This window comes from Finegoldia sp. BIOML-A1 (assembly GCF_009678325.1).
GTDB lineage: Bacteria > Bacillota > Clostridia > Tissierellales > Peptoniphilaceae > Finegoldia > Finegoldia magna.
Genome location: NZ_WKZF01000002.1, coordinates 288,357 through 342,212, shown reverse-complemented (window position 1 = coordinate 342,212; position 53,856 = coordinate 288,357). Strand labels below are relative to the sequence as shown.

Annotated in this window: 45 protein-coding genes and 3 pseudogenes; 45 read left to right on the top strand and 3 right to left on the bottom strand. The window is 31.5% G+C overall.

Annotated elements, in window-relative coordinates; translation table 11 throughout:
• Positions 1-606: 606 nt before the first annotated feature.
• The 8 genes and pseudogenes from GKG00_RS03945 to GKG00_RS08945 all read left to right on the top strand — a co-directional run bounded on the left by GKG00_RS03945 (position 607) and on the right by GKG00_RS08945 (position 8,048).
• A complete protein-coding gene (locus GKG00_RS03945) occupies positions 607-1,233 on the top strand; it encodes a TetR/AcrR family transcriptional regulator (RefSeq protein ID WP_000587963.1) in 627 nt (208 codons plus the stop codon).
• Between the two features lie 84 nt (positions 1,234-1,317).
• Positions 1,318-2,199, top strand: coding sequence for an ABC transporter ATP-binding protein (locus GKG00_RS03940; RefSeq protein WP_154254369.1), 882 nt, complete (start codon positions 1,318-1,320; stop codon positions 2,197-2,199).
• A gap of 25 nt (positions 2,200-2,224) precedes the next feature.
• Entirely contained in the window at positions 2,225-3,838 is a 1,614-nt protein-coding gene (locus tag GKG00_RS03935; RefSeq protein ID WP_025194366.1) for a tetronasin resistance protein, read from the top strand.
• 733 nt (positions 3,839-4,571) lie between these two features.
• Positions 4,572-5,303, top strand: coding sequence for a 23S rRNA (adenine(2058)-N(6))-methyltransferase Erm(A) (gene erm(A) / locus GKG00_RS03925; RefSeq protein WP_154254367.1), 732 nt, complete (start codon positions 4,572-4,574; stop codon positions 5,301-5,303).
• Between the two features lie 216 nt (positions 5,304-5,519).
• On the top strand, positions 5,520-6,044 hold the full coding sequence (locus GKG00_RS03920; RefSeq protein WP_001176020.1) for a phosphotransferase: 525 nt from the start codon (positions 5,520-5,522) through the stop codon (positions 6,042-6,044).
• Positions 6,045-6,327: 283 nt separating this feature from the next.
• Positions 6,328-6,543, top strand: a pseudogene (locus GKG00_RS08960) (recombinase family protein); the annotation flags it as partial.
• Positions 6,544-7,040: 497 nt separating this feature from the next.
• Positions 7,041-7,490, top strand: coding sequence for a transposase (locus tag GKG00_RS08950; RefSeq protein WP_202944114.1), 450 nt, complete (start codon positions 7,041-7,043; stop codon positions 7,488-7,490).
• Between the two features lie 204 nt (positions 7,491-7,694).
• Positions 7,695-8,048 carry a transposase gene (locus tag GKG00_RS08945; protein ID WP_001895960.1) on the top strand — a complete coding sequence of 118 codons (354 nt, stop codon included), beginning with the start codon at positions 7,695-7,697 and terminating at the stop codon, positions 8,046-8,048.
• A gap of 482 nt (positions 8,049-8,530) precedes the next feature.
• Here GKG00_RS08945 and GKG00_RS03905 read toward each other — a convergent pair whose 3' ends face one another.
• Together GKG00_RS03905 and mobC are read right to left on the bottom strand one after the other, a co-directional pair.
• Positions 8,531-9,862 carry a relaxase/mobilization nuclease domain-containing protein gene (locus GKG00_RS03905; protein WP_154254365.1) on the bottom strand — a complete coding sequence of 444 codons (1,332 nt, stop codon included), beginning with the start codon at positions 9,860-9,862 and terminating at the stop codon, positions 8,531-8,533.
• Position 9,863: 1 nt separating this feature from the next.
• Positions 9,864-10,220 carry a plasmid mobilization relaxosome protein MobC gene (gene mobC / locus GKG00_RS03900; RefSeq protein WP_002839242.1) on the bottom strand — a complete coding sequence of 119 codons (357 nt, stop codon included), beginning with the start codon at positions 10,218-10,220 and terminating at the stop codon, positions 9,864-9,866.
• A gap of 308 nt (positions 10,221-10,528) precedes the next feature.
• Here mobC and GKG00_RS03895 point away from each other — a divergent pair, with 308 nt between their 5' ends.
• The 28 genes and pseudogenes from GKG00_RS03895 (at position 10,529) to GKG00_RS03760 (ending at position 42,047) form a co-directional block, all read left to right on the top strand.
• On the top strand, positions 10,529-11,152 hold the full coding sequence (locus GKG00_RS03895) for a TetR/AcrR family transcriptional regulator (protein ID WP_002839244.1): 624 nt from the start codon (positions 10,529-10,531) through the stop codon (positions 11,150-11,152).
• A gap of 137 nt (positions 11,153-11,289) precedes the next feature.
• The gene (locus GKG00_RS03890; protein ID WP_172976488.1) at positions 11,290-13,008 is read left to right on the top strand and encodes an ABC transporter ATP-binding protein; all 1,719 of its coding nucleotides are present in this window, start codon (positions 11,290-11,292) and stop codon (positions 13,006-13,008) included.
• Positions 13,009-14,794 (top strand): annotated as a pseudogene (locus GKG00_RS03885) (ABC transporter ATP-binding protein).
• Entirely contained in the window at positions 14,760-15,341 is a 582-nt protein-coding gene (locus tag GKG00_RS03880) for an MptD family putative ECF transporter S component (RefSeq protein ID WP_004835163.1), read from the top strand. The pseudogene GKG00_RS03885 and the gene GKG00_RS03880 overlap by 35 nt, the downstream one beginning before the upstream one ends.
• Positions 15,341-16,066, top strand: a complete 726-nt coding sequence (locus GKG00_RS03875) for an energy-coupling factor transporter transmembrane component T (RefSeq protein WP_034439174.1) — start codon at positions 15,341-15,343, stop codon at positions 16,064-16,066. The genes GKG00_RS03880 and GKG00_RS03875 overlap by 1 nt, the downstream gene beginning before the upstream one ends.
• 11 nt (positions 16,067-16,077) lie before the next feature.
• Entirely contained in the window at positions 16,078-17,523 is a 1,446-nt protein-coding gene (locus GKG00_RS03870) for an ABC transporter ATP-binding protein (protein WP_071152534.1), read from the top strand.
• Between the two features lie 67 nt (positions 17,524-17,590).
• Complete coding sequence (locus GKG00_RS03865; protein WP_346962831.1) at positions 17,591-17,956, top strand: sigma factor-like helix-turn-helix DNA-binding protein; 366 nt, start codon at positions 17,591-17,593, stop codon at positions 17,954-17,956.
• 435 nt (positions 17,957-18,391) lie between these two features.
• Positions 18,392-18,601, top strand: coding sequence for an excisionase (locus tag GKG00_RS03860; protein ID WP_009345237.1), 210 nt, complete (start codon positions 18,392-18,394; stop codon positions 18,599-18,601).
• Positions 18,602-18,678: 77 nt separating this feature from the next.
• On the top strand, positions 18,679-19,914 hold the full coding sequence (locus tag GKG00_RS03855) for a tyrosine-type recombinase/integrase (protein ID WP_154254364.1): 1,236 nt from the start codon (positions 18,679-18,681) through the stop codon (positions 19,912-19,914).
• Positions 19,915-20,133: 219 nt separating this feature from the next.
• Positions 20,134-20,517 (top strand): annotated as a pseudogene (locus GKG00_RS03850) (hypothetical protein); the annotation flags it as partial.
• A gap of 121 nt (positions 20,518-20,638) precedes the next feature.
• A complete protein-coding gene (locus GKG00_RS03845) occupies positions 20,639-21,916 on the top strand; it encodes an ABC transporter permease (protein ID WP_154254361.1) in 1,278 nt (425 codons plus the stop codon).
• A gap of 10 nt (positions 21,917-21,926) precedes the next feature.
• On the top strand, positions 21,927-22,571 hold the full coding sequence (locus GKG00_RS03840; protein WP_094203787.1) for an ABC transporter ATP-binding protein: 645 nt from the start codon (positions 21,927-21,929) through the stop codon (positions 22,569-22,571).
• A 10-nt stretch (positions 22,572-22,581) separates the two neighbouring features.
• Positions 22,582-23,958: an ABC transporter permease gene (locus GKG00_RS03835; protein WP_154254359.1), complete on the top strand. Its 1,377-nt coding sequence runs from the start codon at positions 22,582-22,584 to the stop codon at positions 23,956-23,958.
• A 78-nt stretch (positions 23,959-24,036) separates the two neighbouring features.
• Entirely contained in the window at positions 24,037-24,693 is a 657-nt protein-coding gene (locus GKG00_RS03830) for a response regulator transcription factor (RefSeq protein WP_094203785.1), read from the top strand.
• Entirely contained in the window at positions 24,690-26,003 is a 1,314-nt protein-coding gene (locus GKG00_RS03825; protein WP_154254357.1) for a HAMP domain-containing sensor histidine kinase, read from the top strand. The genes GKG00_RS03830 and GKG00_RS03825 overlap by 4 nt, the downstream gene beginning before the upstream one ends.
• An 11-nt stretch (positions 26,004-26,014) precedes the next feature.
• The gene (locus GKG00_RS03820; RefSeq protein WP_154254355.1) at positions 26,015-26,581 is read left to right on the top strand and encodes a hypothetical protein; all 567 of its coding nucleotides are present in this window, start codon (positions 26,015-26,017) and stop codon (positions 26,579-26,581) included.
• Positions 26,582-26,722: 141 nt separating this feature from the next.
• A complete protein-coding gene (locus tag GKG00_RS03815) occupies positions 26,723-27,775 on the top strand; it encodes a zinc ABC transporter substrate-binding protein (protein WP_094224800.1) in 1,053 nt (350 codons plus the stop codon).
• Between the two features lies 1 nt (position 27,776).
• On the top strand, positions 27,777-28,418 hold the full coding sequence (locus GKG00_RS03810) for a metal ABC transporter ATP-binding protein (RefSeq protein ID WP_154254354.1): 642 nt from the start codon (positions 27,777-27,779) through the stop codon (positions 28,416-28,418).
• Positions 28,411-29,217, top strand: a complete 807-nt coding sequence (locus tag GKG00_RS03805) for a metal ABC transporter permease (protein WP_094207257.1) — start codon at positions 28,411-28,413, stop codon at positions 29,215-29,217. Before GKG00_RS03810 ends, GKG00_RS03805 begins: the two co-directional genes overlap by 8 nt.
• 115 nt (positions 29,218-29,332) lie before the next feature.
• Positions 29,333-30,223, top strand: a complete 891-nt coding sequence (locus GKG00_RS03800; protein ID WP_154254352.1) for a YitT family protein — start codon at positions 29,333-29,335, stop codon at positions 30,221-30,223.
• 12 nt (positions 30,224-30,235) lie between these two features.
• Positions 30,236-31,093: a S1-like domain-containing RNA-binding protein gene (locus GKG00_RS03795; protein ID WP_154254350.1), complete on the top strand. Its 858-nt coding sequence runs from the start codon at positions 30,236-30,238 to the stop codon at positions 31,091-31,093.
• Positions 31,074-31,826, top strand: a complete 753-nt coding sequence (locus GKG00_RS03790) for a peptidylprolyl isomerase (RefSeq protein WP_094208716.1) — start codon at positions 31,074-31,076, stop codon at positions 31,824-31,826. Before GKG00_RS03795 ends, GKG00_RS03790 begins: the two co-directional genes overlap by 20 nt.
• A 19-nt stretch (positions 31,827-31,845) precedes the next feature.
• A complete protein-coding gene (locus GKG00_RS03785; RefSeq protein WP_154254348.1) occupies positions 31,846-33,405 on the top strand; it encodes a cell wall-binding repeat-containing protein in 1,560 nt (519 codons plus the stop codon).
• A gap of 414 nt (positions 33,406-33,819) precedes the next feature.
• The gene (locus tag GKG00_RS03780) at positions 33,820-35,070 is read left to right on the top strand and encodes a dicarboxylate/amino acid:cation symporter (RefSeq protein WP_154254346.1); all 1,251 of its coding nucleotides are present in this window, start codon (positions 33,820-33,822) and stop codon (positions 35,068-35,070) included.
• 148 nt (positions 35,071-35,218) lie between these two features.
• Positions 35,219-37,189, top strand: a complete 1,971-nt coding sequence (gene uvrB, locus GKG00_RS03775; protein WP_154254345.1) for an excinuclease ABC subunit UvrB — start codon at positions 35,219-35,221, stop codon at positions 37,187-37,189.
• 9 nt (positions 37,190-37,198) lie between these two features.
• A complete protein-coding gene (uvrA, locus tag GKG00_RS03770; RefSeq protein ID WP_154254344.1) occupies positions 37,199-40,018 on the top strand; it encodes an excinuclease ABC subunit UvrA in 2,820 nt (939 codons plus the stop codon).
• Positions 40,019-40,080: 62 nt separating this feature from the next.
• Positions 40,081-40,770, top strand: coding sequence for a response regulator transcription factor (locus tag GKG00_RS03765; RefSeq protein WP_154254343.1), 690 nt, complete (start codon positions 40,081-40,083; stop codon positions 40,768-40,770).
• The gene (locus GKG00_RS03760; protein WP_154254342.1) at positions 40,770-42,047 is read left to right on the top strand and encodes a HAMP domain-containing sensor histidine kinase; all 1,278 of its coding nucleotides are present in this window, start codon (positions 40,770-40,772) and stop codon (positions 42,045-42,047) included. The genes GKG00_RS03765 and GKG00_RS03760 overlap by 1 nt, the downstream gene beginning before the upstream one ends.
• Before the next feature lie 41 nt (positions 42,048-42,088).
• Here the strand turns inward: GKG00_RS03760 and GKG00_RS03755 are convergent, their stop codons facing one another.
• Complete coding sequence (locus GKG00_RS03755) at positions 42,089-45,025, bottom strand: transglycosylase domain-containing protein (RefSeq protein WP_154254341.1); 2,937 nt, start codon at positions 45,023-45,025, stop codon at positions 42,089-42,091.
• Positions 45,026-45,152: 127 nt separating this feature from the next.
• Between GKG00_RS03755 and hflX the strand changes: the two genes are divergently transcribed.
• From hflX to GKG00_RS03710, 9 genes are all read left to right on the top strand, one after another.
• The gene (gene hflX / locus GKG00_RS03750; RefSeq protein WP_154254340.1) at positions 45,153-46,409 is read left to right on the top strand and encodes a GTPase HflX; all 1,257 of its coding nucleotides are present in this window, start codon (positions 45,153-45,155) and stop codon (positions 46,407-46,409) included.
• Complete coding sequence (locus tag GKG00_RS03745) at positions 46,396-47,040, top strand: YigZ family protein (RefSeq protein ID WP_154254338.1); 645 nt, start codon at positions 46,396-46,398, stop codon at positions 47,038-47,040. The genes hflX and GKG00_RS03745 overlap by 14 nt, the downstream gene beginning before the upstream one ends.
• A gap of 39 nt (positions 47,041-47,079) precedes the next feature.
• A complete protein-coding gene (locus tag GKG00_RS03740) occupies positions 47,080-47,805 on the top strand; it encodes an NAD+ synthase (protein WP_154254336.1) in 726 nt (241 codons plus the stop codon).
• 12 nt (positions 47,806-47,817) lie between these two features.
• Complete coding sequence (locus GKG00_RS03735; protein ID WP_094205793.1) at positions 47,818-48,543, top strand: YebC/PmpR family DNA-binding transcriptional regulator; 726 nt, start codon at positions 47,818-47,820, stop codon at positions 48,541-48,543.
• A gap of 2 nt (positions 48,544-48,545) precedes the next feature.
• Positions 48,546-49,292, top strand: a complete 747-nt coding sequence (lgt, locus tag GKG00_RS03730) for a prolipoprotein diacylglyceryl transferase (protein ID WP_094205792.1) — start codon at positions 48,546-48,548, stop codon at positions 49,290-49,292.
• A 30-nt stretch (positions 49,293-49,322) separates the two neighbouring features.
• The gene (locus tag GKG00_RS03725) at positions 49,323-49,916 is read left to right on the top strand and encodes an SOS response-associated peptidase family protein (RefSeq protein ID WP_346962830.1); all 594 of its coding nucleotides are present in this window, start codon (positions 49,323-49,325) and stop codon (positions 49,914-49,916) included.
• Positions 49,917-50,144: 228 nt separating this feature from the next.
• Positions 50,145-51,542: a glycine--tRNA ligase gene (locus GKG00_RS03720; RefSeq protein WP_154254333.1), complete on the top strand. Its 1,398-nt coding sequence runs from the start codon at positions 50,145-50,147 to the stop codon at positions 51,540-51,542.
• A gap of 4 nt (positions 51,543-51,546) precedes the next feature.
• The gene (locus tag GKG00_RS03715) at positions 51,547-52,812 is read left to right on the top strand and encodes a Glu/Leu/Phe/Val dehydrogenase (RefSeq protein ID WP_154254332.1); all 1,266 of its coding nucleotides are present in this window, start codon (positions 51,547-51,549) and stop codon (positions 52,810-52,812) included.
• Positions 52,812-53,696 carry a DNA glycosylase gene (locus GKG00_RS03710; protein WP_154254330.1) on the top strand — a complete coding sequence of 295 codons (885 nt, stop codon included), beginning with the start codon at positions 52,812-52,814 and terminating at the stop codon, positions 53,694-53,696. Before GKG00_RS03715 ends, GKG00_RS03710 begins: the two co-directional genes overlap by 1 nt.
• The last annotated feature ends 160 nt before the right edge of the window (positions 53,697-53,856 follow it).

Genomic DNA, 53,856 nt, shown 5'->3' with positions numbered 1-53,856 from the left:
CATTGAGGCGTGGCTGGTAATACAGGCCCTTTGGGTCGCATGAGAAAAACCCCCGGCTACGCCGGGGGATGATTATTTTTTTATATGTATATAGGTTGTATAATGACGTAATAGGGGAAAGGCGTTTTAAATATATTTCATATATTTTTTGACCACTCTACTGTATCTTCCATCCGATAACTTTTCTCCCTAGACATATCCATAATATGGGCCCTATGAGCAAGTCTATCAACGATAGCCCCAGTAAGCATAGAATCTTTAAAAACCTACTCCCATCTTTCAAAGTTCAAATTCATTGTTAAAATTATTGATTCCTTATCAATTCTAGATGATAAGAGTTTAAGGAATCTCACATCCTATCTTATCAAATGAAACATAATCAGGCTTTGAGATGAATTTACGTAAAGAGCAATGCTAAAGCTTAAAAAATACCTATCTAACAAAGGTGAATTTTTATTTTTATCATATTATGTAGATGGATGTAAATGAATATTATTTTTAAGTATATGTTATTTTTAATTGCTTCATTTCATATTGACTGGATCGGTCAATTTTGATATACTCTAAATGACCAGTTGGGTCATCGGTTTATAAAGAAAGGTGGTTTTGATCATTTATTCAAAATTTAATAACTTAAAACCAGAAAAACAAAAGCAAATTATTAACGCAGCTATAAAAGAATTTGTTCGAAATGGTTTTGAAAAAGCATCTACTAACGAAATTGTAAAAAGAGCTAATATTTCAAAAGGCTCGCTGTTTAACTATTTTAACAGTAAAAAGGATCTTTACTTGTACTTGATTGAGTATAGTAGTAAAGCAATCGTGAATCTAAATGAAGAAATTGATTTGTCTGAAACTGATTTATTTAAAAGAATCGAAAGAGTTGCTTTACAAAAGTTCTATGTTCAACAAAAGTACCCACAGGCATTTGAATTCTTGGCATCAACTAAACAAGAGGAGTCTGTAGAAGTAAAGGATATCATTAAACAAAGGCTCAATCCAATCTATAATCAAGCCATAAATAAATTATATAAAGACATTGATTACTCTAAATTCAGGGAAGGAGTTGATATTGAAAAAGCAATTGAGATTTTGAATTGGACGATGTTTGGTGTAGGAGAGAAAGGACTAAAGGAATTGTTTACCTTTGATGATATTGGTAGATTTGGAGAGAAATATCTAGAAGAGTGGAACGTTTATGCCGAATTACTGAAATACAGCTTTTATAAATAAAACTAAATTAAAGGTGTATTGAAATGAAAATATAATAGCTTTAGATTTTTATCTAAAAAAATTTTAAAGGAGTGTGTCTATATTATGACCGATATAGTAAAAGTACAAGGATTACAAAAAAAGTTTGGTAAATTTCAAGCATTGCGTGACGTTTCGTTCACGATAAAATCGGGGGAAGTGGTAGGGTTTATTGGTCCTAATGGTGCTGGGAAATCTACAACTATTCGTGCCCTATTAGGAATTATAAAACGTGATGCTGGTATTGCCGAGATATTCGGTAAGGATGTTTGGAAGGATAGCCTTGAAATTCATAAGCGAATTTCTTATGTCCCTGGAGATGTTGCCCTTTGGGGATCTTTAAAGGGAGGAGAAATTATCGATCTCTTCATTAAATTACATGGTAGTGGAGATAAAGAAAAGCGCGATTATTTAATTAAACGTTTTGAATTAGACCCTAAGAAAAAAGCCAAAGGATATTCAAAAGGAAATCGTCAAAAAGTTGGATTGATTGCAGCATTATCTGTTGATTCTGATTTATATATTTTTGATGAACCAACATCTGGTCTTGATCCTCTAATGGAACAAGTTTTCCAAGAAGAAGTTGAAAAAATTAAAGCATCTGGTAAAGCTATTTTATTGTCCTCCCATATTTTAAGTGAGGTAGAACGATTAGCAGATAAGGTTGTAATTATACGCCAAGGTGAAATTGTTGAAACTGGAACCCTTGATGAATTACGACATTTAACTAGGTCTACTGTCACTTTAGTGACAAGTGGAGATGTATCAAAAATGGCTTTTGTAGATGGAGTACATGATTTTGTTCAAAATGATAGCCAAGCAACATTCTCTTTCGATAATCAATATCTCAATAGTATTTTAATTGAAGCTAGCAAATTAGGTGTCACAAGGTTTGAATCTATACCGCCAACACTTGAAGATTTGTTTATGCGTCATTATGAAAGCTAAACCGTGGGAAGGTGGAAAAATTATTATGAAAGAAAAATTTGCTCGTTGGAACATATTGTTTTTACAGTATTTAAAACGAGATTGGAAAAAAATTATTATATGGGTATTGGGACTTGGCATGTTTTCGGCTGGATTTGTTCCAGCTTTCAAAGAAATAGCAAAAGGGCAAGGTTTAGTCGGCATGTTCGAAACTTTGCAAAACCCTGCAATGATATCTATGGTAGGGCCGACCCCAGTTGAAACAGGAGCTGATTATACCTTAGGAGCAATGTATGCACATGAAATGTTGTTGTTTTGTGGTTTGTTTGCGATGATAATGTCTATTTTACACGTGATAGGTCATACTCGTAAAGAAGAAGATCTTGGCCTTACTGAGCTACTGCGTTCCTTTCAAATAGGTCGTCAGGCAAATTCTCTTGCAGCAATAGCAGAGATAGTCTTTATCAATGGTATACTAGCACTTTTTATTGCAGTAGTAATGATAAGTTTCGGTGCCGATACTATTTCTATTTTTGGTTCCGTGTTATACGGGGCATCAATTGGAATGGCAGGGATTATTGGTGCTGGGATTGCTCTAATAATGGCACAAATTATGCCCACGTCATCGGCTGCAACAGGATCATCATTAGGAATTGTAGGCTTACTATACATTGTTCGTGCTGGAACAGATGTCTCCAATGTTGACTTATCTATGATGAATCCTTTGGGCTGGACATATTTAACTTTTCCTTTTACAGATAATAATTGGTTTCCACTTATTTTTGCTTTAATTTTCAGTATAATAGTGGTGTTCATAGCTTTTTCACTTGAAGGTGGCCGCGATATGGGGGCTGGATATTTACCGCAAAGAGAAGGGCGTGAAAGTGCAAAGCAGTCTTTGCTGTCCGTCCGAGGATTATTTATAAATATTAATAAAGGTGTCATTATTAGTTGGTTAATCGCATATGTTGTTATGGGTGCTGCCTATGGTTCGATTTATGGAGATATGCAGACATTCCTAGAAAGTAATGAAATGATGAAACAAATGTTTTCTCATACAGGATTTTCTATTGAAGAATCATTCACAGGCACAGTTATGATGGTTTTGATTGGTTTAGTTTCCATTCTACCAATTGCGATTGTAAATAAACTCTTTTCTGAAGAAAGACGATTACACTTAAGTCAGATTTATGCAACAAAAGTAACCCGCAGTCAATTATATTGGACTAGTATAGGGTTATCGATATTAAGCGGATTATTAGGAGTTTTATTAGCAGCAGGTAGTCTTGGAGGTACTGCTATCTCTGCGATGGGGAATAGCGGAGAGATGGATATAGTTGACTTTTTTGCTGCTGGCTTTAACCTTTTCCCTACTGTTTTATTCTTTATAGGTCTGGCAGCGTTAGCTCTTGGATGGGCACCGAAACTAGGTAAAATAGTGTATATTTATCTTACATTCTCTTTTTTATTAAATTATTTTAGCGGCTTAATAGACCTCCCGGAATGGTTTTTAAATACTGCTATACAAAGTTGGATGCCTCAAATGCCAATGGATGATTTTGAAGCATCAGTTTTTCTTACAGTTACTATAATTAGCATTGCTTTAATAGTAATAGGTTTCTTGGGGTATAGTAGAAGGGATATGAATGAAGGAGCTTAAATTGATTGAATAGTAAATAGTGTAATCTAATGATTTAAATTCTTGTGTTGTAGGTTTTAACATTAGTCGATGAAAGCAATTAAATTTTATTATTACAGTTTCATATATTTGATAAGGATAGAAGTATTCTAAACTAGAATTATATTTCGATTCTTTTGGCGACCATTAGAAAGCTAGTCGTTATGTTCCCACGAACGTACAAATTAGTCGATATGTTCCCATATACAACAGTTTCGCTAAAAATCATAAATACATCAATTCTATCAACTCGTCCCACGTTGAAGCAGCAATTCTGATGACGTATTGTGGTTTGGACAAGGAATAATAGGAGTCAACCACAACATGTAGTGGTTTGAGTACGAAAATTGGGTCAAAAACAGGCTAAAAAATACCGTTTTTTGACCCTTTTAAATAGGGCATTTGACAGATGACATTTGATGTTTCGGGATTAAAAATCCATAGGGTGAGGTAGATTAGCACAGAACTTTATTGAATAGAGAAATTAAAAGTGATATAATCAGTTGCATAAGGAGGAGTTAAATATGTGTACATGTATTGCAGTAGTAGATATTACTTTATCTCATTTATAATGAAAAAAATTAAAGGAGGTAAAGGTATGGGTATGTTTTCTATATTTGTTATTGAGAGATTTCATTATCAACCAAACCAAAAATAATTGGTTATAATGAGCTCTTAAGATTAGTTCATTATAACCGGCAAGGAGAAGGTTATAATGAAACAGAAAAACCCGAAAAATACGCAAAATTTCATTACATCTAAAAAGCATGTAAAGAAAATATTAAAATATACGAATATCAATAAACAAGATAAAATAATAGAAATTGGGTCAGGAAAAGGACATTTTACCAAGGAACTTGTGGAAATGAGTCAACGGGTGAATGCTATAGAGATTGATGAAGGTTTATGTCATGCCACGAAAAAAGCAGTTGAACCTTTTCAGAATATAAAAGTTATTCATGAGGATATTTTGAAGTTTAGCTTTCCTAAAAATACAGACTATAAAATATTTGGTAATATTCCCTACAATATTAGTACTGATATTGTAAAAAAGATTGCTTTTGATAGTCAAGCGAAATATAGCTACCTTATTGTAGAGAGGGGATTTGCTAAAAGGTTGCAAAATACCCAACGAGCTTTAGGTTTGCTGTTAATGGTGGAAATGGATATAAAAATTCTTAAAAAAGTGCCACGAGCATATTTTCACCCTAAGCCTAATGTAGATTCTGTATTGATTGTACTTGAAAGGCATAAACCATTTATTTTAAAGAAGGACTACAAAAAGTATGGATTTTTCGTTTATAAATGGGTAAACAGGGAATATCATGTTCTTTTTACTAAAAATCAATTAAGACAGGTGCTGAAGCATGCGAATGTTACTGATCTTGATAAATTATCCAATGAACAATTTTTGTCTGTTTTCAATAGTTACAAATTATTTCAATAAATTAAAAATAATTAAGCGTTCTCTAACTTTAAGAGAACGCTTAATCTTATTACATTGAAAAATGCATTCTATTATTTTCAATTATTATGATATAACATAACTATCATTTTACTTATTTGCATATTTGCACGAAAATATAGTTATCGACGACTATTCTGATAATAGCAACTAATATAGTCAATGATAACTCAAAATTTATTGATATAGTAGGTATATGTGCAACTAATTAGGGAAGATTTTAGCTTGCCATTTCTGAAACAGCTAAAACAAGTATTGCGTAAAGAATGCGCCAGTCTTCCCATGGACTTAAAATGCTTGCTTGGGGCACACATAAAACCCCTTGAACAATCTATTGACAGAGTTGAAGGACTGTCGGAGATTCTAAGACGAAGTAATCCTAAAATGGCCCTATGCCATACAGATATTCATAATTGGAACTTGATGCAACGGGATGAGCAGTTAGTTCTAATTGACTGGGAAGGCTTGAAATTGGCTCCAGTAAAAGCTGATCTCATGTTTTTTGTTGATAAGCCATATTATGATGTATTTATGAACATATACCTGAAATTACACAAAGATTTTTTAATCAATACGGATGCTTTGTTATTCTATCATATTAGACGTAAACTAGAAGATATATGGGAGTTTATTGAACAACTTTTATATGACAATCAAGAGGATAAGGAAAGAAATGAAACTATAAAAGTTCTTGATGGTGAACTGAATAACTTAGTGTTTTGAAAAAAGAATAATGTATTATTAAGCTAAATAATATTGGAGAAGAAAATGAATAAACAAGAATTATATCAAATTGCTTTCAGTATAATTAATCATAAAAAGTTACGGAACTTTGGAACTTCAGGGCATGTGGAGACGGTGGTATTGATGTCAAGGAAAATAAGATAATAGGCTATAAAAGTGTTAAAATTAATGGTTTTGGGGTTTTAGAAGAAATCCTAAAAGCCATTTTTCTATTTAGATAAATATCTTAATTATAATTAAAGAATAAATTGAGGATCAAGAACCTCAATATTATATAGAAAATAGCCACGAAGCGATCATACCAAAAGAAATCTTCATGCAAGTCTAAGAAGAAATGGATAGACGAGCTAATATGGTAAGTGGCAAAGGGAAAAGAAGAATCTATTCCAGTAAATACGCCCTTTCAAGTATTGTCTACTGCTCTATATGTGGGGATATTTACAGGAGAATAGCATGGAATAATAGAGGAAAGAAAAAAACAAGTTATTTATAGTGTTAAATTACCAACACTCTTATTACTTCCTATGTAATGTTTACAGTTCTAGTATCATAACTTGTTCAATTAGAGGATTTAAACAGATTTTTGTGGGCTGTTTTTTAGTACCATAAATAGTGTAAGAAAGGAAGTAATTCCTATCTTGCACTATTTTTGTATAATGAAGAAGTAGTATGACGAGGCTGTTTTAGGGTTGAAACATCCGCCACAAAAACTGTCAACTACCTTTTCATTATTCATATTCGGTTAAGCAGGTTGGGCAAAACGCCCGTGTCACAAGCTAAAAAGAGTGTAATGGTGCAGGTAGAAACTACAAAATAAAAAGAAAGAGGAAAAAACATGATATCTGTAGGAATAGACATATCAAAAGAAAAAATCACAGTTTGTGCATTAGGACAAGGAAGCAAAATAATCTGGAAACCCTTTGATGTTTCTCTAAAAAAACAGAAGTAGAAAAATTTTTAGAGAAACTAGAAAAAATAAAAGAAGAAGTAAAAATAACAATGGAAGCAACAGGAAAATATCATCTCCCAATACTTTATGAATTAAAAGATAAAGACTACTTTGTAACAGTAATAAATCCATTAAAAATGAAACAATTCTGTAGAGCATTAAACTTTAGAAAAGCAAAAAACGACAAGATAGATGCAAAACAAATAGCAGAATATGGACTAATGTATTGGAAAGAATTAGAAGAATACAAAATAGATGAAGTGAACTACAGAATCCTAAAAGAATTAAATAGAAGCTACCAACATTACATGGAGCTAAGAATCGACCAAATGAACTACATAGATCAAACAATACATCAAACATTTCCAGGCATAAAAAAACTAATACCACATAATTCAGGAGACTTTTCAAAAGACAAACTATTGGACTTTCTAGAAAAATGGTGGCATAAAGACCTAGTATTAGAAAAAACATAAGAAGAATTTGTAGAAGAATATAAAACTTGGGCAAAGGAAAAGAGATACCATCCAAATGCAAACAAAGCAAAAACCATTTACAAAATAGCAGAGGATAGTATCTCAACACAACCTTCTCATAACTCAAAACTAGAAACGAATATCAGAGAAGGAATAAACCTGATAAAACAAATAAATCAGATTCTAAATAGAATTTTATCACAAATGATAGAAATATCCGAGCCCTTAGAAGAATATAAAGAAGCAAAAAAATTCTCAGGCATATCAGAAAAATTAGCAGTACAAATAGTAGCAGAATTTGGAGACCTATCAAAATTTAAAAACAAAAAAAGCCTAATATCCTTTATAGGAATAGACGCACCACCATATGAATCAGGAAACTTTAAAGCAGATCAAAGAAAAATAAGTAAAAGAGGAAACGCAATACTAAGAAAAGTAGGCTACCAAGCAATGAAATGTATGATGAGTGCTAAAAATCCAGAAAATGAAATATATAAGTATATGATAAAAAAAGAAAAAGAAGGGAAAGCCAAAACGTTTGCAAATTTGCAGGCTTAAACAAATTCTTAAGAATCTACTATGCAAGAGTTATGGAATCAAAAGCAGAGAAAAAAGAATTAAAAGTAGCATAAGATTTAAAATAACACTAAAAAGCAAGCCGATTGATTACACTCGGCTTGTTTGCTATACGCTAATTTAATAACTCAAATAATCAAATAACCTGAAATTTATATCAGGTTATACTTGACTTTTGTTAGCAGGTTTCTTTTATAAAAAATGATATAATAAATTATGAGATGCGTATTTATTGCTTATTCTCACATGCTTGTCTGTCCAATTATTGGACTAGTAGGTTTAATACTTGGGGTAAGGGAAAAAGATAGGTTTTTTATGGCATTAAATGTCCTTTTTATCTTATTACTTCCTATAGCAATGTTTGCTAGTCATCTAGTAGGATCTCTTTAAGTAAGATAATAAGTTTAGAATAAAAATTTGTAAATAATTTTAAAAAAGCTATAAGTTTATCCGCTTATAGCTTTTTATCTCTCCACTTCCTTCCCATAATAATTTTCATAGTTTTTCCTATACTGAACAAGGTCATAAAATTGTTCTTTATTCAAAGAATACTCTTGCATAAGGGTGTTCTTTTTTTCTTGCAATTTATCGAGGCTTGATAGTATTTCTTTTGTATTGGGTAGTTTTTTATAGTTTTCTAAGATTTCTTTAGCGGCTATTTTATATACGGAAAGTTCGCTATAATATTCTTCTGCAAATTGTTTGTCATCAGGATTTTTCTTATGGTATTTATATATTTCACGATACTTATTTATAGTATTAATATTTTCCATATCTTGAGATAAACTCTTCATTTCAGTTTCAATTTTCTTTATTTTATCTAATAAGTTTTGTCTATCATCAGCAGATTTTTTGATTAGATCATCGAGTTGAGTGATTGAATTAATTCCTTGTTCTCTAAGTTTAATTATTGAATCAGCCATTGTTTTTATATTATGTTTTCTTGCCCAAACTTCATAACCTTTAGAGGATTGAGCTTTTTCATTAGTAGATATATCAATAACATTTCCTACACGTTTTTTAATAGTATTAGCTTTATTTTTAATTGCTAAATCTATTCTTTCTTTGATTTTTTCTTCGGTATAATCTTCTCCGATAGTCTTAGCTCTTGTAAATCTTTGCTTTTCTTTATGACGAAAAGCAATGTGTTTACCAAACTTAATTTCATAATCAATAGACTTCATATTTTCTAAAAACTCTTCCCACGATTTAGACTTATTAATCATTCTATCTATATCAAATTGCAATTTAGATTTCCAAGAATTGCCTTTCTTGTTTTGGTCATATTCGTACCAAGATTTACCAGCAGTTTTATATTTTCTTTTGTAAGCTTCATAATATTCATCAATGACTGAGAGCTTATTTTCTTTACATAATTCGTCACTTTGATACCTGATTTTATGGTAAGTTTTTTTGTTAGATTGGTAGCATTTACCAGTCTTGTAATTAACGTTATTAAAAATAACATGGTTGTGGATATGCCCTCTATCTATATGAGTTGCAAGAACAAACTCATAATCATCTTTTAAAATTTTCTTACATAATTCCATTCCAATTTCGTGAGCTTTTATAGGATCAACCTCTCCTGGTAGAAAAGATTGGATTAAATGCCTAGCTAAAACTGTACCTTTAGTATCATTGTCTTCTCGTGTTTTCATAAATTGAATATGGGCAGTAGATGGATGACAGTTAAATGAAGAGACTAAGATTTTTTCATCAGTTTTTTCACTCTTAGTTATATAATCTATTGCCAAATTTAGAGTTGATTTTATAGGATGTATTTTTGTAATTGCCATACTAATCACCAGAACTTTCTTTTGATTTATTAAGAAGTAGGGAATGGATCTGCCATATTTCTTTTGATAAATTTTCTATCTGTTTATTCATTGATTCGATTTCATTCTTGTAAATAACACCAGTTGTATTAGTAGCTTTTGCAATCTGGTTTATGTTATTTGTTACATTTGAAAGCAGCCATTGTAGGTTTCTAAATGGTTCTAAATCTACAACATAAATTTCTTTTTCTAATACACATTTTCTAAGAAAATGGGACATAGTTTTGCAGTTTGCAAGTTTCATTTTCTTTTCAAAGATTTCTTTTTCTTCATCTGTTAAATATATTTTTAGTTGATTATTTCTTTTTCTATTATCCATGGTATATCTCCTTATCATAAAATATTGGGGTCTTAGGGTTCTCCCTAACAAGGTAAAATTGATAAAAAAAGAAGCAGTCCATAAAGGTTCTGCTTCATCAATTTTTCGTAAGTGGGTACTCACTTACTGTGCTTGCTATTAAAGTTATAAGCGTTAAGCCTGTATTTAATTATTAGTAATTATATCATAATTAAGTATGATTTTCTACTGTTCCTATTGACAAAAATAAGATAAGAGTATATAATGATAACTAAGTTATCTATATGCCGCAAACTTATAAATTTAGCCGTTAGTAAAGGAAGTGGGATATGACAGAAATTACTGGTTATGATTTAACACATAAAAAGATTATGGATAGTGGTAAAGTTAATTTTTTAAATGATGGCTATGAACGAGCTAATTTAAGAAAAATTTGCAAAGATGCTGGGGTTACAACTGGTGCTTTTTACAGGCATTTTAATGATAAAGAAGATTTATTTATCAGTTTAGTTGATCCATTGGCAAACGAACTTTTGGGTTTTTATAGCAAGTTTGAAGAGGAATCTTTTCAAAACATAGAAAAAAATTGTGGAGAAGATTTATCAAAAATTAACATTGAAGGGTCAATTGAATCTGCATTATATATGTTTAGCAAAAAAGATTTATTTAATCTTTTAATATTTAAATCATATGGTACGAAATATGATAATTTTATAGAGCTTCTTGTGGAAAAGGAAGATATAAACAGACATAAAGCGTTTCAGATTATTTCAAAGAAAAAGAATATAAAATCAGAAGTCCCTAAAGATGCAATGCATTTGTTAAACCATGCCTATATTAATGCATTGTGTGAAATTATAATGCATTCTCAAACAGAAGAAGAAGTAAAGTTAAACACAAGAATAATTTCGAAATTTTTTTATGATGGATGGGAGAAATTGAGAGGTTTTTAAATATAAGGGAAAGGGTATTAAACACCCTTATATTTTTAAAGTAAAGATAACTAAGTTAGCTAATATAGTTATCTATAATATGGAGGTGTTAAAGATGAAAGAAAAAAGGAAAGGAGATTCCATTGAAAAATAATTATATGAAACGCCTATGGCAGCTGGCAGAAGGAGAACATAAAGGCCTCAAGCTTTCCATTTTCTTGGCAGTTATTGGGGTTCTTTTAGGTATGTTGCCTTATTTTGGCGTAAGCAAAATTGTTTATGGTTTGTTTGTTGGAAATAAAGATTTTTCCTTCTACCTACCTTGGTGTTTTCTAATCTTGATTGGCTATTGCTTAAAACCAATTTTTTACGCCAAGGCCTTGGCAGAGTCCCATAAAGCAACCTTCTCTGTTCTAAGAAATGTACGAATCATGCTTTTGGAAAAGCTGCCTAAAATGCCTCTTGGTACGATTATTGATACCCATAGTGGTGATTTAAAGACAACCATTGTTGATCAAGTAGAAAAAATGGAACGACCTTTGGCTCACTTATTGCCTGAGATGACGGCGAATATTTTAGGGCCTGTATCCATCTTCATCTATCTATTAATTTTAGATTGGAGAATGGCTTTATTGTCACTCGTTTCAATTCCGGTAGGTATGTTTTTTATGTCATTAATTATGAAAGGTTATGCAGAAGATTATAGTAAGTCGGTTGCGACCAATACCGAAATGAATAAAACAATTGTTGAGTATGTTGGCGGAATTGAAGTGATTAAAACTTTTAATCAAGGCGAAAAATCCTATGGGAAATTCACCGATAAAGTGATAGCTAATGCTTCATTTTATTATCATTGGATGAAAAAATGTCAAATGCTGGTGTCCTTATCCAAGAACATTTCACCAACAACTTTGATTACGGTATTACCTGTTGGTTGGATTATGTTTATTAATGGAAGTTTAGAGATGTCAACCTTTATTACGACCATCATTCTTTCTCTTGGTATAGCCGGTCCCTTACTAGCTGCTATTAACTTTGTCGATGCCTTAGCTCAAACAGGGACAACTGTCGGACGAATTGATGAAATCTTAAATGGGACAGAACAAGTTCATCGTAGAGAAAGAGTTCATTTAAAAAATCATGACATTGCTATCAAGAATCTACATTTCTCCTATGAATCAGGAGAAGAAGTTATTAAAGGAATCGATATGGTAATTCAAGAGCAAAGTTTAAATGCCTTTGTTGGGCCAAGTGGTTCAGGAAAGTCAACCATTGCCAAGTTAATTGCTGGTTTCTGGGACGTAGAACAGGGAGAAATATCGATTGGCGGAATTAATTTATTCAATATTCCACTTGAACAACTCTATGATTTAGTTGCTTTTGTTTCGCAGGATATTTTCCTTTTTAACGATACCATCATGGAAAATATTCGAATGGGCAAGCCTTCGGCTAGCGATGAAGAAGTGATTGAAATTGCCAAAGCTTCTGGTTGCCATGATTTTATTATGTCTTTAGAGCATGGATATCAGACCAAAGTAGGGAGTGGAGGAAACCATTTATCAGGCGGTGAAAAACAGAGGATCACCATTGCTAGAGCCATGATAAAAGATGCTCCAATTATCATATTAGATGAAGCGACGGCTTATATTGATCCTGAAAATGAGCAAGTTTTACAAAAAGCAATTAATAAGCTTATTCAGGGAAAAACTATCATTATGATTGCTCATAGGTTATCAACAATAACCAATGCAGACCAGATTTATCTCATCGATCATGGCAAACTTGTAGCAAGTGGCAATCATGAAGAACTTCTTAAAGAAAATAAACTTTATCAAGCCATGTGGGAAGCACATATCGGTGGAAAGGAGGTGGCTTAGATGTTAAGTGGACTTCGAAAGATATGGGCATTTGCAGATAAGGAACGAATAAATTTAAACAAGTCTGTTATTTTTGAATTTGTGTATGCCATCTTCAATATGTTGCAAATAGGAGCCATTTACTTTGTGCTTCAAGCCTTGGTGACAAAAGATTTTAATTCCTTTATAGCACTGAAGGTTTTTCTTATGTTGTTGGTAAGTATTGTTGGAAGGTCTTCTGCCAACTATTTTGCTCAATTAGATCAAACGCATGCTGGGTATTTTATGGTAGCTAATCGAAGAATAAGTATAGGAAAAATGCTGAAGACGGTTCCAATGGGATTCTTTAATGAAAATAATATTGGAAAAGTGACTGGTGTTTTAACAACTGTTCTAGATGACGTTGAGAATACAGCTCCTATGGTTTTAGTTGTTATGATGAGTGGCTTCATTAACTCATTTGTGTTCACCCTGATGATTTTATTTTTCGAGTGGAGAAATGGGCTGATTGTTATAGCAGGAACGGTTTTATATCTATATATTACTTCTGTCATGGAAAAAAAGTCGAGGACACTTGCTCCAAAAAGGCAAGAGGCACAATCTCTTTTAGTAGAAACGATCTTGGAATATATCCAAGGAATGCCGATCATTAAATCCTTTAATTTAACAGGAAAAGGGGACCAAACCGTACGCTCGGCACTAGAAGAAAGTCGCTCAGCCAATCTAGCCTTGGAGAAATTATTTACACCCTATACCATCGGGCAAGAGCTCGTTTTAAGAATTTCCAGTGTTGCCATGATTGTCCTTTCACTTTATTTTTATATCAATGGCACCATGGATTTATTGAAAGCAATTATGTGTATCATCATGTCATTCCTGGTGTTTGCAAGTATTCAATCCGCAGGATCCGCCATGGCGACATTAAGAGTTGCAACAAGTTCTATAGAACAAGTAGAAACAACAGAAAATATGCCTCAGATGGATATTGAGGGCCAGAAGATTACGCCTCATCATACAGATATTGAATTCAATAATGTTAGCTTTTCTTATGATAAAATACCTATTTTAAGGGAGGTTTCCGTTCATATTCCGGAAAAGGCTATGACAGCCATTATTGGACCAAGTGGATCTGGTAAGAGCACCATGTGTTCGCTTATTTCTAGATTTTGGGACGTGGATCAAGGCAGCATATCGATTGGAGATGTCAATATTAAAAACTACACGCTTGAATCCTTAATGGATTTAATTAGCACCGTATTCCAAAATGTTTATCTTTTCCAAGATACCATCGAAAATAATATAAAATTTGGCAAACCACAAGCTAAGAAGGAAGAAGTCATAGAAGTGGCAAAAAAAAGCCCAATGCCATGACTTTATTATGAATTTGCCAGAAGGCTATCAAACCATCATAGGCGAAGGCGGCACATCTCTTTCAGGCGGAGAAAGACAAAGAATATCAATAGCAAGGGCTATGATAAAAAATGCCCCGATTATTATTTTTGACGAAGCTACAGCAAATGTTGATCCAGAAAATGAGGATAAACTTCAAGAAGCCATAGAAAGTTTAACAAAAAACAAAACGGTTATAATGGTTGCTCATAGGTTAAAGACTGTTAAAAATGCGAATCAGATTATAGTTCTTAAAGACGGAAAATTAGAGGAGGTGGGGAAACATGAAGATTTAATTAGAAAAGAAGGCACTTATAAGAAATTTATAGAAGCAAGAGAAGAAACAGAAAGCTGGAAGATTAAACAAAATAAGGAGGATTTCAATGAAGAATCGATTAACAGCAAAGGATTTAATTAACGTAGGAATTTATACAGCTATTTATTTAGTCATATTTTTCGTAACAGGAATGCTAGGGGCTGTGCCAATACTTTATCCTACCATATTTATATTAATCCCAATATTAACAGGTATTCCATTTATGCTATTTCTAACCAAGGTAGAAAAGTTTGGAATGGTATCTCTAATGGGAATCATTTTAGGAGTATTTTGGTATTTTATGGGTTACACTTGGTTAGCACCAGCCGTGTATATTCCAATGGCAATTATTGCTGATGTAGTTATGAATACTAAAAAGTATAAAAGTTTTAAAGTTAATACAATAGGATTTTGGTTGTTTTCATGTGCTGAGTTAGGCTGTCAGATGCCAATGTGGGTTATGGCAGATACCTATATGGAAGGAGTAAAACAACAAATGGGTGAGCAATTTGCGACCGATTTAGCGAAATATATGCCACCATGGATGGGAATTGCTGCAATTGGCATCATGTTTGTTGGAGCAGTGATAGGTGCTAATCTAGGCAAGAAAATGTTGAAAAAACATTTTGAAAGAGCTGGAATTGCTTAATGGAGGCTTATAAAACTTATGTTCCCCCAATAAAGAAAGGCTTTTATTTAGATCCGAGAACAAAAATATTATTTATGGTATTCATTAGCACTATAATGTTTTTTGTCTATGACAATATAGGTATAGATATAGCGATAGTTTCTATCGCTATATTCTTGCTTGTATCTAATAAAAATTACAAAGCTGCAACCATATATGGAATTTTATTTGTTTTGGCTGTTATTTCAAGCAAAACTAAAAATATGTATGAATTACCATCCATATTAAACATGATTAATGTATTGCTCAACTCATTAGTCATAAGGCTTTTTCCTATTTTCATGATGGGATACTATACGATTAGTTCCACCAAACCAAATGAATTTATAGCAGCTATGGTAAAGTGGAAAATTCCAAATGCGTTTATTATTCCTGTTTCTGTAGTATTTCGTTTCATACCTACTCTAAAGGAAGAAAATAAGGCTATATCAAATGCTATGCGAATGAGGGGGATACGATTTAATAGTAAAAAAACAAAAGCCAATCCATCATTGTTTTTAGAGTACAGAATTATCCCGCTCCTGTTTTCTGTTGTCAAAATAGGTGATGAACTTTCTGCATCAGCATTAACAAGAGGATTAGATAATGTTAAAGGCAGAACGAGCCTTGTTGAGGTTAAATTTAGCAAATATGATTTTTTGATTTTTCTATTGATTATAGGATTGATAGTTTGGTCTTTAGTATGAGGGGGAAAGAGATGATAAAATTTAACAATGCTAGCTTTACCTATAAGAGCAAAGAAAGACAAGGTGGCGTTTTTAATATAAGTTTATCCATTGAAGAAGGAGAATTTGTGCTACTAACAGGTGAGTCTGGATGTGGGAAAACTACTCTTACGAGACTAATTAATGGCCTTTCCCCTGAATATTATACTGGAGATTTACAAGGTGAAGTGGAGATCAATGGAGAAAAAGTAGGACAAACTAGCATTCAATCACTTTCAAAGGTAGTCGGCTCTGTATTTCAAAACCCAAAATCACAATTTTTCAATGTGGATTCTACAAGTGAAATAGCTTTTGGACTTGAGAATATGGGTGTTGATAGAATGGATATGCTTGACAGGATAGGAAAGATAGCTTATGCATTAAACATTCATGAACTGTTAGATAGGAATCTATTTAATTTATCAGGTGGTGAAAAGCAAAAAATTGCTTGTGCATCTACAGCTGTGATGGAAGCCCCTATTTTAGTTTTAGATGAGCCTTCATCAAATTTAGACATTGAAAGCATTGATGATTTAAAAAATATACTTAAATATTGGAAACAACAAGGCAAAACAATTATCATAGCTGAACATAGGTTATATTATTTAATGGACTTGGTCGACCGAGTTATTTATATGAAAGATGGTCGAATTAGCAAGGATTATAGCATTGAGGAATTTAAGGATATTTCAGACAAGAAGTTGCACGAGATGGGATTAAGATCTTCTCATATTCCTAAGTTTGAGAGTAAAGACATTGAGTATACCAATGAAATAGCACTTGATAATTTTTGTGTATATTACAATAAAGTGGTTGGATTAGAAATCAATCATCTAGATCTTCCTAGAAAACATATAATAGGAATTCTTGGGAAAAATGGTGCTGGAAAATCTACCTTTGCCAATTGTCTGTGTGGTATTGCAGAAGAATCAACAGGGATAATGACCTTAGAAGGAAAAAGCTACGATAGCAAAGAAAGGCTTGAGATTTCTTATATGGTCATGCAAGATGTGAATAACCAACTCTTTACAGAGAGTGTCAAAGAGGAAATTTCAGTTAGCCTTAGTTCAGATGAAATAAGTGGACAAGTAGATGAGATTTTAGCTCAATTAAATTTGTTGGAATTAAAAGAGCTCCATCCCATGTCGCTATCTGGAGGACAAAAGCAAAGAGTAGCTTTAGCTAGTGCCCTTGCTTCAAATAGTCGCATACTAATATTAGATGAACCTACCTCTGGTCTGGATTATCATAATATGTTAGATGTGGCTCAAAGTTTAAAGCAGATGAAAGATAAAACTATTTTCCTCATCACTCATGATCCTGAATTACTAAAGGAGTGTTGTGATTATTTTATTTTTTTGGAAAACGGATATGTGGAATGGTCAGGAAACTATACTGAAGAAAATATTCACAAATTAAATGATTTCTTTAAAACATAAAGATAAAAAAAGAATGTAAGAAACATAAATGACAAAATAATATTACCTTTATGTCGGTGGGCGAAAAATCAAAGTAAGCGAGCAGATATACAAAGTCTACTGGCAAGAAAGAGAACATGAAAAATATTTAGAGCAGGTAGACAAGAAAAAACACTTGCTCTTTTTTCCCCTAAACCATGATGGGAATTTTGAAGATAATCTAGAAAAAAATGTTGATGTAGAAAAAGTTGTAGCTACACAAATAATGATTGAAGCACTAAGAAATGCTATGTCAAAGTTAAATGAGGAGGAACGGGAAATAATCGAAAGATTATATTTCAATGATGAAACACTTCGTGCAGTAGCAAAGACTCAAAATATATCACATCCTGCTTTAATAAAAAGGCGAGATAAGATTTTAGAAAAACTAAAGAAATTTATAGAAGAAATATAGTTTCTGGTTACCAAAGAGGGCAAATTTTCCTTTATAAAGTGAGGGGAGTTTTGTCCTCTTTCTATTTTAAAAGAAATTTAAACAATATTTGAACCATAACAATTAAATAGACCAAGACAAGACATTAATCATTTTTGGAGCGTAATAATCTATCCGCCAAGATCTTTCTGCTGAATAATTCGGCAAAGCAAGTACTGCTAAGCAAAAAGCAAGGGAAGAAGAAAGGGAGCGATAAGTAAGAGTTTGAATATAGGGAGGGATACCCTATTCGCTACGAAGAAAATGAGGATAATGATACTTCTAAGGTTGAAGCCGGCTCATCCTGAACAGAGGCGGAGGTGAGATTCCTATGTTGCTAATCCAAGGCACTTGTCAATGTCAAAAAACTTTAAAAATATTAAAATAAATATTTTAAATATATTATTTGGAGGATTTATGATTAACGAAAATATAAAAGGTGTTCGTGTTTCTGAGAAAGCATTTCTAACATTAAAAGAAGCATCTGAATATTTTAATATTGGTCAAGATAAAGTTAGACAATTAACGGATGAAAATGATTGCGATTTTGTATTATTTAATGGTAGTAAGCGTCTTATTAAGAAAAAGTTAATGGAAGAATATTTAAATAGACAGTTCTCTATCTAATCTAAAATTATATATAAAACACGCTTAATGCGGTATAATAATTATAGCGTGTCTTTTATCAAAAAAGGAGAATTTTTATGGTAAAAAGACGCAAAGATAGTAAAGGGGTTGTTTTAAAAGACGGTGAATATCAAAGGTCAAATGGCACTTATGAATTTAAGTGGCAAGACAAAATAGGTCGTAGAAAATCTATTTATGCGAAAACTCTAAAAGAATTAAGAGAAAAGGAATTAGATATTTTACGCAATACTATAGATGGAATCAACAACGAAGGAAGTAGCTTATCTGTAAATGATACTTTTAAGCTATGGACAAAGGTAAAAAGAGGTTTAAAAGATAATACCTTCAAAAATTACATCTATATGTATCAACAATTTGTCGAACCGACTTTTGGTCGTATTAAACTATCTGATATTAAAAGATCTGATGTTAGAAGTTTTTATAACAGATTAAAGGAAGATCAGGGATTGATGGTTTCTACCATAGATTGTGTTCATACTGTTTTACATCAGGTTTTAGAATTAGCAGTGGATGATGAATATATAAGGTTTAATCCGTCTGACAATGCTTTGAAGGAATTGAAAGTAGCTTATCGAAATGAATCTCCGAAGAAAAAAGCCATGACAATAGAAGAACAGGTGCTATTTGAAGAATATTTATCTAATAGTGACGAATATAAAAAATGGTATCCAATATTCATTGTTATGCTTTGGACAGGTATGAGAGTTGGAGAAGTTACAGGATTGCAATGGGACGATCTAGATTTTGATAATGGTCTTATAAATGTAAATAGGACTTTGGTATATTATAGTAAAGGTAAAGGATTAAACAATAGATATGCTATTAATACACCGAAGACAGCATCAGGTAAGCGAAGTATTCCTATGGTTCAAAAAGTAAATGATGCTTTTCTTATGGAAAGGGAGTTACAAAAGACTTTTGGAATCGAATGTTGTGATTCAATCGATGGATTTAAAGACTTTGTATTTTTAAATAGGTTCGGAAAGGTTCACAATAATGGAACACTTAATAAAGCCTTAAGAAGAATTGTTAGAGATTGCAATTTAAGTATAATGGATAAAAATAAATCGAACTCTAATGATATTCTATTAGTTCCACATTTAAGCAATCACATTTTCAGACACACCTTTACTACAAGGCTTAATGAACAAAATATAAATACAAAAGCAATGCAGTCTATTCTAGGTCATTCTGATATTAGTACAACAATGGATATATATGTAGATGCAACAGAAGATTTTAAGATAGAACAGATGGGAGAATTTGAAAAAGCGATGAAATTTATATTTTAGAATTTACGACAGCTTACGACAAATTTACGACAATTTGCTAGAAATCTATAGGCACTTATAGAGAGTTAGCAAATTGTCGTAAATGGAGAAGTACCATAAAATAGACTTTTATAGAGATTTAGACAATTATCTAAGGTAGAGGGGATTTTCCCAACAATGAAACCAGTTGGAAATAATTCTTCTAGCAATTCAAAAGATGGTGAAGATAACACAAAAGCTAAGAAATTGGACTTATCAAAAGTGAAAGTTGAACCATTATTTGAAGATTTTGTAGATTTTGACAAATTCTCAGAATCTGATTTCAGAGTAGTAAAAGTAAAATCTTGTGAAGAAGTTCCAAAATCCAAGAAATTATTAAAATTTACATTGAATGACGGATCTGGAAAAGATAGAATCATATTATCAGGAATTAAAAACTACTACAACGCAGAAGACTTAGTAGGTAAGACATTACTTGCAATCACTAACTTACCACCAAGAAAAATGATGGGTGAAGAATCTTGTGGAATGCTTTTATCTGCAATCTGCGAATATGATGGAGAAGAAGTATTGAATCTTATAATGTTAGATTCAAATATTCCAGCAGGATCAAAAATTTATTAATTAAATAAAATCCTTAGACGATAGAAATATATTCTGTCGTCTTTTTTTATTGCCATGAATTTCATATACATTTCATAAAACTTTTGTAACATATACATGTAACAAAGTTAAGGAGATATTTATGATAAAAAATGCGATTGCTTATATAACAAGAAAAAGAAATAGGACTTTGATAATACTGATAATTCTAACACTTGTCTTATCATGTTTGTATGCTTGTTTGAGTATAACGAAATCACAGAAAACACTGGAAAAATCATTGTACGAAACATCAAATTCATCTATTTCAATAACGAAAAAAGATAATAACGGATATTTTGATATAAAAGAATTTGACAAATTGAAACAGATCAAAGATATAAAAGAGGTTTCATATCATTATGAGGGATTAGCCAACGTAACAAATACCAATGTCGTTGAAAGTGATCAGAAAGTTATGCGTGAAGATTTGTCTACAAATATGAAAAATTTAGTATCGATAGATGCTATGACAGATCAAAAACGTAACACATTGTTCACAAGTAACGTGTTTACTATAAAACAAGGCAAGAATTTGGATAAAAATGATGACGGAAAGATATTAGTTCATGAAGAATTTGCAAAGAAAAACAAGCTCAAACTTCACGACAAAATAGGTCTAAAGTTCATGAATATGAATGGAAATGGAGATACAAATAAAGAGACAAAATATGAGATAGTTGGAATATTTTCAGGAAAAAAACAAGAAAAATATACAGGTTTGTCTTCTGATTTTAGTGAAAACTCAATGTTTGTGAATTACAATTCAGCTCAAAATTCGTTGAATATAAAAGACGGTAACAAAATTGCCAATAAAATATCTGTTTACACACAGAATTCAGATTCAATGGATAATATAGTAACTAAAATCAAAAACCAAACTGGGAATTCTTCGAAATACATTATCGAAAAAGATGACAATGCATTCAAAGAAGCTATTGATTCGATAAACAGCGTTAAGCACATCATACAGATGATGACATATTCCATAATGGTTGCAGGACTTGTAGTTTTATCGTTGATTTTAATATTATGGCTAAGAGAAAGAATTTACGAAATAGGAATACTTTTATCAATTGGCTTTAGTAAATCTAAAATCATAGGACAATTCATCATGGAGCTTGTATTTGTATCCGTTCCTGCGGCAGTTTTATCGTTCATTAGTGGAGATTTCATTATCAAACTAATTGCATCAGGAATAACAGAATCAGAAAATGCATCATTTACAGGTAGCCTATTAATTACTAAAATATCAGATAAATTAGAAGTGTTTATCAAAAGCTACGGATTGCTTCTATTAATAATAGCAGTTTCTGTGATTATCGCATCGATAATGATATTAATCAAAAAACCAAAACAAATATTATCACAAATAAGTTAGGAGATATAAAATGAATATTTTAGAAATCAAAAACGTATCATACAGTTATTCAAGTTCAAATGAAGAAGTTTTGTCATTAGTTAACAGAGGATTTGAACAAGGAAAATTTTATGCAATAATTGGGAAATCTGGCACAGGTAAATCAACACTTTTATCTTTATTGGCTGGATTAGATTCACCAGATACAGGTCAAATCTTATTCAAAAACAACAACATCGAAGAAAAAGGACACAGCTATCATAGAAAAAACAACATATCATTAGTTTTTCAAAACTATAACTTAATAGATTATCTGACTCCTCTTGAAAATATAAGATTAGTAAATAAAAATGCATCAGAAGATATTTTATTGGAATTAGGATTGGATAAAAGTCAAACAAGAAGAAATGTTATGAAACTTTCCGGTGGACAACAACAAAGAGTTGCGATTGCAAGAGCTTTAGTTTCAGAAGCCCCAATTATATTAGCAGATGAGCCTACTGGAAACTTGGATGATGTGACTGCTGGTGAAATTATAGATATATTGAAGAAACTTGCAATGGAAAGAAACAAATGCGTAATAGTTGTTACTCATAGTAAAGAAGTAGCGAAAGCAGCAGATATTGTTCTTGAATTAAAAGATAGAAAACTACAAGAAGTAGTTGACAATATTTAGGGAGGAAATTATGATAAAAAACGCATTTGCTTATGTAACTAGAAAAAGTCTCAAATCGATAATTATACTAATCGTAATAATGTTGATGTCAGCTTTAAGTCTGATTAGTTTATCCATCAAAGATGCCACTGACAAAGCTTCAGAAAAAACATTTGGAAATATTACCAACAGTTTTTCAATGGAAATTAACAGACAAGTAAATCCAGGAACACCAAGAGGCGGTGGAAATGTCAAAGGACAAGACATCAAGAAAATCACAGATTCACCTGATATTGAAAGCTATGTAAAAAGAATAAATAGCGTGGCTGATCTGGATGGATTAGATATAATTGAAACACAAGAAACTTTGGCAAACCAATCCCCAGAACGTGCTAAAAACTTTAAAAGCACTGTAATGTTGACTGGAGTTAATGAATCATCTAAGGAAACAAAATTCGTATCTGGAGCATACAAATTGGTAGAAGGTGAACATTTGAAAAATGACGATAAGAATAAAATTCTTATGCACAAAGATTTGGCAGCCAAAAACAACTTGAAAATAGGTGACAAATTAAAATTAAAGTCCAATTTATTTGATGCAGATAATGAAAAACAAGCCAATGAAACAGTAGAGGTTACAATTAAAGGTTTGTTTGATGGACACAATAACGGTGGAGTGAGCGCTGCTCAAGAATTGTACGAAAACACATTGATTACCGATTTGAATACAGCAGCCAAAGTATACGGTAACACTGAAGATACAGCAGTCTATCAAGATGCGACATTCTTCGTAAAGGGAAACAAAAAATTAGAAGATGTCATGAAAAATCTTTCCAAACTTGATATCAACTGGCAAGAATATAATTTAATAAAAAGTTCATCCAATTATCCAGCATTACAAGAATCCATAAGTGGAATATATGCAATAGCAGATAAATTATTTGTAGGATCACTTGCATTTGCAGGATTGGTAGTAGCTTTACTATTATTCTTATGGATGAATGCAAGAAAGAAAGAGATTGCAGTATTGTTGTCGATAGGAATGTCGAAAGCGAAAATATTCGGACAATTTGTCACAGAATTGTTGTTAGTTGCTGTACCTGCTTACATTGGTTCATTCTTCTTGGCTAGATTTGCAGGAGATAAAATTGGAAATAATATACTACAAAAAGTTACAGGAAATATCGCAGAAAAAATCGCCAAGCAATCAGCGTCAACTGGGCTTGGTAGCGGTGCTGAAGTTGATGGATTCAATAAAACATTGACAAGTCTAGACATTAACATTTCATCAAAATCCTTAGTTTATGTAGTTATATTCATGACAATAGTGTTGTTAATATCATTGATTATTTCATCGACAAATATTCTTAGGAAAAATCCAAAAGAATTATTAATAGATACTAAGTAAAATTATCGGGGCATATGCTCCGATAATTTTGTAATTAAAACAAATATTGTATAATAAAATAAAAGAGAGGAATAAATTATGAATTTACTTGTAGTAGAAGATGACAAAATGATACGTGAAGGGATTTGTGAATTTTTGTCAGAATTTGGATACAAAACATATCAAGCTGAAGATGGAAAACAAGCCATATCCATATTTGAAAATAACGAAATCAACTTAGCAATATTAGACATTCAACTTCCATACATAAATGGACTTGAAGTTCTCAAAAAAATCAGAGAAACAAGTGATATTCCAGCTATAATGTTGACTGCATTCAGTGATGAAGAATATAAAATCAACGCATTCACAAGCTTAGCAGATGGCTACATTGAAAAGCCATTCTCACTTCCTGTTCTCAAAGTTAGAATAGAATCTTTAATTAAAAAACATTATGGAAATAATGAAACATTTAATTACAAAAATACCGAAGTTAACTTCACAAGCTACACTGCAAAAATAAATGGTGAAAAAGTTGATATAAATGCCAAAGAACTAGAAATACTCAAATATATGATAGAAAATGAAGGTCAAGCACTCACGAGAATGCAAATAATCGATAGTGTATGGAAAGAAACCGACGAAATACCATTTGACAGGGTAATTGATGTTTACATAAAAGAATTACGTAAAAAATTGCAATTAGATTGCATAGTAACCATCCGAAACGTTGGCTATAAATTGGAGAGAAAATGAAAAATTTAAAAATATTTCCGAAAATGTTCCTGCAAATATTTACAGCGTTAGCATTTACAGTTTTGTTCATACATTTTATGGTGTTTTTAATATTTCCTAAAACATATTTGGAAGATAGAAAACAAGAGATAAATAAAAAAGCAAATGAAATATCCAAGACATTAACAAATAAAGATATAGGATATGTTACACAGTCTTTGGATTTTTATTCTAATAACAACGATATTAAAGCTTACGTTAAAAATCAAAACAACGACAACGAATTACAAATCAAAGAAATCATCGATTTTGACAAAAAAAGTGAAAACAATTCACTTATAATTGAAGAACGAGATATTACAATCAACACTGGAGAAAAAATCTCACTTCAATTCGTATCAACAGCTGATATGAAAAAAGATGCCAAGAATTTGAGTCTAAGATTTCTTCCGTTTTCGCTTTTAATTTCTATGTTTTTCTCAGCAATCATTTCATTAATTTATGCTAAGTTAATCAACAATAATATACAAGAAATAAAACATATTACTGACAAAATGATGAATAGGGACAAAAACGCACTACTGGAAGTAGACTCTACCAATGAGATTGGACAGTTAAAATTGCAAATCAATGATTTGTACACTACATTGTTACATTCCATTGACGATTTGGAATCAAAAAACGAAGAAATTATTAAACTTGAAAAATTAAAATATGACTTTTTTAGAGGAGCATCACACGAACTCAAAACTCCTGTAGCGAGCCTCAAAATAATTTTGGAAAATATGAAGTACAACATAGGAAAATACAAAAACAGGGATTTGTACATTGACGAATCTCTTAAAATAATTGATGGATTATCACATAGCATTTCGCAAATACTAACATTGTCATCAATTGAAAATCTAAAGAATGACGAAGAAAATGTAACAATTTTACCAATATTAAATGATATAATTAATAAGCAGGAAGTAATTACAAATCAAAAACACATTACAATCGACAATCAGATTACAGATGAAAAGATTTTTATTGGGAAATCAGCTCTTAAAATAATACTATCTAATGTGATTGGAAACGCTGTAAAATACACTGATGAATATGGGATAATTACCATAAAATCAGATGGAGAATGGTTTGAAGTAATTAATACTTGCGCAAAGGCAAGCGAATTAGATACCACTAAAGTGTTTGATGTGAATTGTGATTTGAATAAAGAAAACAGCAATGGACTTGGGTTGTATATCGTGGGAAATTTATTAAATAATTACAAAATCGATGCAATCATTGAAACACAAGAAGAAAACGTAACATTCAAAATCAAGTTATAAAGGAGAACAAAATGTATATTTTAGAATTGAATCAAAATGGTGAAGCGACAGAATTAGCGTTATTTGACACAATTGAAGAAGGAAGAGAATTTATCAAGAAAACAAACTGCTACGAAATCACAGAAGAAGATGGGTTTGTATATGAATATATCATTCCTGAAAAACTAGGTGAATACGTTGAACTAGAATACAATGGAAATATAATTCCAATAACCAAATTCATGTTTACAGAAGAAGGAAAAGCGGAAATATTTTGGAAAGAAATTCCGAATCTTTCAGAAAAAGGAAATGGAATAGTAGATAGTTCTACGAGAGTAGACGCTTATGTAATAGCTAACAAAGATGTGAAAACTTATATTGAAGCAAGAGAAAAATCCTACAACGAAGTAAAAAAATACTTGCAAGAAAAAGGATATGACGTAGACAGGGCTTACTTCGGATCAGAAGATGGAGAAGCAATAGTCTACAGAAAAAACGAAAAAGATGAATGGCACTTCTTAACACATATGGATCCATCATTTTTTGAAAACAAAACACCACAAGAAATAATCGACGAGATAGAAGAAGATTTAAATTAAATAGAATAAAATAGCATAGCTCTTCTTAAAGAAAATAAGAAGAGCTTTTTAATTTTTATATAATCCTTGACAAAATAATAAAAACACTCTAAAATGATAATGCAAATAATTTGCATTAATAAATTATTATTTGGAGGGTTTATGAAAAAAATTTATAGAATATTATTATTAGCTCTTATGATTGGTGTGGCATCAGGATGTACTAGACAAAACAATGATGTTAACAATCAAAAGGTTCAAGAACAAAAAGAAAAAAGTGATGACAAATCAACTGAAAAGTCAGATTCAAAGAAATTATATGTTAGTTTTTATCCGATTGAATATATGGCAAAAGAAATCGCTAAGGATAAAATTGAAGTGGTAAATGTTATGCCAAAAGGCGCTACAGTTCATGATTGGGAACCAACTGCACAAGATATTAAAAATTTATCTGATTCAAAGATGCTTATTGTTAACGGTCTTGGATTGGAAGGTTGGTTAGAAGATGTTAAATCTAGTTTAAAAAACACGGAAATAGTTGATTCATCTACAAATATTGATAAGATTAAAGCTGAAGAAGACCACGACCACGACCATGAAGAACACGACCACGACCATGACCACGAAGAAAAAGGTCACGATCATGATCACGAAGAAAAAGAACACGGACATGATCATGAACATCATCACCACGGTGAATTTGATCCACATGTTTGGATGAGTCCAAAACAAGCTAGAATTCAAATGAAAAATGTGTATGAAGCTATTATTAAATTTGACTCTGAAAACAAAGATTTCTATGAAAAGAATTACAAAGAATTAGATAAAAAGTTTGAAGAATTAGACAAAAAATACGCTGAAGTTTTGGCACCACAAAAGGACAAATATTTCATCGTGCCACATGAAGCTTTTGGATATTTAGCTAGAGATTATGAAATAAAACAAGTACCTATTGAGGGTATTAATTCAGATTCAGAACCTGATTTAAATAAGATGAAAGAATTGACTAATTTCGCAAAATCACATAAGATAAATACAGTATTTTATGAAATGGGAGAAAGCGATAAGATTGCAAATTCTTTGGCTAAGGAAATCAACGCAAAAACTGCTGGTTTGTCCACGATAGAAGCTAAGACTCAAGATATCGAAGATGGAAAGGACAATTATTTTTCATTGTTAGAGAAAAACTTGGATGCAATCTCACAAGCAAAATAATATGAATAGTATAATTAGTGTAGAAAATTTGAATTTTTCGTATAGAAACGAAAAACTATTAAGGGATATAAATTTTAATATCGAAAAGGGAGATTTCGTAGGGATAACCGGAGCTAATGGCTCCGGTAAATCTACGTTATTGAAACTTATTTTAGGATTTCTGAAAGCAGATAGTGGTGAGATTAAATTTGCCGGAGGAAGGGACAATTTTAGTTTTGGATATGTTCCTCAAAATAATCACGAAAAGAGCATTTCTTTTCCTATTACTGCATGGGAAATCGTGGCTATGAATGTAAGCGATGATGAGAATATGAAAGCTAATGAAAAAATCGAAAACGCGTTGTCTATTGTAGAAATGAAAGATAAGAAAAATTACGACTACAATAAGATGAGCGGTGGAGAACAGGAAAGAGTCATGATTGCAAAGGCGTTGGCTAACGATCCACAAATTTTGATTTTTGACGAACCTACTGCAGGACTAGATCAACGAAGCAAGGAAAATCTGTTTGATTTGTTGAAGCATTTGAATATTCATCATAATATAACGATTCTGGTGGTTACTCATGAGCTGGATTTTACTAAAGATTATTTTAACAGGATTTTTAGATTGTATAATGAATTTGTTGAGGTGAAACATGTTTGAGATGTTTTCTTATGATTTTATGAGAAGAGCTTTTATCGTGGGGATACTAGTGTCAATTATTGTTCCTTTGATAGGAACCTTTGTCGTTAACAAGAAAAACTCCATGGTAGGAGATGCTTTGAGTCACAGTTCCTTAGCTGGTGTTGCCTTGGGACTTATTTTTGGAATAAATCCTGTTATAGCGGCGATTTTCGTATGCGTGATTGCAGCTTTTGGAATAGAAATCATCAGAAAAAACTTTGCCAAGAGTTCTGATTTGTCAACTGCGATTGTGATGAGTAGCGGTATTGGACTTGCGGCGATCTTGTCAGATTTTGTTCCTGGCGCTGCGAATTTTCAATCATTTATGTTTGGATCTATTGTAGCTATTCCAGATATTGAATTGTACACAGTAATTATTGTGAGTTTTATTGTTATTGTGACTTATGTGCTGTTGTACAAAAAATTAGTGTATATTATCTTTGATGAAGATGGAGCTAGATTGTCTAATATCAACGTAGGACTTATCAATAAAATATTTACTTTTTTGATAGCTATCACTGTTGCTATTGCGTCTAGAACTGTCGGTGCACTTATGGTTTCAAGCTTGATGGTTATTCCTGTGTCTTGTGCAATAATGGTATCTCATTCTTTTAAAAGAACTGTGATTAATTCGTCTTTATTTGGAGTATTGTTTACGATTATCGGTATCAATATGTCTTATTATTTTCAATTAAAACCAGGTGGCTCAATTGTGTTGACAGGACTTTTAGTTCTGATAATTTTGATGATAGTAAATAAATTTAGAAAAAATAATTAACTGTAAACACTGCATTATGAATTGTGAATTAATTTATTTTGTGGTGTTTTTTGGTGTATAAAACGTTGTAATTTGCAATTTTTACAAGTATAATAAAAAGATAGGAGGCGATAGCATGAACAAAATGATTAAAAAAATAATGATATTAACATTGGGAACATTAATACTTACTTTTGGCTTTTTCTTTTTTATAATGCCTTTTAATTTAACTATTGGTGGAATTTCTGGTATTGCGATGAGTTTGAACGCTTTTGTTCCACAAATCCCAACGGGTATTTTTGTTATGATTATGGATACTATTTTGTATATTATAGCGTTTATAATTTTGGGAAAAAGTTTTGGGGTTTTGTCGATATATTGTTCTTTTATTTTTGCAAGTTCAACGACACTATTGGAAATTTTGCTACCAAATTTTAAACCTTTGACTGATGATATTTTGATTAATTTGATTTTTGGAATTATTATTTCCGCTGCTGGTATGGCATTGGTTATCAATCAAGGTGCATCGACTGGCGGTACGGATATTATCGCTATGATAATCAGAAAATATTTTTCAATTGATGTGGGTAAATGTATGCTTGTAGCAGACTTTTTTGTTGTGTTACTTGGTATGTATACTTTCGGAACAAAAAGTGGTATGTATGCTATGCTTGGTATTTGTATCAACTCAATTGTCATTGACAAGGCTATCGCTGGTCTAAATACAAGGGTAAATATGATGATAACGAGCGATAAATACAAGGAAATTAACGTTTATATTATAGATCAAATTTCAAGAGGATCCACTATTTATAAAGCAGTTGGTGGTTTTTCTGATAATGAAAAATTTGTTATTAATACGATTGTTTCAAGAGGAGAGTATATTAAGATTAAAAATTACGTGAAATCTATTGATCCTAAAGCATTCGTATGTATTTCGTATGTCAGTGAAGTGCTTGGTGAAGGATTTACTTACGATCCAGTGGATAATCCAGAGCTTGAAATACTTCCTGGTGGAATGAGTTAGAATGGAGAAGAAATGTATAAATTAGGACAAAGAGAGAATTTAAAAATTGATAAGATAAATACGGAAGTTTTGTTGAAAAAAGACAGCGAAAATAATTTTGTTAGAATGAATGTAGACGAACTTTCTGGAGAAAAAGTTGGCGATGTTGTCGATGTATTCATTTACAATGACAATAAAAAACTAATGGCAACGAAGAAGCAACCTAAGATTGAATTGGGTAAGATTGCAAGACTAGAAGTAAAAGATATTACTAGAATTGGCGCTTTCTTAGATTGTGGATTAGATAAGGATATTTTGTTGCCATTTAAGGAACAAACTTCAAAATTGGTAAAAGGTCAAAAATATTTAGTGTATTTGTATATTGATAAGTCGAACAGATTGGCACTTACTATGCGAATTAAAAATTTATTGAAAAACGACAGCGGCTATGTTAAGAACGATTGGGTAGAAGGCGTTATATACAATATAGTGGACGGTCTAGGAGCTTTTGTAGCTGTAGACAATAAATACGAAGGACTTATTCCTGCAAGTGAATTAACGGGCGTTGTAGACCTTGGAGAAGAAGTCAAATGTAGAGTTACAGATGTGAAGTCTGATGGAAAGTTAGATTTGTCATTTTTTGAACCTGCATATAAGCATATCTCATCAGATGCTGATGTTATTATGGAAGAACTTAAAAACTCTGATGGATTCATTAATTTTAACGATAAAACAGACGCCAATAGAATTAAATCAGTGTTTAATATGTCAAAATCCAGTTTCAAAAGAGCTGTTGGAAGACTATTAAAAGAAAATATGATACAATTTTATAAAGACGGAATAAAATTAACTAGTAAAGGGAGAGGTAATAATGGAAGACAACAAAGATAAAATATTAGCAGTAGTAAACGGTGAAGAAATTAAACAATCAGAAGTTGATAATTTTATTCAAGCTTTAGGTTATAGAGGAGCACAATTCAATAACGAAGAAGGAAGAAAAAGATTAACTGATGAATTAATCAATAGAAAACTTTTATTCTTTGATGCTAAGAAATCTGGCTTAGATAAAGATGAAATATATGTAAAAGAAGTTAAAAAACAATCCGAAGAATTGTTGAAGGATTTTGCTATGGCTAACATAATCAATTCTGTTAGGGTATCAGATGAAGATTTGAAGGAATATTATGAAAACCACAAAGATAATTTCAAAGTTCAACCAACATTCACAGCTTCTCACATTTTAGTTGAATCTGAAGATTTGGCTAATGAAATTAAAGAAAAAATCGATAACGATGGTGATTTTGCACAATTAGCAAAAGAGTATTCTACATGTCCATCAAAAGAACAAGGTGGAGATTTGGGAACATTCCAACAAGGTCAAATGGTTAAGGAATTTGAAAATGCTTTGATTGAAAATGAAATCGGAGATATCGTAGGACCTGTTAAAACACAATTCGGTTATCACATTATCAATATTAAAGATAAAACTGAAGGAAAAGTAAAATCTTTTGAAGAAGCTAAGAATGAAGTTAAACAAACACTATTACAATTGAGACAACAACAAGCATATATAGACGCTACAGACAAATTACAAAAAGAATACAAAATCGAAAAATTTTATTAATAACAAATGGAGAAGTTAAATGAATAATCTTAAGAAGAAGATAGTAGCTTTATGTCTAACATTTAGTATGGTATTTAGTACAGGCACTGCTGTATTTGCGAAGGAACAAGATGATAATGCAAGTCCTAAAAAAGTAGAGTCAACTATGAATAGAATTGAAGGGCGAGATAGATTTGCCGTTGCAAATAAAGTGATGGAAGATTATTATCAAAACTCTAAAAAAGTAGTGCTTGTATCAGCGATAAAATTTCCCGACAACATCAGTTCTACTGTAATGAGTCAAGGACAAATCCCGATCTTATACACTTATTCAGATAAATTAGGCGCATCTACTGAAAAACTTTTAAAATCAAAAGATTTGGATGAAGTCATAATTATTGGTGGAGAAAAATCTGTTAGTAAGGCTGTTCAAAATCATATCGAAAATGATTTAAAAATAAAAGTTGTAAGATATTCTGGATACGACAGATATGCAGTTAATGCTAAAATAGTTTCTGAAAAGTTCTCTAGCAAAAATGCTGAAAAACAAAACTTGGTTGTAGCTAGTGGAGAAGTATTCGCAGATGCTATTAACGCTACTTCCTTAGCACAAAAACACAATGCACCAATATTATTAGTATCGAAAAACAAGATTTCTAGCGACACAAAAGATTATTTACAATCTTTCTATAAAGGAAATATAGGTAAAATTTTTGTAGTCGGTGGACAAAATACAGTTTCTGATAAAGTTGTTCAAGAAATCAAAGCTATTACTAATGTTAAGCCACAAAGAATTTTTGGCTCGAACAGATATATGACATCTGTCAGAGTTGCAAACGCAAGTTTTACTGCACCAACTAAAGCGATATTTGCTAGTGGTGAAGTTTTTGTAGATGCATTAGTAGCGGCACCACTTTCACAAAAGCTAAAAGCACCAATACTATTGGTTTCAAAATCATCCATTACAAGTGATGTAAAATCATATATTGGTAGTAATTCTTTTGAAGAAATGTATATTGTAGGTGGAAAAAATACAGTATCAGAAAAAGTAAAAGATTTGATTTTGGATAACAAATCAGACGGAACTATTACAACTGATCCGAAGTATCCTGGCAAGAAAGTTATTCGTAGAAAACCATTACCAGGATTAGAAAATGAACAAGAATTTCCTGTTCAAATCAGTGATGATACAATTGTAATGGTACGTGGTCATTACGATGACGAAATGGCAGATGAAATACTAAGACTTTTGAATCAATATCGCAAAGAAAATGGACTAAAAGCATTAAAACAAGATAATTCATTATCACCAGTTGCAAAAACAAGGGCAACTGAAATTGTTCATTTATTTGAACACGTTAGACCAAGAGGTGGATTGGTAACTGATATTTCTAACATCAATGGAGAAAATATCTATAATGGCCCATACACTGCAAGTGGTGCAATGGAAGCTTGGAAAAATTCTCAAGGACACAATGAAAATATGTTGAGAGAAGTGTTCACAAGAGTTAAAATAAAAGTATTCGTTACAAAAGCATATTACGAAGATTCTGATCAAACTTATGACAGATATTACGCAGTTCAAATATTTGGAATTTGATATCAGATTTTATCTAAAATTATATGATGTTATAATATTGACAAGAAATCGAAATATAAATTAAAAGAAATATTTAATTTTTGCAATTTAATAAAAAATATACGAGATTCATAATATGACCCTAACACAATATTTACAGATTATTGTAAGATTGGGGGCAGTATGAGTCTCTTTTTTTACATTAAAAATAGTGGGAAATTACGGCAGTTTGATAAAATATTATGATATTAGTGATTTTATATACGTTATTAAAATAAAATAAAACCAAGAATATAACAAAATTTAAATAAATCTGTTAAAAATCTATTGAATTACTTGCTCTTTTTTAAATTGTATTGTAAAATAATTTGGGTTTAAAATGCAATATGTATTTTACATATAAAACAACATAAAATAAGGAGTGATTTAAAGAAAATGAGTAAAACTGAAAAGAAAAAACTAGGATTAATACCAAAATTATTAATCGCGATTGGATTAGGTACTTTAGCTGGTTTGTATATGCCTCAATGGTTCGTGAAGACTGCTGTAACATTCTCATCAATGTTCGGCGCATTTCTAAACTTTGTTATTCCACTTATGATTATTGCTTTTGTAACAAAGGGAATTGCTGATCTTGGAGAGGGAGCTGGACAATTATTATTAGTAACTGTTGTAATTGCTTATGCATCTACTCTTATTGGTGGGTCATTATCATATGTTATGAGTTCAAATGTATTCCCAGCATTTATAAGTCCAGACCAAGTTTCTAAGATTCAAGCCTCAACTAAGATAGGCATGGATCCATTTTTTGAAATTCCAATCAAACCATTTTTTGATGTAACTTCATCAATTATTTTTGCTTTTATGATGGGGATTTCAATATCATGGTTAAGAAAACACGGTGAAGGAGAATATTGCTACAATCTAATCTCAGAATTTAATGACATAATCACAAAAGTATTGTCAACTGCAATTGTACCATTGTTACCTTTCTTTATTTTTGGTAATTTCTCAAAAATGGCATTTACTGGATCTGTATTTGCAGTTCTTTCAATTTTCTGGAAGATATTCTTATGTGTAATTGCACTTCACTTAATATATGTTTCTGTATTATTTATAATAAGTGGTACTTACACGAAGAAAAATCCTGTAAAGTTAATCAGAAATCAAGTAAAAGGATATTTAACAGCGATAGGAACTCAATCATCTGTTGCGACAATTCCAGTAAACTTGGAATGTGCTAAGCAAAATTCAGTAAGTAAAAGTATTAGAGATTTTGTAATTCCATTGGGAGCTACCGTTCATATGCCAGGTTCAATGATTACAATTACAGCTTGTACTTTTACAATTTTAACAATGTATGGAATGGAACATTCTTACTTACTAATGTTAAGATATATGGCAATTCTTGGGATAGCTATGGTTGCTGCTCCAGGAGCTCCAGGTGGAGCAATTATGAGTGCATTGCCATTTTTGCCAGTAGTTGGAATTCCATCTGAAGGGGAACTTGCATCATTGTTGATGACACTTTATTTGACACAGGATTCATTTGGAACTGCTGCAAATATTTCTGGGGATACTGCTATTTCAGTGGCTATCGATAAAATATTTAACAGACATATTGTAAAAAATGATGAGTATAAAGACGGTTTCAATGAAAAAGTAATAAATGAAGAAGATTTATAAAAAATTTTGGCTAGGCTCTGAGAGCCTAGTTTTTGTTTAGGAAATTTTTTTTGATTTTTTTGATAATGAATACGAATTATTATTTATTGAATTAAATACACAGATGATATATAATGTTAAAGTAAAACATATGTTCAAGGGGTGAGTTATGGAATTTAAATTACATTCAAAATTTAAACCAACAGGTGATCAACCACAAGCGATTGATAAACTTGCAAATGGTTTGGAAAATGGAAAAAATCATCAGATTTTAAAAGGTGTTACTGGTTCAGGTAAAACTTTTACGATGGCGAATATTATTCAAAAAGTTCAAAGACCAACTCTGGTTATAGCTCACAACAAAACTTTGGCATATCAATTGGCTAGTGAGTTTAGAGAATTTTTCCCAGAAAATGCGGTTGAATTTTTCGTTTCTTATTACGATTATTATCAACCAGAAGCATACGTGGTTCAATCAGATACTTATATTGAAAAAGATTCAAGTATCAATGAAGAATTGGACAAGCTTCGCCACAGTGCTACGATGAGTTTATTCGAAAGAAGAGATGTAATTATAGTTTCTTCTGTATCTTGTATTTACGGTTTGGGAGATCCTATTGATTACGAAAATTTGGTTATATCTTTGCGTCCAGGAATGGAAAAAGATAGAACTGAAGTTATGAAAAAATTAATCGACATTCAATACGTTAGAAATGACATTAATTTTACCAGAGGAACTTTCAGAGTAAGAGGAGATAGCTTGGATATTTTCCCAGCATCAAGTGGTGAAAAAAGCGTTAGAATTGAATTTTTCGGTGACGAAATAGATAGAATTACTGAAATTGATGCTTTGACTGGAGAAATTGTAGGTGAAAGAAATCACGTTGCGATTTATCCTGCAAGTCACTATGCAACGACTCAGAAAAAAGTCGAAAAAGCTATTGTAACTATTGAAGAAGAATTAGAAGATAGATTAAAATATTTTAAAGACCACAATAAACTATTGGAAGCTCAAAGATTAGAGCAAAGAACTAGATATGATATAGAAATGTTAAAAGAAATGGGATTTTGTACAGGAATAGAAAACTATTCAAGACATATGTCTCAGAGAAAGCCTGGAAGCAGACCTTACACCCTTATCGACTATTTCCCAAAAGATTTCGTGACAATGATCGACGAATCACACGTTACTGTTCCACAAATTGGAGGAATGTACGAAGGAGATAGGTCCAGAAAAACTAGCTTGGTTGATTATGGGTTCAGATTGCCATCTGCATTAGACAATCGTCCTTTGAGATTCAACGAATTTGAATCGATGATGAATCAAGTAATATATGTGTCGGCAACTCCAGGAAAGTATGAAAAAGCAAAAACTAATGAGGTGGTTGAACAAATTATCAGACCAACGGGTCTATTAGATCCCAAAATTGAGGTTCGTCCCACAAAAGGACAAATCGACGATTTGGTTAGTGAAATCAATAAAACTATTGAAAAAGGTGAACGTGTTCTTATCACAACTCTTACTAAAAAAATGAGTGAGGATTTGACGCGTTATCTTGAAGATTTGGATATAAAAGTAACTTATTTGCATTCAGATATTGATACGATTGAAAGAATGGAAATTATAAGAGATTTGAGAGAAGGAAAATACGATGTACTTGTAGGAATTAACCTTCTGAGAGAGGGATTGGATTTACCAGAAGTTTCTCTGATTGCGATTTTGGATGCAGATAAGGAAGGTTTCTTGCGTTCAGAGACTTCTCTTATACAAACTATCGGTAGAGCTGCTAGAAACTCAAATGGTCACGTTATAATGTACGGTGATACGATTACTAGGTCGATGGATGTGGCTATAACAGAAACTAATAGGCGTAGAGAAATACAAGAAGAATACAACGAAGAACACAATATTATTCCAACTACTATTAATAAATCTGTTAGAAAAAGAATCCAAAATACTTTTGTTGCAGAAGAAAATGAAAGTTATGATGTTAATAAAGTTACGGAATTTTCAAAGGACGAAATAGAAGTTATTATTGATAATTTGAACACAGAAATGTTAAAAGCTGCAGAAGAATTGGATTTCGAGAGAGCTGCTACACTTAGAGATCAAATCAGGAATTTGAAAAACACTTACTAAAGGAGCAAAATGAGCAAAGATAAAATTGTTATAAAAGGTGCTAAGGAGAATAATCTAAAAAATGTGGACCTTACCATTCCTAGGAATAAAATGGTCGTTTTCACTGGATTAAGTGGGTCAGGTAAATCTTCTTTGGCATTTGACACTATATATGCGGAAGGGCAACGAAGATATGTCGAATCTTTGAGCTCTTACGCACGCCAATTTTTAGGGCAAATGGATAAACCAGATGTAGAATACATTGAAGGATTGTCGCCTTCGATTTCTATAGACCAAAAAACAACTAACAATAACCCACGTTCAACAGTGGGAACTGTTACAGAAATATACGATTATTTTAGACTGCTTTTTGCAAGAGTTGGAACTGCTTATTGCCCTGTTTGCGGGAAAGAAATTGTTAGCCAAACTGTCGACCAAATTGTAGACAGTGTGAAAGAATTAGAGGAACGTTCCAGAATTCAAATTTTAAGTCCCGTAGTAAAAGGGAAAAAAGGTGAATTCAAGAAACTTCTTCAAAATTTGAGGAAAGATGGATTCATAAGAGCGATTGTGGATGGTGAGCAAGTTGAATTAGCAGAAGATATCGAACTTGATAAAAACAAAAAACACGATATTGATGTAATTGTCGACAGAATTATAATAAAAGACGGAATTGATTCAAGGCTTACAGATTCCATAGAAACAGCTCTTAGATTGTCTGAAAATAATGTAAAAGTTGATGTAATTGGCAAAGATGTAATTTCTTATAGTACATCAATGAGCTGTCCAGACGGACATATTTCTTACCAAGAATTAGAGCCAAGAGATTTTTCGTTCAATAATCCGTTTGGGATGTGCCCTCATTGTAATGGACTTGGTTTTCATAAAAAAGTTGATGAAGATTTGGTAATTCCAAATAAAGAGTTGTCGATTTTACAAGGTGCAATAGATCCTTATCAATCTTCGAAATCAGGTGGATATTATTTCGAAATAATAAAAGCAATCGCAGATTCTTATGACTTTCCATTGGACAAACCAATTAAGGATGCTCCAAAGAAAATGATAAATGAAATCTTGAATGGATCAAAGAAAAATCTTTCATTTATTTTCGATAGTCATTTTTCTGGAAGAAAAAAATTCAACGGTAAATTTGAAGGAGTTTTGAAAAACTTAGAAGAAAGATACAACAGAAGCACGACAGATTCTATGCATCAAAAAATTGGTGAGTATATGACTGACGTTGAATGCGATTATTGTCATGGAGCTAGATTAAAAGATGAGTATTTGTCAGTTCGCATAAATGAAAAAAATATTTACGAAATTTGTCAAATGCCTGTAAAAGATTCTCTTCAATGGTTCAAAGATTTGGAATTGGAAGAGTCCAAGAAATTTATTGGAGATGAAATATTGAAGGAAATTATCAGCAGACTTCAATTTTTGAACGATGTTGGGCTTGATTATTTAACTTTGGATAGATCTGCTTCTACTTTATCAGGTGGAGAATCTCAGAGAATTAGATTGGCAACACAAATTGGATCTGCATTGGTAGGCGTTGTGTATGTATTAGATGAACCTTCAATCGGACTTCACCAAAGAGATAATGACAAATTGATTAAAGCGCTTAGAAATTTGACGGATATTGGAAATACTTTGGTTGTAGTTGAACACGATGAAGATACGATGAAAGAATGTGATTATCTTGTGGATATTGGTCCTGGAGCCGGTGTTCACGGTGGAGAAATCGTAGCTTGTGGAACTATTGATGATATTATAAAAGAAAAAAGATCAATTACAGGTAAGTATTTGTCAGGCGAATTGGCAATTCCCGTTCCTGAACAAAGACGAAAACCAAATGGATATTTGCAATTTAAAGGTTGCAAAGAAAATAACCTAAAAAACATAAATGCAAAATTTGCACTTTCATGCTTCAACTGTGTTACAGGGGTTTCAGGATCTGGAAAGTCTTCATTGGTTAACGAAATCGTATACAAGAAATTAGCCAGAGATTTGAATAATGCTAAGATGAAAAATGGTAAATTTAAATCGGCTACTGGAATTGAAAATTTGGATAAAGTTGTACAAATAGATCAATCTCCGATTGGTAGAACGCCTAGAAGTAATCCGGCGACTTATACAAAAGTATTTGATTTGATAAGAGATTTGTTTGCGTCAACACCTGAAGCAAATATGAGAGGATATCAAAAAGGAAGATTCTCATTTAACGTAAAGGGTGGAAGGTGTGAAGCTTGTAAAGGCGACGGAACTTTAAAAGTAGAAATGCACTTTTTACCAGATGTTTATGTTCCATGTGATGTTTGTAAAGGAAAAAGATACAACAGAGAAACTTTGCAAGTAAAATACAAAGGCAAAAATATCGCCGACGTGTTGGATATGACGATTGATGAAGCGTTAGAATTTTTCAGAAACTTCCCTCCTATAAAAAATAAATTGCAAACTTTACAAGATGTAGGTTTGGGTTATATTAAATTAGGACAATCTTCAACGGAATTATCCGGTGGAGAAGCTCAAAGAGTAAAACTAGCCAGTGAATTATCTAAAAAAAGTACAGGAAAAACTGTGTATATTTTAGATGAGCCAACTACGGGTCTTCATTCAGCAGATATTGACAAATTAATTGAAGTATTGCAAAGACTTGTGGATCAAGGAAATACCGTTATTGTTATAGAACACAATCTTGATGTTATAAAGGTCGCAGATTATATTATCGATTTGGGACCTGAAGGAGGAAATGGTGGAGGACAAGTTATCTTCCAAGGAACTCCTGAAAAATTAATTAGTAAGAAAAATTCATATACTGGGCAATATTTGGTTCCAAAATTGAATCGTTAAATTTTTGTAATAATCACCTTCTGATTTTTAGTGTATAATAAAAGTTAAGAAGGTGATTTTTTATGTACAATATTATGGTTGTCGACGACGAAAAAGACATAGTAAAAGCCATAGAAATATATTTGAAAACAGATAATTACAATGTGTTGAAGGCTTATAATGGTTACGATGCATTAGAATTAATGGAAAAGAATAAAATAGATTTATTTTTGGTAGATATAATGATGGAAGGAATGGACGGATTAGAACTAACTCAAAAAATAAGAGAAGTATCTAACGCGCCAATCATAATTTTGTCTGCAAAAAGCGAACTGAATGATAAGGTTATGGGATTGAATTTGGGTGCTGACGATTATATTACGAAACCTTTCGATGCTGTAGAATTATTGGCTAGAATCAAATCTAGTTTGAGAAGACTAGAACTTAGCAAAGACAATTCTCTAAATGGGAATGTATTCTCAGCGGGGAGATTGACAATCAACGACGACAAAAAAGAAGTGTTGATAGATGGCGAAGAAATAAAGTTAACTCCATATGAGTACGGAATAATTTTACTTTTATTAAAAAACAAAGGTATAGTATTCACATCAGAAGAAATTTATGAAAATGTGTGGGAAGCTCCACCTTATGATGTCAAAAAAATAGTTTCAGTCCACATATCAAGACTCAGAGAAAAAGTTGAAATCAATCCTAGAAGACCTGATTTGATTAAATCTGTGTATGGAATGGGATATAAGATAGAGGATATTTAATGATAAATTGGATAAAGAAAAGTTTTAGATCTATCGATGGTTATGTTGAAAAACAATTGGTAGATCTACTACTGTATTTTAGTTTTGGTTTTATTCTTGTATTCACTGTATCATTTTTTATTGAAAATATAATTAATGTATATAATTTTTCAGTTGCCATAACGTTGATATATGCGATGCTTGCTTTCTTTTATTCAATGGTTAAGGTAGTAAGGACTATTTACAAAAAGAAAAAGAATGCATTTTTAATATATCAATTCATTAGTAATTTCAAAGGAAAATACTACAATATTTATGTTGAGTCATTATTAACTTTGATTTTTTTAATGTATACTATGGCAACGATTATGGTTACAAATAGGAATTTGTTTGGGATTATATTCATCGGTGCAATTTTAGCGAAAATTTACATATCAATTTTGATTAATAATCTGGGCAAAATACTGCTTAACAAAAAAGTGGAGGCTATGTATTCTGGAAAAGATATTGATGTGTTCATAGATGATGAAATTTACAAAGATTCTGTGTACCTTATAAACCATTTGCATGATTCAGTTATCAACACGATGCAAGATAAAATTAATTCAGAAAAAATGAAAACGGAACTAATCACAAATATTTCACATGATATCAAAACGCCTTTAACTTCTATTATAAATTACGTAGATTTGCTGAATCACGAAACTGATGAATCAGAAAAGAAAAGATATATAGAAATTCTAGAATATAACGCTAAAAGATTGAAAACAATGGTAATAGATTTGATTTATGCTTCCAAAACTGGAACAGGAAATATTGATATCGAAATGGAAGTTGTGGAACTAAATGAATTAGTATTACAAGTTTACGGTCAATTTGATTCTGATTTCAATAAGATGGGACTGGATTTCGAATATAACGATAAAAGAAAAACAGTATTGATGATGACGGATGGTGCAAAGTTATCTCGTGTAATCGAAAATATTTTCAGTAATATTGTGAAGTATTCCAAACCTAACACAAAAGTTTACGGAGAATGTGATGTAGTCAATGACAATATTATCCTCAAATTCTCTAATGTATCCAAGAATAAAATTGAGGTTAGTGCGGAAGAATTGATGGGTCAATTTGTAAGAGGAGAAAGGTCTCGTCATTCTGAAGGTAGTGGACTTGGTTTATATATTGCGAAGAATTTGATAGAGTTGCTTGGGGGAACAAGTAAAATATCAATTGATGAAGATAGATTTGTTTATGAGATTAATTTTAAAGTTACTAGAAAGAAAAAGATAGATAAATAAGAAAAAGGTTAATTTTGGAATTTTCCAAAATTAACCTTTTTTTAATTATTTCTATCATTTGACGAATCACGGTCACGATTACGTTTACGATCTCGGTCTCTATTATTTCTATTGTTTTCTTTGTCGCCGTCTTTCTTATCGTTATCTTTTTCGTCCTTGTCGTCTTTGTCCTCGTCATCTTTGTCTTCATCTTTTTTATCATGAGGTTTTAAAATATTAAAGATTGTTCTATCAGAATAACCAGGCATACTGTATTTCCAGTCTTTAGGAATAATGTTGTTATGTTCTGATGGTTTGTATGGAGGATCTCTTTTTATGAAAACTCCCCATCCTAATTCCCAAGGTGGAGTATTATCTGTAGCTAATTTTCCATCTACAACGTCAATTCTTCTTGATTCATACAAATCAGAAACTTCTGTAGGTTCTGTACCTGCTTTGTAGATTTCTTCTTTTACAATTCCACGAGGATCTCTCCAACTGTATTTGCTTGGCAATTTATTTGCTAAAGTATCAACTTTAACTCTTACGATACCGTCTGGTTCTTCAAATTTAATTGGAATTTTATCTTCCAAAGTATATCTGTTGACTGCGCTCCAGATTTGTACAACTTTTTTCTGACTAATTTGAGTCATTTTCAATTGTTGATTGTCAAAACCTAACCATGTACTAATTGTATAGTATGGGCTCATTCCGACAAACCATACGTCTTGGTAGTCGTTTGTAGTACCAGTTTTTCCACCGATATCAAAGCCATCTAACCTAGCGTATTTTGAATAGTTGTAATCTGTAGAAGTTCTGAGTATATCTCTCATAATGTATGCGATTTGAGGGCTCACAACTTCATTTTGTTTTTGAGGATTTTCTATTATAACTTTTCCTAAACTGTCAGTAACTTTTGTAAAGGAAATAGGTTCTCTGTACTGTCCGCTATTATTGATAGCGTTGTAAGCACCTGCCATCTCTACAGGTGTAAATCCTTTAGTTAATGAACCTAGTGCCATTGCAGATGTGTTTTCATCGTTTTCTGAAGTGTTTTCAGCTGCACTTATATAGTTATCGGCTTTAGGATTTTTTGCATTAATCAATCCAAATTTTTCTAAATAAGTTTTTGATTTTTCAATTCCAATATCTTCCAAAACTTTTACGGCAGTAACGTTGATTGAATTTTCAACAGCATGTCTAAGTGAAACCAAGCCTTCATAACCTTCATACCAGTTTTGTGGCCACAATTCATGATTTTCGTTATAGTGAGGTAAATCATCTAAGCCTGATGCAGGGGAATACCCATTGTCCAATGCTGGAGTATATACACCTAAAGGTTTCATACTAGAACCAACTTGTCTAGGAATATCGGATGCTCTGTTAGTAGTATCTTTATTATCTGAATATCTTCCACCAACCAATGCTTTGATTTGTCCAGTTGTTTTATCCACAACAACACTCGACGATTGTGGTTGTTTGATTCCATCCTCATTTATAGTGTAGAAATCTTTAGCAAAAATCAAATTGTCATTGTTGTCGTATTTGATTAAATTTGGATTTTCTTTTATATATTGGCTTGAGATTGTGATGTTACCTTCACCATCTGTATTCAAATTTTTTCTACCAATATTGATTGAAGATATTTTATGAGTTACCAAATTATTACTATCATTTACTGAGTAATAATCTTTCAAATCCAAATAGTTTCCATATTGTTTTACTTTAATTGATTTTGAATAATTAAAAGTGACAGAACCATCTGGGTTTTTAGTATATTGTTCTGGTGAAATAAAGAACTCATCGTTGTCATTGATTATGTTTTTCTTTCTAAAATAAATAACTTCATTTAAAGCGTTTGTAATGTTTCTGCCGTCATCGCTTGACCATTTTAATAAATTTGCTGATGAACCATCTGCGATAATATCATCGACTTTTTTATCATATAATTTTTCCAAATTACTTTGCATATTCATATCAACACATGAATATATCTTTAGTCCACCATTGATTAGTTTGCTTTTAGCTTCTTGTTGTGAGTATCCTTTTTCGATAAGTTTTGCAATAACTTGTTCATAGATAATATCTGAATAGTAGTTAGACAAGTTATCTACGTTTTTAATTCCCGGTTTTATATTAGCTGCGATATTTTCTTGAAGAGCTTTGTCGTATTCTTCTTTTGTGATTTTGTTGTTATCTAGCATTTTTTTAAGAACGTAATCTCTTCTGTCGATAGTTTGTTGATTGTAGACAGCTTTGTATGTTTCACCGTTTAAAGTAACTTCACCAACGATTTTTGACTGGTCTTTTACTTGACCTGGTTCAATTGCTTTGTATAACGCTAAATTAGTAGGACTCTTCACAATTCCTGCTAAAGTAGCACATTCTGATAAAGTTAGTTCATCGATGTTTTTCTTGAAGTAAATTTCAGAAGCGGCTTGAACTCCGTAGGCATTTTGTCCCAAGAAAACAGTATTCATATAAGTTTCCAAAAGTTTTTCTCTGCCTAGATAGTTTGTCAATTCCATTGCTAAATAAGCTTCTTTGAATTTTCTGTCAAATGATCTTTCATTAGTTAAGTACAAATTACGAGCCAATTGTTGCGCTAGAGTACTTGCTCCACGTTTCATAGAACCAGATTTTAAATTATCAAAAATAGCTGATGTGATACCGATAGGATCCACACCGTTGTGTTTGTAAAATCTTTCATCTTCCACAGATGTGAAAGCATCCATCATGTATTTTGGTATCTTATCTAATTTTACAACCTCTCTATATTCAGTGGTTTTGATTTTCTCGATTAAATTTCCATCCTGATCCAAAATTTCTGATGTCTGATTCATCATATTATTTATTTCTTCGGGATTAACCTTTGGAGCTAATTGCATAGCGCGTACTCCGGCTACTCCGATTAATCCACCTACAAATGCAAATATACAAATCAAACATAATATTAAAATTTTTATGGATTTCAATATTATATTTTTATCTTTATTCATAAATTCCTCCATAAAATATATATACACTATTATACCACAAAGTGTAGATTCAACATATATTCCTAGAAATACGAAGTACATTTTACTTAAAGACAGATTATTATATAATATAAATAAAGGAGCAACAATGAAAGAAAAAACAATTTTAGTTTATTTTGAATTTAAAAACAAAAAAATAAACGATGAAGATATAAAAGAAATGCAAAGTTTGATTGAATCTTCTGGCGGTGAAGTTTGCGCAATTTCAGAAGTTAGAAAAAACTTTATTGATTCAAAATATTACATAGGAAAAGGGAAATGTCTGGAGATTAAAGATGCTGCAGAAAAATTGGACGTAACAACTTTGATATTTAACGTAGAACTATCTGGTTCAAATATAAAAAACTTGGAAGATATAACTGGACTTAAAATAGTAGACAAAACAAATTTAATTTTAGATATATTTGCAAGTAGAGCGAAAACAAAGCAAAGTGTGCTACAAGTTGAACTTGCAGAATACAAATACAGACTTCCAAGATTAATTGGATTCAGAGATCACTTATCTAGAACTGGTGGTGGGATTGGAACTAGGGGTCCTGGGGAAACAAAACTTGAAGTAGATAGAAGAACTATCCAAAACAAAATTAACAATATAAAACGAGAATTAAAAAGTATTGATAAAAGCCAAGAAAATATGAGAAAACAAAGACTAAAATCTGATATAAAAATGGTGAGTATGGTTGGATACACAAATGCTGGTAAGTCTACTTTGTCCAACAAATTGGTGAATTTCTACAAAGATAAGTACACGGAAGAGTTTGAAACAGAGGATTTACTATTTAAAACACTGGACACTACTTTGAGAAAATGTACATTACCAAATAAAAAACAATGCCTTGTAATAGATACCGTTGGATTTATTAAAGATATTCCAACAGATTTAATCGAAGCATTTAAGTCAACGTTATTGGATTTGAAACATTCTGACTTGATTTTATTTATATTAGATTCTTCAAGTTCTGATTTGGACAATCAAATCACTACAACGATGGATATATTAAAAGAATTAAAAGTATTGGACAAACCAATGGTTACGGTATTTAATAAATCTGATAAAAATCCTAACGTGATTTTCCCGTATAATTTGGAAAATAAAGTTAAGATATCAGCTTTTAACGATGAAGACATCGAAATGTTATTGTACAAAATTCAAGAAGAATTATATGGCAATTACAAATGTGTTAAAATGAGATTTGACTACGATCATCAGGACGTTCTGAACACAATTTTACAAAATTTTAAATGTGAAGATGTTTCATACAACAATGAAGATGTACGTCTTAAGGTTGAGATTTCTGAATTAGAGATAGAAAAATACGAGGAATTTATATATGAAAAATTATAGAAGTATTCACAAAAGCATACCTTTTTCTTTTGTAATTAACAAATCGGAATTTATCGGAAATTGTAAGTTCGTGGAAACAGAAGAAGAGGCTTTAGAATTTGTGGATAGTATAAAAACAAAATACAGTGACGCAACTCACAATTGTTCTGCATATATCATTGGAGAGGACAAATTAATTCAGAGATTTGATGATGACGGTGAGCCTTCCCAAACAGCAGGGATTCCAATTCTTGAAGTAATTAAAAAAGAAGATTTGACTAATGTTTGTGTAGTTGTTACAAGATACTACGGCGGAATTAAACTTGGAGCAGGTGGTCTTATAAGAGCATACACAAAAGCTTCTAGTGAGTGTTTGAATGAGTCGGTTATTGTAGATAAGAAAATATTTAGAAATTTTCAGATAGAATTTGATTACACCAATGTTGGAAGTATTGAAAATTTTTTGATGAATAATGATATTTACGTAGCTGACAAGCAATATTCAGAAAAAGTGGTTTTTGATATTTTATTAGATGAAGATAAATACGAAGAAATAGAAAATAAGTTAATTGATTTAACAAGCGATAACATAAGGTTTACAATGATTGAATTTACTTACCAATCATCTTTAAATGGTAAGTTAATATTTTAAAATGATGTAAATTGTGATAAAATTTGAGGGTGGATTAAAATGAATTACGCAAAATTATGTGAAGATATAACAAAATGGATAAAAGAAGAAGTCGAATCAGCTAATTTAAAAGGAGCGGTTTTTGGAATTAGCGGTGGAATCGACAGCGCTGTATTAGCGTGTTTGTGCAAAAAAGCTTTTGGAGATAACGCATTAGGTTTGATTATGCCGATAAAAAGCAATCCAAAAGACGAAGAAGATGCTAGAATATTAGCAGAAGCGATTGATTTGAATTGCAAAAAAGTCGATTTGAATGATGGATACGATGCTTTGATACAAACTTTTGAAAAAACTTCTGTAGAAATGGCTGCATCAAACATTAAGCCAAGACTTAGGATGTTGACGTTGTACTATTATGCACAAAATAATGGTTATATGGTATTATCTGGATCAAATCGTTCCGAATTTATGACTGGATATTTTACAAAATACGGCGACAGTGGAGCTGATCTTATGCCACTTTTGAATTTGTATAAAACAGAAATTTTTGAGATGGCAAAAGTTTTGGGCGTTCCAGATGTAATTATTAATAAAAAACCTAGCGCTGGTTTGTGGGAAGGTCAAACAGATGAAGATGAGTTTGGATTTACTTACGAAGAGCTAGATAATTATTTGATGAATAATTCTGAAACTACGTCAAAAAAATTGATTGATAAAAAAATTAAACAAAGCGAACATAAAAGAAAATTTGCGAAATCATTTGAGTTCGATAGAAATAAATATTAAGGATGTGATTTTATGTCAGGACATAATAAATGGAGCAAAATAAAAAACAAAAAGGGTAGTGAAGATGCTAGAAGAGGTAAAGTATTCACAAAAATGGCAAGAGCGATAACTGTTGCTGTTAGAGAAGGTGGAGCTGATCCTGAATACAATCCTAGCTTAAAATCTGTTATAGAAAAAGCTCGTGCTGAAAATATGCCTAACGATAACATAGACAGAGCAATTAAAAAAGCGAGTGGCGACGGAGATTCTGCAAATTACGAAAACATTGTATACGAAGGATATGGTCCAGAAGGAGTTGCAGTTATAGTTGAATGTTTGACAGACAATAGAAATAGAACTGCTTCAGATGTAAGACATTATTTTGATAAATTCGGTGGAAATCTTGGACAAAATGGTTCTGTATCATTTATGTTCCAAAGAAAAGGGCTATTACTAATTGACGCAGAATCCTTGGATGAAGAAGAAGTCATGATGGACAGTTTAGATGCTGGAGCAGAAGATTTTGAAGCTGATGATGGAATTTTTGTAATCAACACAGCAATGGAAGATTTTGCACAAGTAAGAGATACTTTGTTAGATAAGGGATATAAATTCGTAAAATCTGATTTGGTTTATGAACCATCAAATTACGTTAAAATTAACGACGAATCAAATGTAGATAAAATGGAAAAATTAATCGATAATCTTGAAGATAGTGATGACGTTCAACAAGTAAGTCATAACTGGGATAACGAATAAAAATGGACAGGGTAGCTTTTTCTATTTTTGGAATAGATATAATGTGGTATGGTATATTGATTACTTTAGGGGTAATTTTGGGCTATGTAGTAGCTGTAAAGTTAGCCAAATTAGAAAATATTTCAGAAAATACCATATTGGACATTTTAGTGTGGGCACTTCCTCTTGCAATTGTAGGAGCGAGGGCATATTATGTGATATTCGAATGGGATTATTATTCCAAAAATTTAGGAGAAATCATCGATATTCGCGGTGGTGGATTAGCGATTTATGGAGGAATAATTGCCGCAGTTATTACTTGTTACGTTATTTGTAAAAAGAAAAATCTTAAATTTTTAAAGTTGCTGGATATTTTTATGCCTGCGATTGCATTGGGACAAGCAATTGGTAGATGGGGTAATTTTATTAACAAAGAAGCCTATGGTACTCCAACTAATCTTCCTTGGGCAATTACAATAGATGGTGTAAAAGTTCATCCTACATTCTTATATGAATCACTAGGAGATTTTATAATATTTTTATTATTGGTGTATATATTTAAAAACAAGAAAAAATTCGATGGACAAATAACAAGTTTGTACATGATTTTATACGGAATATTGAGGTTTTTTGTAGAAGGACTCAGAACTGATAGCTTGTACATTGGAGCATTAAGAGTGAGTCAATTAGTGAGTATTGCAATTGTAATTGCTGGAATAATTTTACAAATTAAATACAAAAAGCAAATTATTAAGTCAGATGAAAAGTAACTCATCTGGCTTTTTACAAATATAAAAGAGGTGATATATTTGTGTTCTAGATTTGAACTGAATATAAGTAAACTTGATTTATTGAAAAGATACAATAAAAAACAAATCAGAAAATTTAATCCGAAAACAGAAGTATTTCCTGGTCAACAAATTTTAACTTTATGTGACGAATTTGATCATATGAGATGGGGAATAGATGTTGATTTTATGAAAAAATCTATAATAAATTCCAGAATCGAAAAGATTTATACATCAAAGTTTTTCAAGGAAGATTTTGAATACAGAAGATGTTTGATTCCTGCGACTGCATTTTTTGAGTGGAATCAGAAAAACAAAGATAAGTACAGATTAACTGTTGCAAATCAAAAAATATTTTCTATTGCAGGTATTTTTAGAGAATATAAAAGTCAAGAAACCAGTATAAGACATGTCAGTATGCTTACCACAGAGGCTAAAGGATCAATATCGGAAATTCATACTAGAATGCCAATTATATTGCCGCAATCTTTTGAACAAACATATTTGCACGGAGAAAATTCCAAAGAAATACACGAGTTTTTGTTGGATAATTTTATTAACTTAGATATGGAAAATTTATCAGACAGTCAATTAACATTTTTGTAAATTTATGATATAATTTATATGAATATTGAAAAGCGAAGAAAGATAAATAATATAACAATTACAGAGAGTTAATGTGTGGTGAAAATTAACAAGTTATAACGGCAGTCTGGAGCTAATAATTCTAAGAGTGATGTTTTATCATAATTAGGGTGGAACCGCGGAAATTACATTTCGTCCCTGAAGTTTTACTTCGGGGATTTTTTATTATTCAAAAAAATGGAGGGTTTTATGAAAAACGAAGAAAAAACTATGGAGAAAATAGTAAGCTTATGTAAATCAAGGGGAATAATATTTCCTGGTAGTGAAATCTATGGAGGATTATCAAATACTTGGGACTACGGTTCATTAGGTGTTGAAATCAAAAATAATATAAAAAGAGCTTGGTGGAAAAAATTTATCCAACAAAGCCCTTACAATGTTGGTTTGGATGCAGCTATCCTTATGAATCCTCAAACTTGGGTAGTATCTGGTCATGTTGGTGGATTCTCAGACCCATTAATCGACTGTAAAGAATGTAAATCTAGATTTAGAGCTGATAAATTAATTGAAGATTATTTCATGAATGAAAAAAATGAAGAAATAACTGGATTAGATGGAAAATCAGAACAAGAATTGTTAGATATTATAGAAAAAGAAGACATAAAATGTCCTGAATGTGGTAAACACAATTTTACAGATATCAGAAAATTCAACTTGATGTTCAAAACTTTCCAAGGTGTTACTGAAGATAACAAATCAGAAATTTATTTGAGACCTGAAACTGCACAAGGTATTTTTGTGAATTTCAAAAATGTTCAAAGAACTTCAAGAAAGAAAATTCCTTTTGGAATTGGTCAAATAGGTAAATCATTCAGAAACGAAATCACTCCAGGTAACTTTATTTTTAGAACAAGAGAATTTGAACAAATGGAACTAGAATTCTTCTGTGAACCAGGAACTGATTTGGAATGGTTCGAATATTGGAGAAACTTCTGTAAAGAATTCTTATTGAATTTGGGAATTAGAGAAGAAAACTTGAGACTTAGAGACCATGAACAAGAAGAATTATCATTCTATTCAAAAGCCACAACAGACTTTGAATATCTATTTCCATTTGGATGGGGAGAATTGTGGGGTATTGCCGATAGAACTGATTATGATTTGTCAAAACACAGTGAAGGTTCTGGAGAAAAACTAGAATATATGGATCCAACAACAAACGAAAAATATATTCCATATTGTATAGAACCATCTGTAGGTGTAGACAGAATGTTTTTAACTTTCTTATGTGATGCTTATGAAGAAGAACAATTAGAAGACAACTCTACAAGAACCGTTTTAAAAATTCATCCTGCATTAGCGGCATATAAAGTTGCAGTTCTTCCTTTAACTAAAAAATTAAATGATAAGGCAATGGAAGTTTATAATGAGTTAGCTAAGAATTTCATGACTCATTTTGATGATGCTGGTTCAATTGGTAAGAGATACAGAAGAGAAGACGAAGCAGGAACTCCATATTGTGTAACTATTGATTTTGATACTTTAGAAGATAATACCGTTACTATCAGAGATAGAGATACTATGGAACAAAAAAGAATGACAGTTGAAGAAATTATAGAATTTGTTAATAAAGAAATGGAGTTTTAATTATATGACAGAAACATTAAATCCGTTGGAAAACGCAAGATATCAAATTAAAAAAGCTTGCGAAATTTTAAAATTAGATGATAGCGTTTATGAATTATTAAAAGATCCCTACAGAGTCATTGAAATAAATATTCCAGTGAAAATGGATGATGGATCAATGAAAGTATTCAAAGGATATAGATCACAACATAATAATGCAATGGGTCCTACAAAAGGTGGTTTGAGATTTAGAGAAGATGTTAACTTGGATGAAGTTAAAGCTTTGTCTATATGGATGACTTTTAAATGTCAAGTAACTAATCTACCGTATGGTGGAGGAAAAGGTGGAATAATTGTAGATCCATCTAAACTTTCTGAAGGTGAATTGGAAAGATTATCCAGGGGATTCGTTGATGGAATGTACAAATATTTAGGAGAAGATTTTGATATTCCAGCCCCAGATGTTAATACAAATGGGAAAATTATGAGTTGGATGGCTGATGAGTATAACAAATTAACTGGTACTAATCAAATGGGAACTTTCACTGGTAAACCAATTGAATTTGGAGGTTCCTTGGGAAGAACAGAAGCTACAGGATTTTCAGTAGCTTTAAGCGCTAAAAAAGCTGTTCTAAATTTAAATAAAAAATTAGAAGAAACAACTGTTGCGTTACAAGGATTAGGTAATGTTGGGATTTATACTTTAAAATACGTGCTTGAACATGGCATGAAAGTCAAATACATTATGGAGTATAACAAGCAAAGGGGAGTATTTGCAATTTATAAAAAAGACGGATTTAATTTTGATGAATGTTTCAAAATTTCTAAGACTAAAGAAAAAGACTTTGCTAGTATTGAAGGATGTGAAGTGATTTCTACGGAAGATTTTTTCTCAGCAGATGTAGATGTTATTATACCTGCAGCTTTGGAAAATGCAATTACAACTGAAAATGTTAATTCAATTAAAGCGAAAATCATTGTAGAAGGTGCAAATGGACCTATAACAAAGGATGCAGATGAAATCTTAAATGAAAAAAATGTAGTTATTGTTCCAGATATTTTGGCAAACTCTGGTGGGGTCACTGTATCTTATTTTGAATGGGTACAAAATAAAGCGGGATATTATTGGTCTGAGGAAGAAGTCAGAGACAAAGAATATCAATTGATTAATAAATCATTTGATGAAATTTGGGAATTATCTGAAAAGCTTAATATAACATTGAGACAAGCTGCTTATGTACATTCAATCAAAAAGATTAGCGAGACAATGAAAATACGCGGATGGTATTAATGCAAACACAAATAGAATTTAATGATGAACTAAAACTTACTAAAATTAAACAATCATCTTTTAACCCTACCCACATTTTTGAATGTGGGCAGGCGTTTAGATGGTACAAAGAAGACGATATGTCCTATACAACTGTTGATGGTGATATGTACTGTAATGTAAGTTTGGTTGGAGATTACGTTTATATCAAAAACTGTACAGAAGATGATTACTATAAAAAATGGGAAAATTATTTTGATTTGAAAACAGATTATTCAGAAATCAAAGAAAAATTATCTTTCAATGAAACTTTAAAAAACGCATTAGAATATGGTGATGGAATCAGAATATTAAATCAAGATAAGTTTTCTACAATAATTTCATTCATAATCTCAGCAAACAATCAAATACCTAGAATTATGAAATCCGTAAATATAATTTGTGAAAATTACGGAAAATTTTTGGGTGAATTTAACGGTAGAAAATTGTATTCTTTTCCTAAGCCTGAAGATTTAGCAAAAGTACCAGTGGAAGAAATGAGAGAAGTGTGCCGTGTTGGATTCAGAGATAAAAGAATTGTAGACGTGTCAAAAATGGTTGCGAATAATGAGTTTGATATTTGGGAAATAGATAACTTATCAAACGAAGAATTAAGAAAAGAATTAATTAATCTTCCTGGAGTAGGACCAAAAGTTGCTGATTGTATTATGCTTTTTTCATACAACAGACATAATACATTTCCAGTTGATGTGTGGATTAAACGAGTTATGGAATATTTGTTTATTAAAGAAGAAACAAATAAAAATTTAATTGCTAAATACGCTGATGATTTATTTGGAGATTATGCTGGATATGCACAGCAATATTTATTCTACTATGGAAGAGAAAATACTATCGGAAAATAACTTTGAGAATTTCATCATAGAAAATAGAATTAAAGCAAGAAATATCAAAATAAATTGAGTTATTTGTTTTTAAATGCTAATAAATACGTTTGATTAAAATAAAAACGTGGTTTATTATATAAGAGGATTAACACTCAACAGGTTAGAGTGCTAACAAAAG

Excerpts from the sequence above, each read along its gene's own strand:
- GKG00_RS03940 (WP_154254369.1), top strand. The coding sequence starts at position 1,318 with ATGACCGATATAGTAAAAGTACAAGGATTACAAAAAAAGTTTGGTAAA.
- GKG00_RS03935 (WP_025194366.1), top strand. The coding sequence starts at position 2,225 with ATGAAAGAAAAATTTGCTCGTTGGAACATATTGTTTTTACAGTATTTA.
- GKG00_RS08945 (WP_001895960.1), top strand. The coding sequence starts at position 7,695 with ATGATAGAAATATCCGAGCCCTTAGAAGAATATAAAGAAGCAAAAAAA.
- GKG00_RS03905 (WP_154254365.1), bottom strand. The coding sequence starts at position 9,862 with ATGGCAATTACAAAAATACATCCTATAAAATCAACTCTAAATTTGGCA.
- mobC (WP_002839242.1), bottom strand. The coding sequence starts at position 10,220 with ATGGATAATAGAAAAAGAAATAATCAACTAAAAATATATTTAACAGAT.
- GKG00_RS03895 (WP_002839244.1), top strand. The coding sequence starts at position 10,529 with ATGACAGAAATTACTGGTTATGATTTAACACATAAAAAGATTATGGAT.
- GKG00_RS03890 (WP_172976488.1), top strand. The coding sequence starts at position 11,290 with ATGAAACGCCTATGGCAGCTGGCAGAAGGAGAACATAAAGGCCTCAAG.
- GKG00_RS03880 (WP_004835163.1), top strand. The coding sequence starts at position 14,760 with ATGAAGAATCGATTAACAGCAAAGGATTTAATTAACGTAGGAATTTAT.
- GKG00_RS03875 (WP_034439174.1), top strand. The coding sequence starts at position 15,341 with ATGGAGGCTTATAAAACTTATGTTCCCCCAATAAAGAAAGGCTTTTAT.
- GKG00_RS03870 (WP_071152534.1), top strand. The coding sequence starts at position 16,078 with ATGATAAAATTTAACAATGCTAGCTTTACCTATAAGAGCAAAGAAAGA.
- GKG00_RS03860 (WP_009345237.1), top strand. The coding sequence starts at position 18,392 with ATGATTAACGAAAATATAAAAGGTGTTCGTGTTTCTGAGAAAGCATTT.
- GKG00_RS03855 (WP_154254364.1), top strand. The coding sequence starts at position 18,679 with ATGGTAAAAAGACGCAAAGATAGTAAAGGGGTTGTTTTAAAAGACGGT.
- GKG00_RS03845 (WP_154254361.1), top strand. The coding sequence starts at position 20,639 with ATGATAAAAAATGCGATTGCTTATATAACAAGAAAAAGAAATAGGACT.
- GKG00_RS03840 (WP_094203787.1), top strand. The coding sequence starts at position 21,927 with ATGAATATTTTAGAAATCAAAAACGTATCATACAGTTATTCAAGTTCA.
- GKG00_RS03835 (WP_154254359.1), top strand. The coding sequence starts at position 22,582 with ATGATAAAAAACGCATTTGCTTATGTAACTAGAAAAAGTCTCAAATCG.
- GKG00_RS03830 (WP_094203785.1), top strand. The coding sequence starts at position 24,037 with ATGAATTTACTTGTAGTAGAAGATGACAAAATGATACGTGAAGGGATT.
- GKG00_RS03825 (WP_154254357.1), top strand. The coding sequence starts at position 24,690 with ATGAAAAATTTAAAAATATTTCCGAAAATGTTCCTGCAAATATTTACA.
- GKG00_RS03820 (WP_154254355.1), top strand. The coding sequence starts at position 26,015 with ATGTATATTTTAGAATTGAATCAAAATGGTGAAGCGACAGAATTAGCG.
- GKG00_RS03815 (WP_094224800.1), top strand. The coding sequence starts at position 26,723 with ATGAAAAAAATTTATAGAATATTATTATTAGCTCTTATGATTGGTGTG.
- GKG00_RS03810 (WP_154254354.1), top strand. The coding sequence starts at position 27,777 with ATGAATAGTATAATTAGTGTAGAAAATTTGAATTTTTCGTATAGAAAC.
- GKG00_RS03805 (WP_094207257.1), top strand. The coding sequence starts at position 28,411 with ATGTTTGAGATGTTTTCTTATGATTTTATGAGAAGAGCTTTTATCGTG.
- GKG00_RS03800 (WP_154254352.1), top strand. The coding sequence starts at position 29,333 with ATGAACAAAATGATTAAAAAAATAATGATATTAACATTGGGAACATTA.
- GKG00_RS03795 (WP_154254350.1), top strand. The coding sequence starts at position 30,236 with ATGTATAAATTAGGACAAAGAGAGAATTTAAAAATTGATAAGATAAAT.
- GKG00_RS03790 (WP_094208716.1), top strand. The coding sequence starts at position 31,074 with ATGGAAGACAACAAAGATAAAATATTAGCAGTAGTAAACGGTGAAGAA.
- GKG00_RS03785 (WP_154254348.1), top strand. The coding sequence starts at position 31,846 with ATGAATAATCTTAAGAAGAAGATAGTAGCTTTATGTCTAACATTTAGT.
- GKG00_RS03780 (WP_154254346.1), top strand. The coding sequence starts at position 33,820 with ATGAGTAAAACTGAAAAGAAAAAACTAGGATTAATACCAAAATTATTA.
- uvrB (WP_154254345.1), top strand. The coding sequence starts at position 35,219 with ATGGAATTTAAATTACATTCAAAATTTAAACCAACAGGTGATCAACCA.
- uvrA (WP_154254344.1), top strand. The coding sequence starts at position 37,199 with ATGAGCAAAGATAAAATTGTTATAAAAGGTGCTAAGGAGAATAATCTA.
- GKG00_RS03765 (WP_154254343.1), top strand. The coding sequence starts at position 40,081 with ATGTACAATATTATGGTTGTCGACGACGAAAAAGACATAGTAAAAGCC.
- GKG00_RS03760 (WP_154254342.1), top strand. The coding sequence starts at position 40,770 with ATGATAAATTGGATAAAGAAAAGTTTTAGATCTATCGATGGTTATGTT.
- GKG00_RS03755 (WP_154254341.1), bottom strand. The coding sequence starts at position 45,025 with ATGAATAAAGATAAAAATATAATATTGAAATCCATAAAAATTTTAATA.
- hflX (WP_154254340.1), top strand. The coding sequence starts at position 45,153 with ATGAAAGAAAAAACAATTTTAGTTTATTTTGAATTTAAAAACAAAAAA.
- GKG00_RS03745 (WP_154254338.1), top strand. The coding sequence starts at position 46,396 with ATGAAAAATTATAGAAGTATTCACAAAAGCATACCTTTTTCTTTTGTA.
- GKG00_RS03740 (WP_154254336.1), top strand. The coding sequence starts at position 47,080 with ATGAATTACGCAAAATTATGTGAAGATATAACAAAATGGATAAAAGAA.
- GKG00_RS03735 (WP_094205793.1), top strand. The coding sequence starts at position 47,818 with ATGTCAGGACATAATAAATGGAGCAAAATAAAAAACAAAAAGGGTAGT.
- lgt (WP_094205792.1), top strand. The coding sequence starts at position 48,546 with ATGGACAGGGTAGCTTTTTCTATTTTTGGAATAGATATAATGTGGTAT.
- GKG00_RS03720 (WP_154254333.1), top strand. The coding sequence starts at position 50,145 with ATGAAAAACGAAGAAAAAACTATGGAGAAAATAGTAAGCTTATGTAAA.
- GKG00_RS03715 (WP_154254332.1), top strand. The coding sequence starts at position 51,547 with ATGACAGAAACATTAAATCCGTTGGAAAACGCAAGATATCAAATTAAA.
- GKG00_RS03710 (WP_154254330.1), top strand. The coding sequence starts at position 52,812 with ATGCAAACACAAATAGAATTTAATGATGAACTAAAACTTACTAAAATT.